The following is a 56,026-nucleotide window of genomic DNA, read 5'->3' on the forward strand; positions in this document are numbered from 1 at the left end:
AGGAATATGGCGGCGGCGGGCGCAGTGCCTTCACCCGCTATGTGCTGGTCGAGGAATTCCTCAACTTCGGCGCCCCCGTGGGCTCGCACTGGATCGCCGACCGCCAGAGTGCGCCGCTGATCCTGAAATTCGGCACCGAGGCCCAAAAGCAGTTCTACATTCCGCGTGTGTGCCGCGGCGAGGCCTTTTTCTGCATCGGCATGAGTGAGCCCAACTCGGGCTCGGACCTGGCCAGCGTGAAGACGCGCGCCGTCCAGAACGAGCAGGGGTTTGTGCTCAACGGCCAAAAGATCTGGACCACCAACGCCCACCACTGCCAGTACATGATTGCGCTGGTGCGCACCTCGGGCACCACCGAAGACCGCCACAAGGGCCTGTCGCAGATCATCGTCGACCTGTCGTTGCCCGGTGTCACCGTGCGCCCGATTGAAGACCTCTCGGGCGACAGCCATTTCTGCGAGGTGTTCTTCGACAACGTGCAGCTTGGTGCGGACGCCCTTATCGGCGCCGAAGGCCAGGGCTGGGAGCAGGTCACCGCCGAACTCGCCTTCGAGCGCAGCGGGCCCGAACGCCTGTACTCCAGCATCGTGCTGTTCGATCAGTGGCTGGACTACGTGCGCACGCCCCAGGGCCGCACCGAATCGGCCCGGCAACTGGCGGGCAAGGTGCTGACACAGCTCGCGCCGCTGCGCGCCATGTCGGTGTCGGTGCAGGAAAAGCTCACCCAGGGCGCCAGCCCCATCGTCGAGGCCGCACTGGTCAAGGAGCTGGGCACCACGCTGGAGCAGATGATCCCCGCCGCCATCGCTGAAGACCTCTTCTCGCGCGATACCGAAGACGTGCCGGTGGAGCTTTTGATGACGCTCAAGTACGTGACAGAGGCCTCGCCCTCGTTCTCGCTGCGCGGCGGCACGCGCGACATCCTGCGCGGCATGATCGCCCGCGGCCTGGGCTTGCGTTGATTGGGAGAGACACATGACCACGAACCACAACGACCTGTTTGCCGATGCTGCCCGCGATGTGCTGGCGGACCAGTGCACCCCCCACGTGGTGCGCGCCATCGAAGAAGGTGGCCGCACCGCCGGGGCCACCACCGCCCTGTGGGCGCAACTCGAAGCCACCGGCCTGGCCGATGCGCTGCTGAGCGAAGACGACGGTGGCGCCGGCCTGGGGCTGGGCCAGGTGTTCGGCGTGCTGGAGCAGTGTGGCGCACATGCGCTGCCCTTGCCCCTGGGCGAAACCATGGTGGCGCGCGCACTGCTGGCGCAGGCCGGCGTGGCGCGTCCAGCAGGCAGCATCGCGCTGGCACGCGGCGAGCGTCTGGCCGATGGCGGCCTGCGCTGCATGCTGGTACGCAGCGGCCAAGTGGCCGCCGCGGTGCTGGTGCAGGCGGGCACCGCATGGCGCTTGTTGGGCACCGGGGACGCACACGCCACCCCGCAGGCCCTGGCGCTTGATGCCGCGCTGGCCTGGACGGCTGCGCAGGTGCAGGCCGCACCCGCCGTCGCGGTGGATGGCGCGCTGGACGTCCGTACCCTGCAGGCCGCCGTGGTGGCTGCCCAAATGGCGGGCGCGCTCAGCAGAGTGTTTCAGCGCACGTTGCAGTACGCCAATGAACGCCAGCAGTTTGGCCGCCCCATCGGCAAGTTCCAGGCCATCCAGCACCAGCTGGCGGTGATGAGCGAGCACGTGTTTGCCGCGCGCATGGCCGCGCAGCTGGGCTGCAGCGGGGCGGGCGTGGTGCCCGAGCGCTTGCGTGTGGCCACGGCCAAGGCGCGCTGCAGTGAGGCGGCGCTGGTGGTGTCCGAGCTGGCGCATGCCATCCACGGCGCGATCGGCTTCACCGAGGAATATGACCTGCAGCTGTTCACGCGCCGCCTGCATGCCTGGCGCCAGACCGCGGGCAGCGAAGCCTACTGGTACGGCGTGGCGGGCGAGGCCCTGCTGGAACACCCGGGCATGACCCTGGACATCGTGCGGCGCATCACCGACGTAGACGCGGTGCTTTGAAAACCATAGCGGCTAGCGCTTGATGTGAGTTGGTTTCACGATGAAATCCACTTGAAAGCCTTTTGTATAAAGCGCTGGCAGCTCATTTATTAATACCGGAGACATCCCATGACTTTTCTGACCATTGAACGCGACGGCGGCATTCTCACCGCCACCATGAACCAGCCCGAAACGCGCAATGCGCTCACGGGCAACACGGCGGTGCAGGAGTTCGTGCAGCTGTGCGAGGACGTGCGCAAGGACGCCAGCGTAAAGGTGCTGATCCTCACGGGCGCCGGCCCCATCTTCAGCTCGGGCGGCAACGTCAAGGACATGAAGCGCTTCTTCGATGAGGCGCTCACGCCCGATCTGATCCGCGAGGAATATCGCCAGGGCATCCAGCAGATTCCCAATGCGCTTTACCAACTGGACGTGCCCGTGATCTGCGCCATCAACGGCCCGGCCATCGGCGCGGGGCTGGACCTGACTTGCATGTGCGACATCCGCATCGCCAGCGAGACGGCCACCTTTGCCGAGAGTTTTGTGCGCGTGGGCATTGTGCCGGGCGACGGCGGCGCCTGGCTGCTGCCGCGCGCCGTGGGCATGGCCAAGGCGTCCGAAATGGCGTTCACCGGCGAGGCCATCAGCGCGCAAGAAGCGCTGGCCTGCGGCCTGGTCAGCCGTGTCGTGCCTGCTGACCAATTGCTGCCCACCGCGCGTGCGCTGGCCGCCAAGATCGCCGCCAACCCCGGCGCCGTGATGCGCATGACCAAGCGCCTGCTGCGCGAAGGGGAAAGCGCCTCGCTGGCTTCGCTGCTGGAGATTTCTGCGGGCTACCAGGCCATTGCCCACAAGACGGCCGACCACCGCGAGGCGGTGACCGCCTTCATTGAAAAGCGCACGCCGAAGTTCCAGTAAACAAAGACTGCACCGGCCCCACCCAGCCCACACAAAGCGTTCCCGGAGATCACACGATGAAGCCGCTGCAAGGCCTGCGCATACTGGATTTGTCCAGTGTGATTTTTGGCCCCCTGGCCAGCCAGATATTGGCCGACTATGGTGCCGAGGTGATCAAGATCGAGCCGCCCGAGGGCGACTCGACCCGCCATACCGGCCCTTCGAAAGAGGCGGGCATGGCGGCCATGTTCCTCGGCTCCAACCGCAGCAAGAAAAGCGTGGCGCTGGACCTCAAGCAGGCCGACGCGCAAGAGGCGCTGGGCGCCCTGATCGCCACGGCGGATGTGCTGATGCACAGCATGCGGCCGCAAAAGCTGGCGGCCCTGGGCCTCGCGCCCGAGGCGCTGCGCCAGCGCTTTCCGCGCCTGGTGTACGCCAGCCTGGTGGGTTTTTTGCCGGGCCCCTATGCCGGCAAACCGGCCTATGACGACGTGATCCAGGGCATGTCGGGGCTGGCCGATCTGATGGAACGGCAGGGCGGCGAGATGCGCTACCTGCCCACCATTGCCGCCGACAAGACCTGCGCCCATGTGGCCGCGCACGCCATCCTGTCCGCGCTGTGGCAGCGCGAGCGCACGGGCGAAGGCGCTTTTGTCGAAATCCCCATGTTCGAGTCCATGGTGGGCTTCAACCTGGTCGAGCACTACTACGGCCAGCACTTCGAGCCGCCACTGTCAGAGCCCGGCTATCCGCGCGTGCTCACCCCCTGGCGGCGGCCCTACCGCACGGCCGATGGGGCGGTGGCCATGATGCCGTACACCAATCAACACTGGCAGCGCTTCTTCACCGAAGTGGGCGCCCCGCAGCTGGCGTGTGATGCGCGTTTTGTGGATATCGCCAGCCGCACGCGGCACATCGCCGAGCTGCTGGAACTCGCCTCGGGCTTTACCGAGCGCCACACCACGGCCCACTGGATCGCGGTGTGCGAGCGGCTGGAGATCCCGGCAGCACCCGTGGCCCGGCTGCAGGACCTGCCGCAGGACCCGCACCTGGTGGCCACCGAATTCTTTGAAACCATTGCCGACCCGGCCCTCGGGGATGTGCGGTTTCCGGGCGTGCCGGTGCGTTTTGACGGGCAGCGCCCCGCCATCACCATGCCGCCCCGGCTGGGTGAACACACCCAGGAGCTGCTGGCCCAGGCCGGGCTCAGCGATGCGCAGATCGAGGCATTGCTGGGCACCCGCGTAGCCATTGCCCCCGCTTCTTGATAAGGACCGTTTCCATGACCAGCCAGAACACAGCTGTGGCCACCCACAGCCATGCCGCCCCCGCGGGCGTGGACCGCAATTTGCCGCGCCTCGGACAGGGGTTTGTGTGGCAGGACCTGAGCGTGGGACAACGCTTTCGCACCTTCCGGCGCACCGTCACCGAGACGGACCTGGTCAGCTTCATCGGCGTCACCGGCATGCTGGAGGCGATCTTCATCGAAGACGGCTACGAAGGCGGCGCCATGGCCGGGCGGCCGGTGCCGGGGGCGCTGACCTATGCGCTCATCGAGGGCTTCATCCTGCAGACCATGATCCAGGGCACGGGCCTGGCCATGCTGGAGCTGCACCAGAAGATCCTCGCGCCCGTGCTGGTGGGCGACACCATCGAGGCGGTGGTGGAGGTGACGGAGATTCGCCCCACATCCAAGAGTGGCCGTGCTGTCGTGACCTCGCGCATCGACGTCTTCAATCACCAGGGGGTGATGGTGATGACCTACACCGCCACCCGGCTGCTGGCCGGGCGCAAGTGAATCGATTCCCCAATTACATACAACCACTCAGGAGACAAACACCATGAAGCAAAACGACCATAAAACATCCGCACCAATACACCAGATGCGGCGTCTGTGCCTGACCGTGCTCAGTTGCGCGGCTGGAGTGGCTGCGATCGCCCCCATGGGCTTGGCACAGGCGCAGACCTACCCCTCCAAGCCGATCACCCTGGTGGTGCCGTTCCCACCAGGCGGGCCCACCGACCAGGTGGCGCGGGTGCTGGCGCAGAAGCTGACCGAGCAGATGGGGCAGTCCGTGGTGGTGGACAACAAGCCGGGCGCCAACGGCAACATCGGCGGCACTCAGGTCAGCAAGGCAGCGGGTGACGGCTACACGCTGCTCTACAACACCTCGTCGATCACCCTGAGCCCTGCGCTCTACAAGAACCTGAGCTACGACGTGCAAAAGGACTTGGCGCCCGTGGTCCTGACCGCCGTGGTGCCCCTGGCCCTAGTGGTGCACCCGAGCATTCCTGCCAACACCGTGGCCGAGTTCGTGGCATACGCCAAGGCCAACCCCGACAAGCTTTCCTATGGCTCGGCGGGCAATGGCAACGTGACCCATCTGGCGGCTTTCCAGTTCACCAAGAACATGGGCATCGACGCCGCGCACGTGTCGTACCGTGGCAGCGCTCCTGCAGACGTTGATCTGGTGGCGGGCCAGATCCAGTACATGACGGACACCATCAACTCGGTGATGCCGTTCGTGAAGGACAAGCGCCTGAAGCTGCTGGCGGTCACCACCGCCAAGCGCATGTCCCTTTTCCCCAACGTGCCCACGCTGGCGGAAACCGTGATGCCCGGTTTTGAAGCCGGGGCCTGGCAGGGCGTGATGGTGCCAGCCAAAACCCCGCCGGAGGTAGTGCAGCGCCTGAGCGCCGAGATCAACAAGGCATTGCAGAGCGACGAGGTGCGCGCCAAGCTGGCCTTACAAGGCGCCGAGCCCCTGGGTTCTACGCCCGAGGAATATCGCACCTACATCGGCAAGGAACTCCAGCGCTGGGCGGGCGTGGTGAAGTCGACGGGCATCAAGCTCGACTGAGTGGCAAGGGTCAGGGCGACCCGGGGCGCCCTGACCGCCGCGCCGCTGCCGGACTCGCGCTTCGTAATGCACCGCCGCGAGGCCGACGACGAGTGGCACGAGTATGTCGAAGACCGGGTGGAGCGCCGGCTGGCGGGCACCACCGTATTCAACCGCTTGATTGAGGTGGACCGCCACACCTGGGGCTCTGTGGATCTGCGCGGCAATCGGCTGGTGTACCTGGACCGCGACGTGCCCGAGCCCCGGCGCGAGGATCAGCCAGTGGAGATGCTGCTGCTGGGCCAGGACTGGACGCTACCGGCGTTTGCCGCCGCCGTGCGGATGGGGCCGGCGCAAGAAGACCCCATGGGCCACCAACGCGAGGCGGCCGCAGCCTGAGCATGGAGGACTGCGGCACCCAAAGCGGGGCCAGCACCCGGTGCGCCGCATAATGGTTTCCCCCGCTCCATGTGCCGCACCCCGGAGACCTGCCTATGTCGACCCCGTCCCCCGCGCCCAAGCGCTTTTCGATGATCCGCGAGTTCCACCTGGCGGACTGGTTCACGCTGGGCAATGCGGTCTGTGGCGTGGGTGCCTTGTTCTCGGTGATGTCGTACCTGGAGACCAGCGATGTGCTCCATATCTATTTCGCCTGCGCCCTGGTGCTGGCCGCGCTGATCTTTGACGTGCTCGATGGCCGCATCGCGCGCTGGCGCCAGAAAAGCTCGGCCATGGGCCGCGAGCTCGATTCACTGGCCGACGTGATCTCGTTCGGCGTGGCGCCCGCCATCATTGCCTATGGCTGCGGCATGCAGGGGCTTTATGACCGCATCGTGCTGGCCTACTTCGTGGCCTGCGGCGTGTCGCGCCTAGCGCGCTACAACGTCACGGCAGAAACCCTGTCGGGCGATGACGGCAAGGTGAAATATTTCGAAGGCACGCCCATCCCCACCTCCATCGTGCTGGTGGGGGTTCTGGCCCTGGCCGGCTACCTGGGTGCGGTGCGCGAGCACCTGTGGTTTGGCAAGCTGCTGATTGGCGGCTTCACGCTGCACCCGCTGGTGCTGCTGTTCGCGCTCTCGGGCTCGCTGATGATCAGCCGCATCCGCATTCCGAAATTTTGATTCCAGGGCCACCTGCCCTTGCAGAGAATCTCTAGGCAAAGTGACGCTGCTCAAACACGGACGAATGGCTGGGGCTACCGAGCATGCGAGAGATGTCGGCCGCAGGCAGGGCCTTGGCGAACAGCCAGCCCTGGTAGGTTTCGCATCCAATGCTGTGCAGAAATGCCAGTTGCGCGGCTTCTTCAACGCCTTCTGCCACCACTGGCAGGTTCAGGGTGTGGGCCATCGCGATCACTGCACGCACCAAAACCGCATCGTTGTCGTTGTGCATGACCTGGCGGATGAATTCCCGGTCGATCTTCAGACGCGACACCGGCAGCTGGCGCAGGTACGACAGCGATGAGTAGCCGGTGCCAAAATCGTCTAGCGCAATGCTGAAGCCCAAAGCGCAGAGCCGGTCGAACACCTGGTGCGCCGTTTCGGGGTCGGCCATGGCCTCGGTCTCGGTGATCTCCAGTTCGATCAACTCGGCGCGTGTGCCGTGCAGGTCGAGTAATTGCTGCAGCCTTGTTGGCAGCTGTGCCTGGCGAAATTGCTGTGCTGACAGGTTGACCGAAACGCGCATGGGTGTACCGTTGTCATCCCACTCGGCAGCCTGGCGGCAAGCGGTCTCCAGCACCCAGTCGCCTAGCGGGTGAATCAGGCCGGTGGACACGGCGACCGGAATGAAGCGATCGGGCGACACGTTCCCCAGTTCGGGATCGTGCCAACGCAGCAGGGCCTCCACGCCCACGATGCTTCCCGTGCTCACATCCACCTGGGGTTGGTAGTGCAGTTCGAGCGCCTGTGTTTCGACGGCGCGCTTGAGTCGCTCGTGCATCTGGCTGCGTTGGATCAGGGCTTCGCTCATTTCGGGCTTGTACACGGCGTGCGTGCCCCGTCCGTGGGCTTTGGCCGCATACATGGCCATGTCGGCAAAGCGCATCAACGTGCCCGAATCCTGCGCATCGTTGGGGAACGCGGCAATGCCGATGCTGGCGCCCAGGCTGACTTCACCCATTTTGAGCTGGCAGCGCGCCGACAGGCTGCGCTGCAGCTTCTGTGCAACCTGGAGCACATGCTCCATCGATGGCACATCGGGCAGCAGCACCGTGAACTCGTCACCGCCCAGCCGGGCAATCACATCGCCCGCGCGCAACCCACTGCGCAGCCTGCGTGCCACCTCGACCAGCGCCTGGTCGCCCGCCGCATGACCATGCGAATCGTTGACATCCTTGAACTCGTCGAGGTCGAGCAGCAAGAGTGCCATTGTCCGGCCACTGCGCCGCGCCCGCTGGATGGCCTGCTCGAAATGCTGCATGAACATCCAGCGGTTCACCAGCCCCGTGAGCCCGTCATGCGTCGCCTGGTAATGCATGTCGTCCTGCAGGCGTTTCATCTCGGTCATGTCGCGCAAGAACACCACGGCCGCCGAGCGGTCGTCCATGGTGCAGTGCCCCAGGGCGATGTCGACGGGCACCGGCAGGCCGTCCTTGCGCAGCAACTGCAGCAGACTGACCATGCCCATGGGCCGTGAAACCGGGTGCAGAAAAAAGCTCTTGACCAGATGGTTGTGCTTGCTGCGCATGTGCTGGGGCAGGAACATGCTGACCGATTGGCCTGTCAGTTCGTCGGGGCTGTAGCCGGTCAGCAGCTCGGTGGCGGGGTTGGCCTTGAGGATGGTGCCGGTGTCATCCACGATCAGGATGCCGTCCGGCGCGGCTTCCAGTGCGGCCAGGGCAAGGGCCTCTTCGTTGGAAGTTTGCTCCATCTCACACCCCTTGCCGGAACACCGACGCGGCCTCGTCAAGGCGCTGGGCCTGCTCGCCCAGCACCTGGCTCAGTTGGGCGTTGTGCTCCACCTGTGCCGCATTGAGCTGGGCCATTTGTTCCAGTTGCACGAGCGACTGGTTGATCTGGGCCACGCCATGCGCCTGCTCCTGACTCGCCAGGCGAATGTTTTCCATCATGAGGGCCACGCGCTCAACGACCTGCACGGCTTCGGTCAGCGTGTGGCCGGCGGAGGTCACGGTGCGGTTGCCCGCATCAATCTGCGCGGCCGATGCGTCGATGAGTTGCCTGATTTCTTTGGCGGCATTCGCACTCTTGATGGACAGCGATCGCACCTCCGACGCCACGACCGCAAAACCCTTGCCATGCTCGCCCGCGCGCGCCGCCTCGACCGCAGCGTTGAGTGCGAGGATGTTGGTCTGGAACGCAATGGAGTCAATCAGGCTGGTGATGTCGGACACTTTCTCGCTCGATGCCGAGACGCCGCGCATGTTCTCCTGGGCCTGCGCCACCATGGCAGCACTTTGCGAAGCGACCCGAACCGCCTCCGCCGCCATCTGCGCGGCCTGAGCGGCGGTCTCGCTGTTGCTGCCGATGGTGGTGGCAAGTTGTTCGTTGGCGGCGGCTGTTTCTTCGACGCTGGCAGCGGCTTCGCGCGTGCGCTCAGCCAGTTTTTCATTGCCCTGCTGCAGATCGTCCGCACCGCTGCGCACACGCATCGCCTTGCCCTGGATGTCGCCCACCAGCGCGACCAGGTTGAGCGATGCCTGCTCGATGCCGCGCATCAATGTGCCGATCTCGTCGCAGCGGTTCAGGAACAAGGGCTCGGCGCGCTGGCCGCTGGCCACCGCCTGCGCTTGGACCATGAGCTGTTGCAGCGGCCCGTGGACCGCCGTGCGTAGCCACCAGCCGCTGAGCAGCACGGCCAGCGTCCACCCCGCCAGCGCAGGCCATTGCGATGCCGCCTGCGCCCCGTTTGAAGCCATGCCTGCAGCACCCGCTAACCACAAGGCCACAAGCCCCAGGCGCATGCGTGTGGCCAGGGAAACGAAGCGCCAGCGTGTGTACCAGCCCAGCAGGCTCTTGCGCACCACCTGGCCACGCCGCAGGCCGAGCTTGCGGCTTCCCGTGCGGATGTCTCGGTAGACCTCTTCGTGCGCGGCCACGCTTTCGCTGTCGGGCCGGGTGCGCACCGACAGGTAGCCTTTCACTTCACCCCGCTGGCGGATGGGCGCGGCGTTGGCCCGCACCCAGTAGTGGTCGCCATCCTTGCGGCGGTTCTTGACCAAGGCCGTCCAGGTGCGACCGCTCTGGATGGTGCTCCACATGTCATCAAACGCTGCGGGCGGCATGTCGGGGTGCCGCACCAGGTTGTGGGCTTTGCCATACAGCTCGTCGCGTTCAAAGCCGCTGCAGGCGATGAAGGCATCGTTGGCGTAAGTGATGCGCCCTTTCAGATCGGTGGCAGACAGCAAGGTTTCGTGCTCGCCTACCGGGTACTCGCGCTGCGTGACGGGGCCGTTGTTTTTCATGGGAGAAAAGCTGGGTGAACATTCTTGGCATCAATCGAAACCACTGGGCCGTGGCATGGCGCCGCGGCAGCGGAAAAAACATTATGGGAAGTTGTTACGTAAGGTCATAGCGGGTATCCGCCCCGTTTGCCCTGTATCTGAACCTGATGTGACTCATGTCACCGAAAATTGCCTGCTCTGTGTTGAATAAGCGGCGCACGCTGGCGCGCAGCAAAGCGCCCGCCTGGCCGGCGTGCGCAGTGGCTTATTGCGTCAGTGGTGGATTCGTCGCTTTGATGGTCTGGGCCAGTCGAGGCACATTGAGGTCGCAGTAATAGCGGCCAAACCGGCTCACGTCGCCCTCTTTTTCGAGGCGGGCAAATGCCCGGGTGATCGATTCGCGTGTGGTGCCCAGCAGGTCGGCCAGGATGGTCTGTTTCGGAAGGCGCACACGCAGGCTGCTTTGAAGGTCGCTCAGGTGCATCAGAGCGCCCGCCAGTTGCCGCGCCACGCTGTCGCCGCTGCTCAGCTGGTACCAGTTGCAATGGCTCTCGATCGCAAGTGCCATCGCCTCGGACAGATGGCCCAGAAAAACCGGGTCTTCGAGCAGCCCGCTGCGCCTTAGTGCTGCGGCAGGCAGCTCACAATACCGGCCGTCCAGAATGCCGATTTGTGTGACCGGATTCGGCCGGCCCAGCAGTCCAAAGCTGCCTATCACCGTTCCGCGCCCGAAAACGCCGATCGATTGGCGGTTGCCGTAGCGTGACTCGCGGCGCAGCAGGGTGGCACCTGATTTGATGATGCGCAGGGCGGTGGAGGTCGATCCTTGGTTCTCCAAAACATCGCCCGCGCGAAAGCTGTGCTCCTTGAGTTGAAGTTCGGGCACTCGATCGCCCTGAATGCGGTTTACCGGGCATGGCTGTTGCACCGAGCAGTGCCGACAGTGTTGGTTTACGAGCGCAGCGGCCCCTGTTACGACCGTGGAGCAGGCGGTCATGGCTGGCGCAGACCAGTGGGGCGAGGCGTCAGGATGTAAGTGGCGGGTTTGTGCATGGTTCCTGCAAAGCGCAAGTAGTCGGGCATGGGATGGGGCGCGTGATGCGTGCGCCTGTAAAAAATGCACGTATTGGCGCCAGTCCCGTCGAAAAATCTCAGGTTTCAGGGGCGCACATCATGTTTTGACGGAGCGTACCAATGGTGACATTTTGTCGCATCTGGGTGCACTGTTCAGTGTGCGCTGATGGTCATGTATTTGCTGCTAAAAAAATAGCTTGCAGCGCTTATTTATCAATGGCTAAGGGCGCTTTTGGTCCAAAACCCGTGCCCATCACGCCGCTGCAGGCCGCCGGTTCACCAGCACGATGCCCGCAGCCACCAGTACCAGCGCGGCCACCAGCCCGGTGGTGACGGGCTCGCCCAGCCACCAGGCGCCAAACAGCAGTGCGAACACCGGCGTGAGGAACACAAACACCGAGATCTTCGTGGCCGGGTAATGCGCCAGCATCCACATCCAGGCCAGGTAGCTCACAAACGCGCCCACCAGCGCCTGCACCAGCAGCGAGCCCCAGGCAAACCGGCTGAATTGCCAGACCCAGGGCTCTCCCAGGCCCAGCGACAGCACCGGCAGCACCACGGTGCTCACGCCCACTTGGTACAGCAACTGTTTGGCGGGCGCCACCCGGGCCAGGGGCGTGCTGCGGATGACCACGGTGGTCAGCGCCCACATCAGGCCCGCCGCCAGCCCCAGCAGGTCGCCCAGCCAGGCCTGGGGCAGGGCGGCATTGGCGGGGCCCAGCAGCCCGTCGCCCAGGGCCAGCCCCACGCCGACAAACGCGGCGGCCAGGCCCAGCCACTGCCAGCCCTGCAGGCGCTCGCCCGGGATGAAGCGTGGCAGCAGCAGGGCCACCCAGAACGGCGAGGCGTACAAAAACACCGTGAGCCGCGAGGCAGTGGTGTACTGCAGACCGAGGTAGATGCAGGCGAACTCGCCCGCGAACAGCGCCCCCGCCAGCAGCCCGGCGCGTGCCGCCCCGACGGGCTCGGCGGCCATTGACAGGCGCACGCCGCGCCACAGGCACCAGGCCGTCACCGCGACGGTGGCCAGCGCGAAGCGCACAAAGGCCTGGAACACCGGCGCCACCTCGGCCACCGTGGCCTTCACCAGCACCTGCTGGAAGCCCCAGAACATGCAGCACGCCAGCAAAAAAGCGATGGCCAGGGTGTCGAGGTGGAGCTTGCGGCTGTGGGGCATGGGCCGATTATGGGCACCGTACTACAGTGGCAGCAGCCACGTGCGCTCATTCCAACCACCAACGCATCGCATTCCCATGCCCCAGGTTTCCCCAGACCCCGATCTCCCGCTGCAAGGCTGGCGCCTTCGGCTTTACACCATCATCTTCGAGGCCGACACACGCGCGGGTCGTCTCTTTGACTTGACGCTGATCGTCACGATCTTGTTGAGCATCGCTGTGGTGGTGGCCGACAGCGTGCCCGCGCTGCATGAGCGCTGGCGCCAGCAGTTCACCTGGGCCGAGTGGGGCTTCACTGCGCTGTTCACGCTCGAATACATCGCCCGCCTAGCCTGCACCCGGCGGCCGTTGCGCTATGCCACCAGCTTTTTCGGCGTGGTGGACCTGCTGGCCATGCTGCCCACCTACCTGGCCCTGCTGCTGCCGGGCGCGCATGCGCTGATCGATGTGCGCGTGCTGCGTCTGCTGCGCGTCTTCCGGGTGTTCAAGCTCACCTCGTACCTGACCGAGTACCGGGGCCTGGGCCGGGCCCTGCAGGCCAGCGCCCGCAAGATCATCGTGTTCATCACCGGCGTGCTGATGATCGTGCTGGTCATGGGCACGCTGATGTACGTGGTCGAGGGGCCGGCCAACGGGTTTTCCACCATTCCCACCGCGGTGTACTGGGCCATCACCACCATGACCACGGTGGGCTTTGGCGACATCACCCCCAAAACCGACCTGGGGCGCTTCATCGCTTCGGTCATGATGCTGCTGGGCTGGGGCACGCTGGCCGTGCCCACGGGCATCGTGACGGCCGAGATGACCTCGCAGCGCCTGTCTGCAGTGCCTGTGGCCACCACCCGCACCTGCCACGAATGCCTGACCGAAGGGCACCTGCCCGAGGCGCTGTACTGCCTGCACTGCGGCGCCCGCTTGCCGCAATGGCAGCACGAGCCCCGCCATTGAGGCAGCATGCGAGCCAGCGTGCACGGGGCGTTACGGTTTTGCGGGGTGCTGCACAGTACACTTTGCCCTTTTGGCACCACCAGCGGTGTGCCTGCCCGGCGCACCATGGCGCGCCCTCCATCCCTGCAACCCATCCATGGCCTTTGACACGGCGGCGCAAGCCCGCACCAGCTTTGACCTTAAAAGCGCCTCGCTGCCCGTGGTGGCCGTGGTGCTCAAGACCGCCGACGCCGCGCAGTTTGCCGCTGATCTGGCCGAGCGCGTGGCCGATGACCCGGGCTTTTTCGACAACGACCCGGTGCTGATCGACCTGGCTTTGGTGCGCGAAGCGCCCGAACCCATCGACTTTGCCGCCATCACGGCGCAGCTGCGCCGCCACAGCACCTTGCCGGTGGCCGTGCGCGGCGGCAGTGCCACCCAGATGGCGGCGGCGCGCGCCGTCGGTCTGGCCGCAGCGCCCGACGCCCCTCCGGCCCGCGCCGAAGCGTCCGCACCCGAAGTGCGCGAGGTCATCCGCGAGGTGGTGCATGAGGTTGAAGTGGTGCACGAGGTGGTGCGTGAGGTGCCCACGCCCGGCCCCGGCACCGTGGTGGTCGATAAACCCCTGCGCTCGGGCCAACAGGTCTATGCGCGCGGCGCTGACCTGGTGGTGATGGCCGTGGTGAGCTTTGGCGCCGAAGTCATTGCCGACGGCAACATCCATGTTTATGCCCCGTTGCGTGGCCGTGCCATTGCCGGAGCACGCGGCAACACCGAGGCCCGCATTTTTTCCACCTGCCTGGAGCCGCAACTGGTTTCCATCGCGGGCATTTACCGCACCACCGAGACCGAATTGCCCGCCGACGTGCGCGGCAAGCCGGCGCAGGTGCGGCTTGAAGGCGAGAAGCTCATCATCGAGCCGCTGGCCTGAGTTCTTATTTCATTCGTACCAACCCCACAGAGAATCAGCAACACATGGCCAAAATCGTCGTCGTGACCTCCGGCAAGGGTGGCGTGGGCAAGACCACCACCAGTGCCAGCTTTGCCTCCGGCCTCGCCTTGCGCGGCCACAAGACTGCCGTGATCGACTTTGATGTCGGCCTGCGCAACCTGGATCTCATCATGGGCTGCGAACGCCGCGTGGTGTATGACCTCATCAACGTGATCCAGGGCGAGGCCAACCTGAACCAGGCGCTCATCAAGGACAAGCAGTGCGACAACCTGTTCGTGCTGGCCGCCAGCCAGACGCGCGACAAGGACGCACTGACCCAGGAAGGCGTCGAGAAGATCCTGACCGACCTCGCCGGCATGGGCTTTGAATACATCATCTGCGACTCGCCCGCCGGCATCGAGAGCGGCGCGCTGATGGCCATGCACTTTGCCGACGAGGCGCTGCTGGTGACCAATCCCGAGGTGTCCAGCGTGCGCGACTCCGACCGCATCCTGGGCATGCTGGGCAGCAAGACCCGCCGCGCCATCGAAGGCGGCGAGCCCATCAAGGAGCATCTGCTCATCACGCGCTACAACCCCAGCCGCGTCGAAGACGGCCAGATGCTGAGCCTGGAGGACATCCAGGACATCCTGCGCATCAAGCTCATCGGCGTGATTCCCGAGTCGGAAGTGGTGCTGCAATCGTCCAACCAGGGCTCGCCCGCCATCCACGCCCAGGGCACCGATGTGTCCGAGGCCTACAAAGACGTGATCGACCGCTTCCTGGGCGCCACCGACAAGCCGCTGCGCTTCATCGACGCTGAAAAGCCCGGCTTCTTCAAACGCCTGTTCGGGAGCAAATAAGCCATGGCGTCATTCCTGTCCTTCCTGCTGGGCGAAAAAAAGAAGACCGCCAGTGTTGCCAAAGAGCGTCTGCAGATCATCCTGGCGCACGAACGCAGCGGCCGCAACGCCGCCGAGCCCGACTACCTGCCCGCGCTGCAGCGCGAGCTGGTGGCGGTGATCTCGAAATACGTGAAGATCAACCCGGACGACCTCAAGGTGCACCTGGAGCGCCAGGACAACCTCGAAGTGCTCGAAGTCAAGATCGAGCTGCCCGAGGCGGCGCGCTGATTTTTGGGGCGAAACAGGGCGCTGGCGCCCTTTGGATAAGCGCTTGCAGCTATCAAAAATGAAGTAAACGCGTCCTGGCTTGCTACAGCGGGTGCTCGGTGTAAAAGCGCCCGCCGTGGTACAGCAGGGGCGACATGCCGTCCTGGTGCTGGCAGCGCTCGACCTCGCCGACAAAAATCACATGGTCGCCTTCGTCGTAGCGGCTGCGGTTGAAGCACTCGAAGGTGGCCGCCGCGCCCGCCAGCAAGGGGGCGCCGCTGATGCCGGGGTGGTGTTCCACGCCCGCGAAGCGGTCGATCCCGCGGGCGGCAAAACGCTCGGCCAGGGCCTTCTGGTCGGCCGCCAGCACGTTGATGGCGTAGTGGGAGCCATTGGCAAAAGCCGGCATCGAGGCGGCTGCGCGCGCCAGGCTCCACAGCACCAGGGGCGGCTGCAGCGACACCGAATTGAACGAATTGGCGGTGAGCCCGATGGGCTCGCCCGCCGCATTGCGGGCCGTCACGATGGTCACGCCCGTGGCGAACATGCCTAGCGCATCGCGAAACTCGCGCGCGGAAAAACTCGGCGGGCGGGCCAGGGCGGGTCGGTGCAGGGAGCTGTTCACAAAAGCGGGGCGCAAAGCCGTGGGAATGGGGAAGGCTATTATGGTGTGGCGCCCGTAACCGCACAGGCGTGGGGCGTATCCAGCCGGTATGGGCCCCTTCCTCGGAACACTGCATGGCACTCTTACCCACCTACATCACCCTGGGCGCAGGCCCCACCGTGCTCATGCTGCACGATGCCGACGGCGGCCACCTCACGTTTGCGCCCCAGGTCGAGCGGCTGGCCAGCGCCGGCTACCGCGCCGTGGCGTGGGACATGCCGGGTTATGGGTTCAGCGCGCCCATCGAGCCCTACACCTTCAAGGGCCTGGCGCAAAGCTGCCTGGCGCTGGTGGCTGCGCTGCAATGCGGGCCGGTCACGCTGGTCGGCCATGGGCTGGGTGCCATGCTGGCGGCAGAGGTGGCGTGGCGCCAGCCCGCGCTGGTGCGGCGGCTGGTGCTGTGTGCCGGAGGCCCGGGGCTTGATGCCCAGGCCACGCAGGACTGGATCACTCCCCGATGGCAGGCGCTGCAGGCGGCGGACGGTGGCCAGTCCATGGAACTGTTGGCCCAGGCCCTCGTGCCCCGGTTCATTGGCAGCGGCGCCTTGCCCGAAGGCGTGCGGCTGGCGGGCCATGCCTTGGCGCAGGTGTATCCGGCCACCTACCGGCGGGCATTGGAACTGCTGGCGCTGTTTGACCGCGATGCCGCGGCGTTCAGGCGCCTGGCGATGCCCACCTTGCTATTGGGCGGCGCCATGGACCCCTGCACGCCACCCGCTGCGCTGCAGGCCCTGGCCCAGGTGCTGCCCGATGCCCGCCACCAGAGCCTGGCGCATGTCGGCCACTGGCCCCAACTGGAAGACCCGGACGGATTTGACGCTGCGTTGCTCGACTTTCTGGCCGAGCAGCGCCAGCTGCATTGAGCGGGGCGGCGCCAGGCGTGGGAAAAGGCGCTCAGGCGGCAACGGTGCTGCGCCCCGGCAGCCCCGATTCGGCGCCCAGAAAGCCGAAGTGCATTGCGGGCTGCGCGCCGCTGATCAGCTCGGCCAGGGCTTTGCCCGAGCCCGCGCCATGGGTCCAGCCCAAGGTGCCGTGACCGGCATTCACCCACAGCTTGCCCACGCGCGTGCGGCCGATGAAGGGGATGTTGGTGGGGGTGGCCGGGCGCAGGCCGGTCCAGTATTGCGGGTCGCCACCTTGCTCGGGCGTGCGGGTGTCGCACACGCCGGGCAGGGTTTCCTCGATGCGGCGCGACAGCATGTGGCAGCGCGCCCTGGCCAGGGGGCTGTCCAGCGACAGATCGAACCCGCCCAGCTCGATGGTGCCGGCCACGCGCAACACATCGCCCAGTCGGCTCATGGCGATTTTCTTGCCGTCGTCGATGGTCGAGACCATGGGTGCGCCTTCGGGCTGGAGCAGCGGGAAGGTGGCGCTGTAGCCCTTGCCGGGGTAGATCGGCAGATCCACGCCCACGCTGCGCAGCAGCGGCGCGCTGTAGGAGCCGCAAGCCACCACGATGGCATCGCCCTTCAATATGATGTCTTTTTTGCCGCTAGCCCCCGATTGGCGTGCGGTGATAGCTACTGAATCAATAGCATTGCCAATCTTGTTCAGGCGCAGTACATCGTGGCCATACAAGAACTGCGCGCCGCGCTCGGCGCAGCGGCGGGCCAGTTGCTGGGTGAATACGCGTGCGTCGCCGCTTTCGTCGGTGCTCGTGTAGGTGCCGCCGGTGATGCGGTCGCCATAGGCCTTGAAGGCTGGTTCGATCTGCAGCAGCTCGTCGCGGCTGACGAGGCGGCGCTGCACACCGAACTTGCGCATCAGCTCGACCGCGTGGCCCGCGTCGTCCAGTGATTTCCGGTTGGTATAAAAGTGCGCGATGCCGCGCTCGAGGCGGTGGTATTCGATGCCGGTGGTCTGCACCACGTCTTTCAGGGCTGCATGGCTGTAGGCACCCAGCGCCACGATCTGTTGCACGTTGCGCTCGAACGCCGTGTCGTTGCACTGCGCCAGAAACTTCAGGCACCAGCGCCATTGCTCCCAGTCCAGCTGGGGGCGCAGCAGCAGCGGTGCCTCTTTGTCGAACATCCACTTGAGCGCCTTCCACGGCGCTGCACGGTTGGCCCAGGGCTCGCAGTAGCTCACCGAGATCTGCGCCGCGTTGGCGAAACTGGTCTCCAGCGCCGCATCGGGCTGGCGGTCGACCACGACCACGTCATGTCCGCGCTCCAGCAGATGCCAGGCGGTGCTGATGCCAATGATGCCGGCGCCCAGAACAATGGTTTTCATAGACGGAGCGTGTTGTGAATTTTTACGTGCCTGCGCAAGCCGGGCAACAGCCTGGCCACCTTGTGGCAGGCCACTCTCATGCAGTGTGCGCGACATTGCCTTACTCTAAAAGCAAACTTAAGCTTGCTCCAAAAACATCAGCGCATCTAATAGATGCGCGCTGCGGATTTTCTCCCATTTTTTTGCCTGAGATGAAGACCATGAGCACCTACGATCCGGCCGCCCTGGAATGCCTTGCCGCCATTGTGGAAGAGGGCGGTTTCGAGCGCGCCGCCCAGCGCCTGAATGTCACGCAGTCGGCGGTGTCGCAGCGCCTGCGGGCGCTGGAGGCGCAGGTGGGCTCGGTGCTCATCGTGCGCAGCCGGCCGTTGCGGCCTACCTCGGCGGGGCAGTTGCTGCTCAAACACACCAAACAGATGCGCCTGCTGCGGGCCGACCTGGAGCGGGACCTGCAGGAGCTGGCCCCCAGCGCACCGGGCGGCACGCGCGACGACGAGCGCATCTCGATAGCCATCAACGCCGACAGCATGGCCACCTGGGCGATGGGCGCGCTGCACGATCTGGTGCGCCAGCGCCTGCCGCTGGAAATCATCGTGGACGACCAGGACTTCACCCAGGAGTGGCTGCGTTCGGGCCAGGTGCTGGGCTGTGTCACCACGCTCAAGCAGGCATTGCGCGGCTGCAAGATGGTGCCGCTGGGGGCCATGCCCTATGTGGCGGTGGCCTCGGCAGCGTTTGCGCAGCAGCACCTGCCACAGGGGCTGACGCCGCACAATTTTCGCGACGTCTCCTTTCTGTCGTTCAACCGCAAGGACGACATGGCGGCCGAGTTCGTGGCGCGCGCGTTCGGCCTCCAGCGGGTGGCGCTCAACCACCTTTTCGTGCCCAGCGCCGAAGGGCAGATGCGGGCCGTGGCCGCGGGCTGGGCGGTGGGCGTGGTGCCCGAACTGCTGGCGCGCAGTGGTCTGGAAGATGGCTCCCTGGTAGACCTGGCGCCGGGCCACGCCTTGCCCATCCAGCTGTATTGGCATTGCTGGAACCTGGAGTCGGAGCTGCTCGACGCCTTGACGGCGGCCCTGAAAGGCGCCGCAGCCGAAGCACTGGTTCCCTGAGCCTTGGCGGGGCGCTTTGCCCGCGCGGGGCATCGTTTGCCGGCCAGTGTTGATCGAAAAATGAACGGCATGGCTGCAGCGCAACTGATAAAGTTGTTTTGGAACCATGGCGTATAAGATGCCGCCATGCAAATGCCGAAACCCAAGGTTTCCTTCAAGGAACAAATGCACCTGGCGCGCGAAGACGCCATCCTGCAGTCCACCTGCCGCCTGCTGGGCGAAAAGTCCTTCGACGCGATGACGATGGACGATGTCGCCAACGCCGTGGGTATCGCCAAGGCCAGCCTTTACAAGCACTTCGCCAGCAAGGAAGATCTGTGCTGTGCTGCCATGGTCCAGATCCTGGGCCGTGTGCGCGCCTATCTGGATACCCTGCCCGCCGACATGCAGCCGCAGGACAAGCTGCGCGATCTGGTGCGCTGGTCGCTCGCGCGGCTGATCACCAACGAAATGCCGCTGTTGCCCAGCCGTAATTCCAGCCTGCGGGCGGTGCTCATGGCCAACAAGGAGTACCTGGACGGGTTGGTGACGGTGAGCGACCAGATTGGCCAATGGATCACCGAAGCGCAGGCGCAAGGCGACATCAACCCCGCATTGCCACCGCTGGTGGTGCTGTACACGCTGTTTGCCCGCGCGTGCGATCCCGTGGTGGGCTTCCTCAAGGAGGGCGGCCAGTATTCGGACGCAGAAATCGTGGACTGGGTGGTGCGCACCTGTTTTGACGGACTGGCGGCGCGCTAGCTAGCGGCGCGCAGCCCGCAGCCCTTCCACGAAAAAAACCCTGCCAGGGCAGGGCTTGGGTGCTTGCGCTGCCGCCTCAGCGCACGATCAGCAGCGGCACCTTGCTGTGGGCCAGCACCTGGGTGGTGACCGATCCCATGACCAGTGTGGCGATGGCGCCGTGGCCATGCGAGCCCATCACCAGCAGGTCAAACTTGCCCGTGTCGGCCACCTTGGCAATGGTTTCACCCACTGGGCCCACCTTGACATTGCGCTTGGGCTGCACGCCATGGCGCGCCAGGAATTTGCATACCGGCGCGAGAATCTTCTCGGATTCTTCGGCGTGGTAGGTGTCCACCATTTCCTTGCCCAGCGCAGCGCGTGCGCGTGCCGGCAGGGGCATTTGCACGGTGAGCACGGTGTATTCGTGGGTGCCACCCAGCAACTCTTCATGGGTGGCAAGGTAGGCGAGCATTTTCTTGGTGTAGGCGCTGCCATCGACAGCAAGCAGGATGTTCATGGTGTGTTCTCCAGAATGAGTGGATCAGGCTAATCTGCGCGCGTTGTTGTTGTCTTGACCTATGACAGGCTTTCTCGTGCGCTCGGATAGGTTGTCAGACCTGTGCCCATCATACGGAAATGCAGTACTGCGCCTGGAACATTGCCTGTTCCCCCTTGCGTGCATAGCCGAGCGGATTGGCCACCACGCGGCATTGCCAGGGCGCGCCCTGCCCGTCGGTGCCCGATGCCATGTAGTCGCTGGGTGCATGCAGGTGGCCGTGCAGCCACAGCTGGGCCAGCGGCAGCAGATCGTCCAGGACGTTGCAAAAACCGGCCGTGCCGGGCACCAGTCCATAACGCGGATCGGCACTGCGCAAGCTGGGCGCGAAATGGGTGACGGCTACCGTGGGCCCGCTGTGGGGCCCGGCCAGTGCGTCACGCAACCATTGCTGGCACAGCAAGGCCTGCGCGCGCACAGGCTCTGCCAGAAAGGGCTCGCCGTGGCGCGTTCCGCCCGTCTTGCGCAGGTAGAAGTTGGCGGCCCGGAATGCCTTGTCACGCAACTTGAGGCGCCGCGTGAGGTCGGTGCTGCCTTCGTGGTCGGCCAGGGCATCAAAGTCGCTCCACAGCGTGGTGCCGACAAAGCGCACGCCGTCGAGCACCAGGCTCTCGCGTTCCAGCCAGGCGATGCCCAGTTGGTCACAGACCGTGCGCAGCCGGTGGTGGGCCGCGTCGAAATCCTGCGCGTCGTATTCGTGGTTTCCGGGTACGAACAGCACGGGCATGGGCCAGCCGGCAAACTGCGGCAAGGGGGAAAAGCGTTCCAGGCCAAAGGCCTGGTCGGTGAGTTGCCCGCCCGCCTGGTACGAGCCGATGTCGCCGGCCAGCACCAGCACATTCGCTGCCGCGGCAGGCTCGGGCGTGAAATGGGGATGCGCCTCAAGGTGCAGGTCGGACAGCAGCTGTATCTTCATGGCGGGGCAGTCTACGGGGCGTCCAACTATTGAGTCGTGGCGCGTTCTTGGGGAAAGGTGCGCCGCGCGGCGCGTGCCAGCGCCAGCAGCAACCAGTTGATGGCTGCCTGCTGCGGGCCGCGCCGGCGCCACAGCGCATCCACATGCACCGCCGGCACATCCAGGGGCAAGGTGCGCAGCACCAGGGCTTCGGCGATGCCGGTGACAGGCACAAAGTGGCGCGGCAGCACGGTGAGCAGATCGGAACTGGCCACCACCCGCCCCGCAGTGAAGAACTGGTTGACGGTGAGCACTACGCGCCGCTCGCGTCCCAGCGACGCCAGGGCTTCGTCGATGAAGCCAAACGGGCGCCCCGAAAAGCTCACCAGCATGTGGCGGGCGAGGCAAAACTGGTCCAGCGTCAGCGGCGCCCCGGCCAGCGGATGGCCCTGGCGCATCACGCACACATATTCGCCGTCGTAGATGCGGCGGCTGTCAAAGGCAATCACGCTGCCTGACTGCGCCCGCGCCGTCAGGTCGGCCAGCACGGCAGGAAAGTAACCCACGGCCATGTCGGCGGATTCTTCTTCGAGAAGACGGCGGGGGTCGCGAGTGGTGAGTGGCAGTACCCGCACCGAAATGCCGGGCGCCTCGCGCTCCATGATTTCCACCAGCCCGGGCACCAGCGTGGCGGCGGTGGCATCGGCCATGGCCAGCACAAAGGTGGATGTGGCCGTGGCGGGCTCGAACACGCCGGGGGCCAGCGATTCCTGCAGCTGCGCCAGCGCTTCGCGCACCGGCGGCCACAGCGCCAACGCCCGATGCGTGGGCTCCACGCCGTGGCCGCTGCGCACCACCAGGTCGTCGCCCAGCACATCGCGCAGGCGCCGCAGCGCATTGCTGACAGCCGGTTGCGTGAGTGACAGCTTGTGCGCCGCTCGCGTCAGGCTGCGCTCGGCCATCACCTCGTCAAAGACGCGCAACAGATTCAGGTCGAGAGAGCGGAAGTTCACGGGGGCCATGGAATCGATATATCACCAATATGAATGATTGGAATTCATAATATAAACTTGAATCGATAAAGGGTAAACCCTAATATCACTCATCGCCTGGCTATTCTGACCAGAGCGCTGGAAAAAGGATCTCAAAATGACCAGTTACGCACACGTGAACTACCCCACGGAACACCCCGGCGTGGTCCGGGCTGAAAACGCCATCGCGGCGCTGCAGAATATTGCCGCAGGTTTTGATGGTGCGCGGGGCGCTGCCTCCTTGATGCTGGCCGCGGTGGTTGCTGCGCTGCTCGTGGTGGCCAACCAGGTGATCGACACCTGGGGTGATGGCCACCTGCTGGCCGCTTGGATGATGTTGTGGGTGGTGGCATTTGCGGCCATCGCCTTGCTCGCCACGCCAGCCCGCCGCGCATCCGTGGCGATGCGCACCGGCTACAAGGCCTGGGCGCAAAGCCGCCGCCAAGCCACTGAAGACCAGCGCACCTGGAAAGTCGCCTTGGAAGACGCCCGCATGATGGCTGACCTGAGTCGCGCCATGAGCGCCGCCGCCACGCAGGACTTGCGCAAGTAAATCAAGCACTGCCTTTGGTCTGAATGCACCCGGTATTGCCGGGTCGCGCAACCATAAAAGCCGTGGCACTGCCCACGGCTTTTTTCATGGGCGTTCCGCCTGCGCCGAAGCCGTAGGCGCATGCAAAAGCCGCCTGGCCCGGGGTGGGGCGGGGCGGCTCAAGCGCATTTCTCGAATCCCCAAGAGTGGCTACCAGGAGCCCGAGCGCTCCTGTGCCGTAATCAGGTCCGAGGTCTGGTGCGCTGGCGTCAGATCGCTGCGAGGCGCTTTTCAATCGCGGCGCGGGTTTCCAGCAGTTCCTTGGGCAGGTGATAAGCCAGCTGCTCGAAATGGGCATCGTGCAGCTTGAGCTCTTCCACCCAGGCTGCCTTGTCGATGTGGGTCACGGTCTGGAACTGCTGGGCGGTGAAGTCGAGGCCCGTCCAGTTGATCTCGGCGTATTGCGGCGCGATGCCGAACATCGTGTCCTGGCCCTGAGCCTGGCCTTCGATGCGGTCGATCATCCACTTGAGCACGCGCATATTGTCGCCATAGCCGGGCCAGACGAACTTGCCCGCTTCATCCTTGCGGAACCAGTTCACGCAGAAGACCTTGGGCAGCGCCTTGCCGGTGGCGGCAATCTTGCCCTCCATGTTGAGCCAGTGCTGGAAGTAGTCGCTCATGTTGTAGCTGCAAAACGGCAGCATGGCGAACGGGTCGCGGCGCACCACGCCCTGGGCGCCAAAGGCGGCGGCAGTGGTCTCGGAGCCCATGGTGGCGGCCATGTACACGCCTTCGGTCCAGGTGCGGGCTTCGGTCACCAGCGGCACGGTGGTCGAGCGGCGGCCGCCGAAGATGAAGGCATCAATCGCCACTCCATTGGCATCGTCCCACTGGGGGTCGAGTGCCGGGTTGTTGGTGGCGGCCACTGTGAACCGCGAATTGGGGTGGGCGGCCTTGGCGCCGGTCTGTTTGGCGATTTCGGGGGTCCAGTCCTTGCCCTGCCAGTCGATCAGGTGGGCGGGGATGCCGCCGCCGTCTTTCTCCATGCCTTCCCACCACACGTCGCCGTCGTCCGTCAGGGCCACGTTGGTGAAGATCACGTCCTTGTCCAGGCTGCGCATGCAGTTGGGGTTGGTGTGCATGTTGGTGCCGGGGGCCACGCCGAAATAGCCCGCTTCAGGGTTGATGGCGTACATCTTGCCGTCGGCATGGGGCTTGATCCAGGCGATGTCGTCGCCAATGGTGGTGACCTTCCAGCCGGCAAAACCGGCTTCGGGCGGCACCAGCATCGAGAAGTTGGTTTTGCCGCAGGCGCTGGGGAAAGCCGCCGCAACGTGGTACTTCTTGCCTTGGGGGTTGGTCACGCCCAGGATGAGCATGTGTTCGGCCAGCCAGCCCTGGTCACGGCCCATGGTGGAGGCGATGCGCAGGGCCAGGCATTTCTTGCCCAGCAGCGCGTTGCCGCCGTAGCCCGAGCCATACGACCAGATTTCGCGCGTTTCGGGGTAGTGCACGATGTACTTGACCTTGGGGTTGCAGGGCCAGCTGGTGGTGTCTTTTTCGCCAGCAGCCAGGGGCGCACCCACGGTGTGCATGCAAGGCACGAACTCGCCTTCCACACCCAGCACGTCGTACACGGCCTTGCCCATGCGGGTCATCAGGCGCTGGTTCACGGCCACATAGGCGCTGTCGGTCAGTTCCACGCCGATGTGGGCGATGTGGCTGCCCAGCGGGCCCATGCTGAACGGCACCACGTACATGGTGCGGCCCTTCATGCGGCCGTCAAACAGGGGTTGCAAGGTGGCGCGCATGTCGGCGGGCGCCATCCAGTTGTTGGTGGGGCCGGCGTCTTCTTTCTTTTCCGAGCAGATGTAGGTGCGGTCTTCCACGCGCGCCACGTCCGACGGGTCGGACCAGGCCAGGAAGCTGCCGGGCCGCTTGGCGGGGTTGAGCTTCTTGAAGGTGCCGGCATCCACCAGCTGCTGGCACAGGCGGTCGTACTCTTCCTTCGTGCCATCGCACCAGTAGATGCTGTCGGGCTTGCACAGGGCGGCCATGTCGGCCACCCAGGCCAGCAGGCGGGCGTTTTTGACGTAAGCGGGGGCGTTGAGATTCAGGCCCTGCATCGTGGGTGCGTTCATCGGGAAGCTTCCTAAGTTGAAAAACAGTTTTTTCAAAGGAAGCGGACCGGGCGGGTCACGGCAAGGCCTGGCGCAGGTGCGGATGCTGAGCGCTGCCTTTGAAAAAACGGCTTTCGTGCTCAGTCGGCGGGCGGGCACGCAGTGCAGCCCCACGCGCTGGAGGCAGTGCCACGAGTTCCGCGGGTCGGCTGGGATGTCGATTTTATGAATCTGCCGCCGATTTGTCTGTCAGTCACGGGTCAAAATCATGCAAAAGATGCATGGGGTTATGCCGGCGGAATGCCCGCCCGGGCCAAGAATTCAGGCCTGTGGCGCCTGCCAGCGTTCATACCCGGCCTTGCGCAGCGCGCAGGCCGGGCAGGTGCCGCAGCCATAGCCCCAGGCGTGGCGCACATCGCGCACGCCGTGGTAACAGGTGTGGGATTGCTCCAGAACGATGTCCACCAGGGCCTGGCCACCCAGGGTGTGCGCCAGCTGCCAGGTGTCGGCCTTGTCCAGCCACATCAGCGGGGTTTCGAAGGTGAAGCGCTGCCCCATGCCCAGCGACACGGCCACCTGCAGGGCCTTCAGGGTGTCGTCGCGGCAATCGGGGTAGCCCGAAAAATCGGTCTCGCACATGCCGCCCACCAGCGTGTGCAGCCCGCGCCGGTAGCCCACGGCCGCCGCCAGCTGAAAGAACAGCAGGTTGCGCCCTGGCACGAAGGTGTTGGGCAGGCCGGCGGCGGTCATCACGATGGCTGTGTCGCGCGTCAGCGCCGTGTCGCTGATCTGGCCCAGCACGGCCAGGTCGATCATGTGGTCCTCGCCCAGCCGTTCGCGCCACTGCGCAAAGCCCGCGCGCAAGGCGGCCAGCACTTCCTGGCGCGCCTGCAGCTCCACCTGGTGGCGCTGGCCATAGTCGAAACCGATGGTCTCGACATGTTCGAAATGCTCCAGCGCCCAGGCCAGGCAGGTGGTGGAGTCTTGTCCGCCAGAGAAAAGTACGAGGGCGTGTCCGGATCGCATGGGCGGCTTCTTTCAGAAAGGGTGGGCGTAAAAAAACCCCGCGCTGCGGGGTTCGTGCAGTGGGCTGTGCGCGCCTTAAGCCATGTTCACGGCAATGAAAGCCAGCAGAAAAATCATGATGGCACCCACCACTGGCAGCACCACGGGAATCAGCGGGACAACGTTTTCCACGGCGTCAGCCGAGTGCGCTTCGGGGGCGTGCGAGGTGGTGTGGTCAGACATGGCAAGGGCTCCAAAGGGCGTGAAACTGGCGCAATTCTAGCTGCTGCACTGCAGGGTGGTGCACGCACCGGGGGCTTACATCAGCGCCGCCTCCATGCCGGCGCCACGCAACGCCTCCAGCACCTGGGCCACATGGGGCTGGCCGCGCGTTTGCAGCACCAGTTCGATCTCCACATTCTGCGCGGCCAGCATGGTGAAGGCGCGCTGGTGGTGCACCTCTTCGATGTTGGCACCCGCGTCGGCCACGGTGGCGGTGATGCGCGCCAGCACACCCGGGATATCGCGTGCGCTGACCTTGATGCGCGCCAGCCGGCCCGAGCGCACCATGCCGCGCTCGATGATCGCGGCCAGCAGCAGCGGGTCGATGTTGCCGCCGCACAGCACCAGCCCCACCTTCTTGCCGGCAAAGCGCTCGGGGTAGCGCAGCAGCGCGGCCAGGCCTGCGGCGCCCGCGCCTTCGACCAGGGTTTTTTCGATCTCCAGCAGCATCAGCACGGCCTGCTCGATGTCGCCCTCGTCCACCAGCACCAGGTCGTCCACCAGGCGCTTGACGATTTCCTGCGTCAGGGTGCCGGGCGTGCCCACGGCAATGCCCTCGGCGATGGTGGACGTGCCCTGCGGGTGGTGCGTGCCCTGGATGGCATTCACCATCGCCGGAAAGCGCGAAGTCTGCACGCCAATGATCTCGATGCCCGGGCGCAGCGCCTTGGCCGCCGTGGCCACGCCGGCAATCAGCCCGCCCCCGCCCACGGCGATGACGAGGGTGTCCAGGTCGGGCACGGCCTGCAGCATCTCCAGCGCCAGCGTGCCCTGGCCGGCGGCCACGGCTGCGTCATCGTAGGGGTGGACGAACACCAGCCCCTCGGCATCTGCCAGGTGGTAGGCATGGGCGCGCGCCTCTTCCAGCGTGTCGCCATGCAGCACCACCTCGGCGCCAAAGCCGCGCGTGCGCTCCACCTTCACGCCGGGCGTGAAGCGCGGCATCACGATCACGGCGCGCAGCCCCAGGCGCTGCGCGTGGTAGGCCACGCCCTGCGCATGGTTGCCGGCGCTCATGGCCACCACGCCCCGGGCGCGCTCGGCCGGCGTGAGCAGGGTGAGCTTGTTGCAGGCGCCGCGCTCCTTGAAGGATGCGGTGAACTGCAGGTTCTCGAACTTCAGGAAAACCTGTGCGCCGACGATGTCCGACAGCGTGCGCGATTCGACGCATGGCGTATCGAGCACCTGGCCCTGCAGCCGGGTGGCCGCATCGCGAATGTCTTGAATGGAAAGCATGACCGTGATTGTGGGGCAGCAGCGCACAACGCTAAAAAACTACTCTATTGATAGCTGCATGCGCTTATGGATAAAGCGCTTGCGGTCGATTGAGCCTGATTGGCGACATACCTTAGACCAACCCCGTACGCGCTGAGCTGTCCAAGCCAGGGCGCCCCTTGCAAACAGCCCTTCGACAGCTCAGGGCGAACGGGGTTTGAGATATGTCGCGTTTCAGGTAAAAATGGCTTCTAGCGCTTGTGCAGCAAGCGTTGGAAGCTCACATTTTGATAGTGAATCTGCCGGGCACCGTCGATCACTGCCGGCCTTAGCGCAACACCCTGCAGTTGCCGAATTCGCAGCGGATCGCCAGCGCATCGCCGTTGGCGCAGGCCACGCTGTAGGTCTCGAACCCAGGCCCCTTGGCCGCCAGCGAGGCCACGGGCTGCTCGCTGCACGACTGGCTGCGCGCCAGGCGCTCGGCGCTGAAGGCTTCGGTGCCGATCGGGCGGGACGGTGCCTGCGCAGGCGCGGGGCGCCATGGCATCGGCCGGGGCATGGCAGCCACCGGGCCGTAGCCCCTGGCCACCATGCAGGCTGCTTCGGTGCGCTGGCGCCGCTCCAGCGCCTGCAGCCCCTGCGTGGCACCCAGCACGCCACCCACGGCGGCCCAGTCGCGCACCGTGTCGTGCCCGTAGCCCAAGCCCCACACCAGCGCAGCTGTCACGAGCGCACCTTGCACCAGGCCGTCCAGCGTTTCGGCCACTACGCCCACCTGGGTAGCGTGCTGGCGGCAAGTGGCCAGGTCGGCGCTGTAGCGAGCGCTGGCAGTGTCGTCGGGCGCCAGTTGCGCCGGCAGGTCTGGGCCGTGCGCGGCGCAGCCTGCGAGCACCAGGGCGATCAGGCCGGCGCACAGCCGTTGCGGCAGCGCTTGCAGGGCGTGCTTGCCGCCCCGGCCGAGGCCCATCGCGGCGGCGATGGCGGTCGTGGTGCGGGGGCGGCGTGTGGTGGTCATGTCGTATTGGAACGCCAGGTTAGCGCGGTGGGTGGGCGCATCCATAGGCCGTTTCCAGGAGGAAGAATGTACCAGCGCCGCAACTCGGGATCGATTTTGGCGGCGTGCATGACGCTCTAAGTCAAACCGTGAATCTGGATACGCTGAGGGCCGGCAAGCCAACTGGCGATCACAGCTTCGCTTTCTTTTTCGCTGAACGGCACACCACGCAGTCCAATTTGCTGATCACGACATCGCTGGTTTTGAGAGACCCACCCAACGCAGTATCCGAGCCAGGGTCCATCGCCTTGATCGGCCTTTCACTGGTGGGCTTGGCTGTGGCTCGCCGCCGCAAAGCGGCCTGCTTCAGAGGTGAAAATGAGAAATCTGGAGGTGAGCTAAAGCACATGTGGAGACGCAAGTCATACTGCCCTGTTCTGTTGCTCCTGCAAGTATTCAATCAGGCGGCGCACGCGCAGCGGCATGTGGCGTGTGGCCGGAAAGACCAGATAAAAAATGCTCTCATCGGTGGACGTCCAGTCGGGCAGGACTCGCACCAGACGGCCGCTTTCAACGTGGCCCGCTGCGTAATACGCCGGCACGCTGACAATCCCCAGGCCATCCAGTGCCGCCTGTATGGCCGCGGCGCCGCTGTTACTCGAAAAGCGCCCGGCCGGCTTGACGCCGCTGCGGCGCTTGCCCTTGCTGAATTCCCACGGCCTGCTGCCCAGCGACAAACACTGCTCGGGGGGCAGGTCGGCCGGAGAATCAATGTCCGGCAACGACTGCAACATTTTCGGACTTGCCAGTACATCCATAGGCACCGAGAGCAGGCGTGTGGCAACGAGTGAACTGCTACTTTGCAGAGGCCCCATGCGCACCGCGAGGTGGAAACCTTCCGCCAGCAGATCGACATTGCGTGCCGAAACATCGATATCCAGTTGCACCTGAGGATGCTCCACGCAAAAACGGGTGAGCAAAGGCACCAGCTCGTCTTCCGCAAACTTTCCAGCAAGGCTGATGCGAAGGTTGCCTTCGATGGCTTCGTGCGTTGCCAGCAAGGTGTCCTGTGCACCCAGCAATTCCTGGATCAGCGGTTGGCTGATATCGAACAGCCGACGACCGGGCTGCGTCAACTGCATCTGCCGGGTGGTGCGGATAAACAGTTGTGTCGCAAGTCGACTTTCGAGGCCGGCGATCTGCCGGCTGATGTGCGAAACCGATACCCCGAGCTGGCGCGCCGCCGCGGTAAAGGTTCCGCAATCGACGACCGCAACGAATTCCAGCAGACCTTCGAGAGAGTGCATTTTTGCAAAACTGCAATAGTGTTTGATTGAATTCGTGGATTATCAATGCCATGGCTGACAAATACCATGCAGGCTCGCATTCAGAAAGAGCCTCATGTCCCCTGCATTACTCGCACTCAGTGCGTGCACCTTCGCCTTGGGTTTTGCCGAATTCGTTGCCGTCAGCCTCGTGCCATCCATCACGGCCAGCACGGGTATCTCTGTCGGATCGGTCGGCATGATGATCGGTATCTACGCCATCGGTGTGAGCATCGGCGCACCCACGTTGAGCGCTCTCTTGGCCCGTGCACCGCGTCCCAGGGTGCTGGCCATCAGCATGCTGCTATTTGCTGCAGGCAACGCAACCACAGCGCTCACGTCGTCATTGCCGCTGCTGTGGGGCAGCCGGTTTTTGGCGGGTCTGATGCATGGTGTTGTGATTGCGCTGGCTGCATCCACCGCGGCTGTCACCGCAGGGCCCGAGCGCAGTGGCAACGCCATTGCGATGGTGTTTGGCGGCCTTACCCTGGCGCTGATATTGGGCGTTCCCTTGGGCACGCTAGCAGGCGGCTACTTCCGTTGGCAAGACGTGTTCATCGGCATCGCCGTGATCGGTGCATTGAGCGCAGCGGCATTGTTGCGGTTCACGCCGGTCGTCCAATCGGGGCACGATCCTGCGTCTACGACCGCCTCGGTAGGGGCCACGCTGGGAGATCGCGGCACTTTGCATCCCGTCTCTCTGACTGCCCTGGTCTACTGTGGCTCCTTTACGGGATTCACCTACATCTCCGTCCTGCTGGAAAAGGCGACAGGACTTGGTTCCGGCGGGGTGACTGGCATGTTTTTCCTGTATGGCGTCAGTGCTGCCGCGGGCAATGCGTTCGGGGGGCGATTCGTGGACCGGGTGGGCAGCCGGGCTGCGTCCTTGAGTGTGGTCATCGGCATATTCGTCGCACTGGCTGGCGCCTATGCTGGCGCGACCTCGGCCGCGGCCATGGCTGTGGTGATGGTCATCTGGGGCCTCGCGTCTTTCGGAGCTGTTCCAGTACTGCAAAAGACCGTGCTGGTGGCCGCCCAACACAACCCGCGGGGGAGCCCCGAATTGGCTTCGGGCATGAACATCGCCGCCTTCAACCTGGGTATCGCGGGCGGTTCACTCCTGGGCGGCTGGGCCAGCCATCATGGTGCGCTGATGCCTATGGCCGTTGGCTTCGCACCCCTTATTTTCGCTGCCGTTCTGGCATTCCGGCTCGGCGTCAAACCCGCGTCACTGAATGCAGCCCAGCCCGTTTTTAGCAAACCAGGAGTATGAAAAATGAACATCCAAGATAAACACATTGTTATCGCTGGCGGCAGTTCCGGCATTGGCTTTGCGATTGCCCACCTCGCGTTGGCGCGGGGCGCCCGGGTCACCGTGCTGGGCCGGTCGCAAGAAAAGCTCGCGAAGGCCGGCAAGCGCCTCGCCGGTCAGGTGAATTTCGTCCAGATGGACATGGGCGATGCCGCTTCCGCCGAAGCGGGTTTCAAGCAAGTGGGCCTTTACGACTACTTTGTCTCCACCGCTGCCGACCTGACCTATGGCCCCCTGGCCACCATGCCGCGCGATGCCATCGACCGCATGCTGTCTGGCAAGTTCTGGGGGCCGATCCACTTGGTGCAGTTCGGCTTGTCGAACCTGCAGCCAGGCGGCTCGATCCTGCTGTTTTCTGGCCTGGCGGCGGATCGACCTGGGGCTGGCACCGCCATGGTGTCCGCACTGAATGCCGGCGTCGAAGGCCTGGTTCGCGCGCTTGCTGTCGAACTTGCGCCGGTGCGCGTCAATGGCATATCGCCGGGCGTGGTGGAAACCGAAGGGTGGGCCTTCATGGATGAAGCCAGCCGCAAGGCGTTCTTCGCCGATTTGGCGACCAAGCTGCCGGCAGGTCGGGTCGGGGCGCCGGATGATATAGCGGATGCGGCGTTGTTCGCGTTGACCAACCCTTACCTCACAGGGGAAGTGCTGCACGTGAATGGCGGCGGCAGTTTGGTATGAGAAGGAGTGAACGCGAGAAGATCAAAGCACTTTGAAGTCTCCAGCGCGCCTCCGCGCGGACGATGCGGACTCAACGCCGCACGCCCGTCACCGTGGTCGGTAGCGGCTCGCGCGCAGCCCGCCGGAAGACGGAGGGAGAAACGCCGGTATGTTCCTTGAAAAATCTCGAAAAATTACCTGGCGCTGAAAACCCCAGGTCCAGGGCAACTTCGGTCAACGCGCGTCCCTCGGCGACCTGTCGCATGGCTTCTTCAACCCTGACTGCGCTCCAGAACACTTGCGGGGTAGTGTTCAGCTGATCGCGAAACAGGGTGAAAAAATGGGCGCGCGACAAGCCGACCTTGGCCGCGATGTCGTCCACCGCGATTTTTTCGGCGACATGAGCACGCATGTACGCGATCGCGTTGCGCACGCGATGGTCCAGCGACAGGCCCACACTGGCCCGTGCGTTGGTGGATTGCCCGCTGGACGCATCAATGGCGGCCTCCAGCAGCCGCTCAACTTCGTCATCAATGGCCGTCTGCGCTTCGTGTGCTGACAGGATGAGATCGAGGATGCGCCAGCACGACTGGCGCAGCGCCGCATCGATGGGGATGCGGGGCGAAGGAAACCGCAAGGTCCGACCTCGGGCTTGTTCACGGTCCTCCAGCCATTGCCTCGAGAGCATGAAGGCCAGGAAAAGGCACGAGCCGCTGTCGTCCAGCACCGTCATGTCGTGCGATTCAAACGTGTTCACCCCCAGCGCCACGTTCTCGCTGTATTCCACCACTTGCGCTCCCACGCGGGCGTTGGCGCGCGCACCACCCAGCCAGAACGCCATCTGCGTTTCAGAGTGTGCATGCGCGACCAGATTGGCGCGCACTTCCAGAACGATGGCGGTACCGAAGGCGCCTTCATGCAGTGCGTAGGCCTCTGCCATGTTGTGAACTCCTGACTGTCGAACGAGGGCAATTGTTGCTGTCGTCAGGGCTTGGAAATACCTCGGTCCGGGAAAGTCCCTAGTTCATCGCCAGACTGTTTGATACGCCGCCCGATGAACCGATAAGCGCTAGCGGGGCAGCGTGCATACAGTCAATTCCACTGCGCAGCGCGACGCTTTTGCACCGCGAGACAAGAGCAGATTGCAACTTACCGGAGCCCCTTCATGCGAATCGCAACATATCTCCACGCTGGCCAGCGCCAGGTGGGCCTCGTGTCCGCCGACGGCTTGCACGTCACCCGACTCGATCTGACAGCAGATCAGAGCGAAAAAGGTGCCCTGAGCATCATTGAGACGCTGGCCCAAGGCGGCAAGATGCCAGCTTCACTGGGCGAGCCAGTCAAACTTGCCGACGTCGAACTGGAAGCGCCGCTGCCCAAGCCTCGGCGCAACATCTGGTGTGTCGGTCGCAACTACCACGCCCACGCCAAGGAGCTGTCGGCATCGGTTTTCAAGGACAACAACGCAAAAACTGACGAATGGCCCATCGTTTTTACAAAGGTGCCCGAGTGCGTGGTTGGCCCGCACGACGACGTGTCGGTGCCGAGCGAGATTTCCACGCAGATTGACTACGAGGCCGAGCTGGCCGTGGTCATCAGCAAGGGCGGCAAGAACATCACGCGCGCAGCTGCGCTTGACCATGTATTTGGCTACACGGTCATCAACGATGTGACGGCGCGCGACGTGCAGATGCGCCACGGGCAATGGGACATGGGAAAGTCCTTCGACACCTTCTGCCCGATGGGGCCGTGGATCGTGACTGCCGACGAGTTTGACGGCACGAAGACGACCGTGCGCTGCTGGGTCAATGGCGAGTTGCGCCAGGACGGCCCGACGGACAACATGATTTTCGACATCCCGACGCTGATCGAAACCATCTCGCGGGGCATCACGCTGTATCCGGGCGACGTTATTGCCACGGGCACGCCCGCCGGCGTGGGCATGGGCATGAAGCCGCCCCGCTATCTGGCGGCCGGCGACGTGGTGCGCATCGAGATCGATGGCCTCGGCGCGATTGAAAACCGTTTCGTCTGAGGGTTTGAAAATGACGACCCAACTACTGAACGGCCTGGCGGTCGAGATCGAAGGCGAGGGCGAAGCCCTGCTGTGCATTCACGGCCTGGGCGGCTCGTCGAACACCTGGACGCCGCTGCTGCCCGCACTCACCGGCTTCAAGGTGATTCGGCCTGACTTGCCGGGCAGCGCCCGTTCCAGCCTGCCATCGCAGCCGCTTTCCATCGAGCGGTATGTAGATTCGCTCGAAGCCTTGCTGGCCAGCCTGGGCGTTTAGTCGGTGCATGTCGTGGCCCATTCCATGGGAACTATCGTGGCGCAGCACCTGGCGGTGCGCAATCCCGGCAAGGTCAGGTCGCTGGCACTGTTCGGTCCTCTGGTCGCGCCGCCCGAGGCCGGCCGTCCCGGCGTCCTTGCCCGTGCAGAACTGGCGCGGGGTGGTGTGGCCAGCCTGCAGGAGATCGCCGACGCCATCGTCAAGGGTGCGACGAGCCGGGAAACCAAGGAGTTGCAACCGGCCGTGTTGGCGCTGGTGCGCGAAAGCGTGATGCGCCAGTCACCGGAAGGTTATGCGCAAAGCTGCGAAGCGCTCGCGGGTGCCCAGGCGGCCGAGATTGAGCGCATTGCTGTCCCTGTGTTGCTTTTGACAGGCGACCAAGACGGCGTGGCCCTGCCGGCGACCGTGGCGGCCATGGCCGCACGCATCGCGGGCTGTCGCCAGGTTGTTTTGGAAGGCTGCGGCCACTGGGCCACCTACGAGCAGCCGCAACGCTGCGTGCAGGAACTCGAACAGTTCTACGCATCGATCCGCTGAGTTTCACCCTTCATCAACCCATTACCGGCCACCACAGGACCGGAGGAGACAAACATGAACCGCACAGCATTCACCAACGTCACTATCTTCGACGGCACCGGGGCTGCCACCTTCACGGGCGAAGTCTTGGTGGAGGGCCAGCGCATTATCGAGGTGGCCCGCTCGCCAGAACGCGTCAATACCGAAGGCGCCCGCGTGATCGACGGCAAGGGGCGCTTTCTGATGCCTGGCATGACCGAGGCGCACACGCATTTCTCCTGGAACGATCAGCCATCGCTGGCCGCCATCCAGTTCATGCCCCCCGAGGAGCACATGCTGTGGTGCATCCGCGTGGCCAGGCGCTACCTCGACATGGGCTGGACCTCGGCGATTGGCGCGGCGGCCGCCAAGCCGCGCCTAGATGTGGTGCTGCGCAATGCCATTAATGCGGGCGAGTTCCCCGGCCCGCGCTATCTGGCGGGCAGCCAGGAAATCACCACCATCGGCGCGCTGGGAGACAACACCTTGCCGCACATGCCCTTTGAGGAGCTCAGCTTCGGAAGCGTTTGCAGCGGTCCGGAGGAAATCCGGCGCTCGGCCCGAACCTTCATCAAATACGGCGTCGATCACCTCAAGATCAACCTGTCGGGCGAGTACATCGCCGGACTGCCCGCCGAGATGTCGCCGTTTGCCGAGGAAGAGGTGGCTATGCTGGCGCAGGAGGCCAAGCGCTACGGCAAGCGCATTGCCGCGCATGCCCGCTCCAGCGAATCGGTCAAGCAATGCGTGCGCCACGGCATCGAGATGATCTACCACGCCAGCTTTGCCGACGAGGAGGCACTCGACATGCTCGAAGCCGCCAAAGACAGGCATTTTGTGGCGCCCGGCATCGGCTGGCTGATTCGCACCAACTACAACGCCGCCGAGTACGGCATCACCGAGTCGGTGGCTGAGACGATGGGCTACAAGCGAGAGCTGGAGGTCGCGGCCGAGTCGCTGCGCAAGATGCACAAGCGCGGCATCCGCATACTGCCGGGCGGCGACTATGGCTTTGCGTGGATGCCGCACGGCACTAACGCCAACGACCTTCAGTATTTTGTGGACTACATCGGCATGACGCCGACCGAGGCGCTGCGCGCCGCGACCAGCCTGGGCGGGCAGATCATGCAAAAGCCCGATGAACTTGGGCAGCTCAAGGCGGGCTTCCTGGCCGACATCGTCTTAGTGGACGGTGACCCCCTAAAGAACCTGGCGCTTCTGCTCGACCCGGCCAAAATTAACCTGGTGATGAAGGACGGCGTCATCCACAAGGATTGCGCCACCCCGGTTCCGGCCCAGGCTGCCTTGCACCTGCCTGGCGCTGACTTCCCGCTGCGCGAGGAGGGGATCAAAGAGGCCATCGCTGCGGAAGCGTATTGACGTTTGCCTGAAAACGGCGGCACAGGGCGCTGAGTGCACATCGCGGATCGTGACGCGCACTCCGTGCCTTCACTGTCTGCACACCCGCAGCACCTCGGCCCCGTACGCCTCCAGCTTCTTCGTCCCCATCCCGCTGATGCCCTGCAGGTCTTCCAGCGTGCTCGGGTTGCGCTCCGCAATCGCTGCCAGCGTGGCGTCGTGAAAGATCACATAGGCCGGCAGGTTGTGCTCGCGCGCCACCTCGGCGCGCCAGGCCTTGAGGTTGATGAAGCGCACCTGCGCATCCGGCCCCAGGTTGGCGGCGGCGGCTGGCGGGGCGCTGCCGGTGTCCTTGCGGGTGCGCGTGCGTTTGGCTGGGGCGGACGACACCGATTCGCGCAGCTGCACCGGCACCTCGCCACGCAGCACCGCGCGCGAGCCCTCGGTGAGGCACAGGGTGTCAAAGCTGTGGCCGCTGTCCAGCAGCACCTTTTGCAGGCCCACGGCACCGGTGGCGATCAGCTGGCGCAGCACGCCGCGCAGCTGGGGCTCGGTCAGGTCCGCGCCAATGCCGAAGGTCGATATTTTTTCGTGCCCGAACTGCGCGACCTTCTCGGTCTTCTTGCCGCGCAGCACATCCATGATGTGCCCGGTGCCAAAGTTGATGCCGCTGGCCTGCTGCACGCGGTAGATGGTGGACAGCAGCTTGCGCGCCGCGTCGGTGGCATCCCACACAGCAGGCGGGTTCAGGCAGTTATCGCAATTGCCACAGGGCGTGGATTGCTCCCCAAAATAGGCCAGCAGCCGCACGCGGCGGCAGTCGGTGGCTTCGGCCAGGGCCAGCAGCGCATCGAGCTTGCCGCGCAGCGCCTGCTTGAACTCTTCGCCTGCGGGGCTTTCGTCGATCATGCGGCGCTGGTTGACCACATCCTGCAGGCCATAGGCCATCCAGGCGTCGGCGTTCAGGCCGTCGCGGCCCGCGCGGCCGGTCTCCTGGTAGTAGCCCTCGATGTTCTTGGGCATGTCCACATGGGCCACAAAGCGCACATCGGGTTTGTCGATGCCCATGCCGAACGCGATGGTCGCCACCATCACGATGCCCTCTTCGCGCAGGAAGCGGTCCTGGTTCTTCTGGCGCACCTTGGTATCGAGGCCCGCGTGGTAAGGCAGGGCGCTGATGCCGGCATCGCTCAGCGTAGCGGCCAGTTCTTCCACACGCTTGCGCGACTGGCAATACACCACGCCCGCCTCGCCCGCATGTTCGCGCTCGATGAAGCGCAGCAGCTGGGTGGTGACGTCTTTCTTCTCCTCGATGCGGTAGCGGATGTTGGGCCGGTCGAAGCTGCTGATGAACAGCCGCGCGTCTTCGAGCTGCAGCCGCTCGATGATGTCGGCGCGCGTGAGGTCGTCGGCCGTGGCGGTGAGCGCAATGCGCGGCACACCCGCATAACGCTCGTGCAGCACCGTGAGCGCGCGGTATTCGGGGCGGAAGTCGTGGCCCCACTGGCTCACGCAGTGCGCTTCGTCGATGGCGAAGAGGCTCAGGTGTCCGCCCTGATACAGGCTGTCGAGCAGACCCAAAAAGCGCGGCGTGTTCAGCCGCTCCGGCGCGGCATACAGCAGCGTGATGTCGCCCGTCTGCAGGCGCAGTTCCACATCCTGCGCCTCGTCATAGCTCAGCGTGGAGTTCAAAAAGGCGGCATCCACCCCCGCCTCGTGCAGCGCGCCCACCTGGTCGTGCATCAGCGCGATGAGCGGCGAGATCACGATGGTCACACCTCGCCCCTGCTGCTGGCGCACGATGGCCGGCACCTGGTAGCAGAGGCTCTTGCCGCCGCCCGTGGGCATGAGCACCAGCGCATCGCTGCCGGCGATCACATGCTCGACGATGTCCTGCTGGGGGCCGCGAAACTGCTCGTAGCCAAAAACGTCCTGCAAAACAGAATGGGCAGGGGATAGCGCGGAAGACAGGCGAGAGGACAAGCGGATACTCTGAAATTGATAGCTGCCAGCGCATGCAAATCAAGCGCTTGGTGCCGATAAGACCGGTATTTTTTGGTGCGCCAGGGCTTGGCCCCGCGCGCGGCAGGCGCATATTGTGCGCTGCAAGAGGGCGAGGGGCTGGCTTTCTACAATAGAGCCCATGCAAGCCCTCCACTACACCCGCGCCGCGCAACTGCCCGCCATCCTCGCCCAACGCATCGTCATCCTCGACGGCGCCATGGGCACCATGATCCAGCGCTTCAAGCTGGGCGAGGCCCAGTACCGGGGCGAGGGCTACACCGGGCCAGACGGCGCGGGCGACCGCTTCAAGGACTTTCCGCGCGACGTGAAGGGCAACAACGAGTTGCTCAGCATCACGCGGCCCGACGTGATCCGCGACATCCATGAGCGCTATCTGGCTGCGGGCGCTGACCTGATCGAGACCAACACCTTCGGCGCCACCACCGTCGCGCAGGAGGACTACAAGATGGCCCACCTGGCGCGCGAGATGAACCTCAAATCGGCCCAGCTGGCGCGTGCCGCCTGCGACAAATACAGCACGCCCGACAAGCCGCGCTTTGTGGCCGGCGCCCTGGGCCCCACGCCCAAGACGGCCAGCATCAGCCCCGACGTGAACGATCCCGGAGCGCGCAATGTCGACTTCGAGCAGCTGCGTGCGGCCTATTACGAGCAGGTCGAGGCGCTGGTCGAGGGTGGCGCCGATGTGTTGCTGGTCGAGACGATCTTCGACACGCTCAACGCCAAGGCCGCGCTGTTCGCCATCGACGAGTTCTTTGAAAAGAGCGGCGAGCGTCTGCCGCTCATCATCAGCGGCACCGTCACCGACGCCTCGGGCCGCATCCTGTCGGGCCAGACCGTCACCGCCTTCTGGCACAGCGTGCGCCATGCGCGTCCCTTGGCTATTGGCCTGAACTGCGCGCTGGGCGCCACGCTGATGCGCCCCTACATCCAGGAGCTGAACCGGGTGGCCGAAGACACCTTCATCAGCTGCTACCCCAACGCCGGCCTGCCCAACCCCATGAGCGACACCGGTTTTGACGAAACGCCCGAAATCACCAGCCGCCTGGTGCACGAGTTCGCCGCCGAGGGGCTGGTGAACATTCTGGGCGGCTGCTGCGGCACCACGCCGGACCATATTGGGGCGATTGCGAAGGCGGTAGAGAACGTGCCCACGCGCAAGATGTTCTACCCCGCCGAAGCCTGAAATTTGAGTCAAATGAGCCGCCGGTGCTTATCCAATAAGCGCCAGTACCTATAAAAAACGTAGTGAATGCCGTGCCGGCGCAGTGCGGCAGCCCATTGCGGGGCAGCGCCTGGTGCGGCAACCTTGCAATCCCCGATCATCGCGCCCTCCCGTTTCCGCCCCCTGGTCCGCTCACCCCATGCTTGATACCGCCACCCCGCCCGCTCAATCCTCCGTTGAAGGCGGCGAAGCCGTCACAGTGGCCGCCAAGGCGGCCGCCCACGCCGCGCTCAAGCTCGAAAAGCGCCTGGTGCGCCAGGTGGCCCAGGCCATTGGCGACTTCGGCCTCATCGAAGACGGCGACAAGGTGATGGTGTGCGTGTCGGGCGGCAAGGACAGCTACGCCATGCTCGACGTGCTGCGCATGCTGCAGCAGCGCAACGGCAACCGTTTTGAGCTGATCGCCGTCAACCTCGACCAGAAGCAGCCCGGCTTTCCGGCCCATGTGCTGCCCGAATATCTGACGAAGGTGGGCGTGCCCTTTCACATCGAAACGCAGGACACCTACAGCGTCGTCAAAGAGCACATCCCCGAGGGCAAAACCATGTGCAGCCTGTGCAGCCGCCTGCGCCGGGGCATCCTCTACCGCGTGGCCGACGAACTGGGCTGCACAAAAATAGCGCTCGGCCACCACCGCGACGACATGCTGCAAACCTTCTTTCTGAACATGTTCTTTGGCGGCAAGCTCAAGGGCATGCCGCCCAAGGTGCAAAGCGACCGGGGCGACCACCTCATCATCCGCCCCCTGGCCTATGTGGCCGAAGACGACCTGACCCGCTGGGCCGAGCACCGCAACTTCCCCATCATCCCCTGCACGCTGTGCGGCAGCCAGGAGAACCTGCAGCGCAAGCAGATCGGCCAGATGCTGCGCAACTGGCAGCAACTCTACCCCGGCCGCATCGAGAACATGGCCGTGGCGCTGCGCAACCTGGTGCCCTCGCACTTCATGGACCCGCGCCAGTTCGACTTCAAGGGCCTGGTGCCCAACGGCGTGCAGGACGCCGATGGCGACAAGGCGTTTGACGCCGAAGAGTTCCCTGCGCAGGCCGTGGGCATGCTGGCGGGCTTGCCGCTGATGCCCGCCATGCCCCGTTGAACCTGACCCCGACGATTTTTAGATTGGGCCACCCCATGACCACGCTCAAAGCCCCCGAACTCCTCCTGCCCGCTGGCTCGCTCGACAAGATGCGCGCCGCCTACGACTTTGGCGCCGACGCGGTGTACGCAGGCCAGCCGCGCTATTCCTTGCGCGCGCGCAACAACGAGTTCCGCTTGGAGCAGATCAAGCAAGGCATTGACGAGGCCCACGCGCGCGGCAAGAAGTTCTTTGTCACCAGCAACCTGATCGCGCACAACGACAAGATCCGCACCTACCTGCGCGACATCGAGCCCGTGATCGACTGCCAACCCGACGCCCTCATCATGGCCGACGCGGGCCTGATCATGATGGTCAAGGAAAAGTGGCCCGAGCAGGTGGTGCACCTCTCGGTGCAGGCCAACACCACCAACTGGGCGGCCGTGAAGTTCTGGCAAAAGATGGGCGTGGAGCGCGTCATCCTCTCGCGCGAACTCAGCCTGGACGAGATCGAGAAAATCCGCCAGGAATGCCCCGACATGGAGCTGGAAGTGTTCGTGCACGGCGCGCTGTGCATCGCGTACTCGGGCCGCTGCCTGCTCAGCGGCTACTTCAACCACCGCGACCCCAACCAGGGCACCTGCACCAACGCCTGCCGCTGGAACTACGCCACGCACGACGCCGACATCGACCCCACCACGGGCGAAGCCATTGCGCAAAAGATGGAAGGCGACTTCAACTTCGAGGCCGCGCAGCAAAAGGCTGAACAAGCCTTTGCATCGACCACCGGCAGCGGCGAGCGCCACCCCAAGGCCGACAAGGTCTACCTGATCGAAGAAGCGGGCCGCCCTGGGCAGATGATGCCCATCATGGAAGACGAGCACGGCACGTACATCATGAACAGCAAGGACCTGCGTGCGGTGGAGCATGTGGCGCGCCTGGCTCAGATCGGCGTCGATTCGCTCAAGATCGAAGGCCGCACCAAGAGCCTGTACTACGTTGCCCGCACCGCGCAGGTGTACCGCCGCGCCATCGACGACGCCGTGGCCGGGCGCCCCTTCAACCCCGAGCTGCTGATTGAGCTGGAGGGCCTCTCTAACCGCGGCTATACCGGCGGCCTGCTCGAGCGCCGCCCCAGCAACGATTACCAGAACTACATCAACGGCCACTCGGCCACGCAGCGCAGCCAGTATGTGGGCGAGGTGCTGGGCGCCGAAGGCCAGGCCGAAGTGGGTTTGCAGGGCGACTGGGTGCAGGTGGAGACGAAAAACCACTTTGCCGTGGGCGACCTGATTGAGGTGGTGCACCCGAGTGGGAATGTCACTGTGCGGCTGCAGGAGATGCGCAACGTGGAAGGCCAGAGCGTGGCCGTGGCGCAGGGCAGCCCGGTGCGCGTGTGGATACCGCTGGCTGGGCGGTATAGCGGGGCGTTGTTGGCGAAGGTGATGGAGTCGCAGCCTGTTGTGGGGAATACTGAGCCTGCGATGTTGGCCTGAACGGTCTGTTCACTGCGGTTGATTCGCTTCAGAATCCCGCATGGCCCTCCCCATCGACCCCTCTCGCTCCGCCTTGCCTCCCGTGGCCCAGTTCCTCGCCGAGGCGGCGTCGCAGCGGCAGACGGCGTTACTCGGGCTCGACAAGCAAAAGCCCGTCGCTGCACCCCCACCGCTGCCAGGGGCCGACCCCAGCGCGCCGCCGCCCTCGGTTTCATCACCCAGTCCACCCTCCGGGCCGCTGCCTGCACCGGCCGACAAGGCCAGCATCTCGCCCCAGGCGCGTGAGCAACTGGCGGCGGGGTTTGAACCGCGGGGTGGTTCGGCGAATGGCAGCTTGCAGGGCACGCGGAGTGATGGTGCGTTGCCCGCTGCGCCAACGGCGCTGCCCAGTGGTGCCCCGGCGGCTCCTGGCAGCGCGACAGCATCAGCGGCTTCTTCTGGCGTGGGCGGCACGGCCTGGCCCGCGTCAGGGCTGGGCGCACAGCTGTTACGCCTGGTCAGCGCGCTGGTGGCGCAGGTGACGGCGCAAGCAGGCGTTCCGCAGCGCGTCGTAGCCGCGCAACCGTGGCCCATCGGCATGGCCCAGGCTTTGGAGAGTGGCGCGCTGGATTCCGACCAGCCGCCGTTGCAGACCTGGCTGGTGCGCCAGGGCGTGGTGCTGACGCCCGAGGGGCCGCGCGGCTTGGCGATGACCTTGCGCGCGCCGGCGCCGTGGCTGGCCGCCCAGGCGCCGCCAGCAGCTGGCGCGGTGGTGGTGCAGTCCAGTGCAGCGGGCGCATTGCAGGTGCCTTTCGCCGGGGGCGGGCAGGCGCTGCAGTCGGGCGTGGTGGCTTTGGTGCTGCAGGGCATGGATGCCGCCGCGCCGCGCACCAGCGCGCTGCTGGTGTTGGACCTGCAGCCGCAACTGGCCGCCACCGTGTACGGCCGCGACATGCTGCAGCAGGCCACGGGGCGCCTGGACCCATGGACCCAAATGGCCGTGCTGCAAGCCAGCGGCCAGGTGCCGCGTGAGGACGAGCGTGCGCGCAATGGCGCATCGGGCCTGTGCGAAACCGTGGGCTGCCCGTATGCCGCGCGGGCTGCGTGCGTGCAGCCGTTTTGCATGGCCCAGCGCGGCGTGCTGCCGCCCGAGCCCGTGGGGCCGGTGCCGCCGGCCTAACCAATACAAGCGCTGGCAGCTATGGATTTGGAAGCTTATTGGTGGGCCGAAACGGCCAGCGCCCATCTGGCCAGCGGTCGTGCTGTGCATTCCGCGCTGGCGCCCTGTGGGCTGAGGCATCCCAGAACCCTACACAACTACACCACGCCCTTGGCGCGCAGGGCGGCCAGGCGCTGTGCGTCCACGCCCAGGTGTTCGCGCAGCACTTGCTCGGTATGTTGGCCCAGGGCCGGCGGTGCATGGCGCAGCGTGGGCGGTGTGTCCGACAGGCGCATCGGGTTGGCGGTGGTCACCACGCGGTTGATGTGTTCGCCCGCTGGCGGCTGCTCGCCCGGGTAACGGTCTTGCTCCACGCGCAGGCCCCGGTGCTGCACCTGGGGGTCGTCGAAGGCCTGGCCGATATGGTTGATGGGGCCGCAGGGCACGGCCTTGTCTTCCAGCAGGCCGATCCATTCGGCCGTGGGCCGTGTGCGCGTGAGTGCGGCCATCATGGGTATGAGGGTGGTGCGGTGCGTGACGCGACCGGCATTGGTGGCAAAGCGCGCATCGTGGGCCCAGTCCACGCCAGCGGCTTCGCAAAAGCGTGCGAACTGCCCGTCGTTGCCGATGGCCAGCAGCATGTTGCCGTCGGCCGTGGGGAAGTCCTGGTAGGGCACCACGCTGGGGTGCGTGTTGCCCTGGCGCTGGGGCACGTTGCCGGTGTTGAGGTAACCCGCGCCCTGGTTGGCCAGGATGGCCATGGCCACGTCCAGCAGTGCCATGTCGATGTGCTGGCCGCGGCCCGTGTGGTGCCGCGCTTCCACGGCGCTGAGAATGGCGCTGGTGGCGTACATGCCGGTGAACAGGTCGATGACTGCCACGCCCACGCGCAAAGGGCCGCCGCCGGGCTCGGAGTCGGCGTGGCCGGTGATGCTCATGAGTCCGCTCATGGCCTGCACGAGCAGGTCGTAGCCGGCGCGCGGCGCGTACGGCCCGGTCTGGCCAAAGCCCGTGACCGAGCAGTAGATCAGGCGCGGGTTGAGACGGCTCAGGCTCGCGTAATCCAGGCCGTAGCGCGCCAGTCCCCCGGTCTTGAAGTTTTCCACCAGCACATCGCTTTGGCAGGCCAGTTCGCGGATGAGTTCCTGGCCCTCGGGCGTGGCCATGTCCACCGTGACGGAGCGCTTGTTGCGGTTGCAGGCGGCAAAGTAGCAGGCGTTGTCCGTGGGCGTGCCGGCTGCATCGGCAAAAAAGGGCGGGCCCCAGTGGCGCGTGTCATCGCCCTCGCCGGGTTTTTCGATCTTGATCACGTCGGCGCCCATGTCGGCCAGGTTCTGGGTGCACCAGGGACCTGCGAGCACGCGCGAGAGGTCGAGTACGCGCAGGTGGCTCAGGGCGCCGGGGCATTGCGGGGCCGCACCGTGCGGGGCGGGGGAGGCAGGGGCGGTGACGTGGTCGCTGGCGGTCATGGCGTCTTTCAGTGGTGCCTATCGATGGGCCTGCACCTGGCAGGCAAGGTCGCCATCCTATGGCGGCTGCGCCTGGGGCGGCTTTGCTATTTTTGAAGACGGCGTTTGTGCGTGCCATGGCTGGGGCGACGTGGAGGGGGCGGGCTTTCCTACAATGCGTGCATGGCCATGCATTTCGATCTTGTGGATCTGCGTTTGATGGTGCGCATTGCTGAAGCAAACAGCATGACGCGCGGAGCGGAGTTGTCTTTTATTTCCTTGCCTGCCGCGAGCACGCGCATCAAAAACCTGGAGGAGAGCATTGGCACCAAGCTGCTGTACCGCACCAGCCAGGGCGTGACGCTGACGCCCCCGGGCCAGGCCTTTGTGACCCATGCGCGCATGGTGCTGGGCCAGATCGAACACTTGCGCGGCGACATGCAGGAGTACGTGCGTGGCATCAAGGGCCATGTGCGCGTGTTTGGCAACACCACCTCGCTGGGCGAGTTCCTGCCGCCGGTGCTGCGCCTTTACCTGCGTCGCAATCCGGATGTGAACATCGACCTGCGCGAGCGGCTTTCGCACGACATCGTGCGCGCCGTGACCGAGGGGCAGACGGACATCGGCATCGTCGCCGGCCTGGTACGCACAGAAAACCTGGAAACCCTTCCTTACCACCGTGACCGCCTGGTGCTGGTTGTGCCGCGCGGCCACGCGCTCGACGGCCAGATGCAGATCGACTTTGCCGACACGCTGGAGCTCGACTATGTCGGCCTGCACGAGTCCAGCGCCATCCATGCCTTTTTGCGCCAGGCCAGCGACCAGCTGCACCGCCCGATCAAGCTGCGCATCCAGGTCGGCAACTTCGAGACCGCCTGCCGCATGATCGAGTCTGGCGTGGGCGTTGGGGTGCTGCCCGAGTCCGCCGCCAGCCGCCACGCGCAGGCCATGGACATCGCCATCGTCCCGCTGTCGGATGCCTGGTCGGTGCGCGAGATGCAGATCTGCGTGCGCAGCCTGGAGGCCCTGCCCAGCTTTGCGCAGGAGCTGGTGGAGCTGCTGGTGGCCGATGCCCAAGGGCAATTGCAGTTGAAGTGATGCTTCTTAATTGATAGCTTGTGGCGCTTGCTTTACAAGGGCTAGAGCCACTTTTTGCTATATTTTTACTCCAATGACTTCCAGGTTGTCGGCGCCAGCCAGTACTTGAAAGTGCCACTGGCCGTGGCCACCACCTGGCCCTGCTCGTCGATCAGCTGGCCCGCACAGCTGCACAGGCTGCGCGTGGCATGCACCACCCAGCCCTCAGCCAGCAGCGCGCCGCGTGCCGGGCGATGAAAGCGGCTGGACATCTCCACCGTCACAGCGGTTTGCGAGGGCGCATCCGGCAGCTGGCCGGCAGCGCGCGACATCACCGAATCCAGCAGCGTCATGATCACGCCGCCGTGCGCGGCCGGCAGCTGGTTGAGCAGCTCTTCGCGCAGGTGCGGCAGGCGCACATGCACCTTGCCCGGCGGCGCAGGCACCTGGGCGGCACCGATCAGGCGCATGAATGCGCTGCGGTCGGGCGGCGCCGCACCGTTGTGCCATGCACCGCCGTGCGGCTCGTCGCGCGCCAGGTCTTGCACCGCGCCTGGCGCTGCGCCCATGCCGCTCATGCGTTGCGTGCCTCGCGCACCATGTTGCGCGCGATGATGATCTGCTGGATCTGCGTCGTGCCCTCGTACAGGCGGAACAGGCGCACGTCGCGGTAGAAGCGCTCGATGCCGTACTCGGCCATGTAACCGGCGCCGCCCAGGATCTGCACCGCCCGGTCGGCCACGCGGCCGCACATCTCGGTGGCGAACATCTTCGCGCACGAGGCCTCGGTGGAGACGTTGTGCCCGTCGTCGCGGCGACGCGCGGCGTCGATGGTCATGCACTCGGCCGCGTACAGCTCGGCCTGGCTGTCGGCCAGCATGGCCTGCACCAGCTGGAAGTCGCAAATCGCCTGGCCGAACTGCTTGCGCTCCAGCGCATACTGCAGCGCATCGCGCAGCATGCGCTTGGCCACGCCCACGGCCACCGCGGCAATGTGGATGCGGCCTTTTTCCAGCACCTTCATCGCGGTCTTGAAGCCCTGACCTTCCTTCAGGCCGATCAGGTTCGCGGCGGGCACCTTGACGTTATCGAAGATCACGTCGCAGGTATGGGCGCCGCGCTGCCCCATTTTCTTGTCGTATTTGCCGAAGCTGATGCCAGGGCTCTTGGCGTCCACGATGAAAGACGACACGCCGCCCGCGCCCTTGTCCTCGGGATTGGTACGCGCCATCAGCGTGAACATGCCGGCGTGCGGAGCGTTTGTGATGTAGCGCTTGGTGCCGTTGACGATGTAGTGGTCGCCGTCGCGGATGGCCGTGGTGCGCAGCGATGCCGCGTCCGATCCGGCCTCGGGCTCGGTCAGTGCGAACGAGGCAATCACCTCGCCCGTGGCCAGCTTGGGCAGCCACTGGGCCTGCTGCTCGGGTGTGCCGTCCATCAGGATGCCCTGCGAGCCAATGCCCACCGTGGTGCCGATGATGGAGCGGAAGGCCGGCGCGGTCTGGCACAGCTCCAGCAGCACGCGGCACTCTTCCTCCATGGTCAGCTCCAGACCACCGAACTGCTCGGGAATGGTCATTCCGAACAGGCCGAGGTTGCGCATCTCCTGCACGATGGCTTCGGGAATCTCGTCGGTCTCGGACACTTCGTTCTCGGCTGGTACCAGGCGCTCGCGCACGAATCGGCGCACGCTGTCGAGCAGGGCTTCAAGGGTTTCTGGGTCGCGGATCATGATCGGTTTCTTTCAATATTCAAAGGGCTTCGGCCGTGCCGAGCACGGCGGTGGACTGGCTCGACAGCGTGCCGCCGTTGCCATGCACCACGGCCGTGCGGTGTTGGCTGAGCTGGCGTGCGCCGGCCTCGCCGCGCAGCTGGCGCACGGCTTCGATCAGCGCAAAGATGCCATACATGCCTGGGTGCACGCACGACAGGCCGCCGCCATTGGTGTTGACGGCCAGGCGCCCGCCGGGCGCGATGCCGCCACCCTGCACGAAGGCGCCGCCTTCGCCCTTGGCGCAAAAGCCCAGGTCTTCCAGGAACAGGATGGTGTTGATGGTGAAGGCGTCGTACACCTGGGCCATGTCCATGTCGGCCGCGCGCAGCCCCGCCATGGCGAAGGCCTGGGCGCCCGATTGCGCGGCGGCCGTTGTGGTCAGGTCGGGCATGCACGAGATCTGGCGGTTCCAGATCGCCGTGGCATTGCCCAGCACGTAGACCGGCGGCCTGGGCAGGTCACGCGCGCGGTCGGCACGGGTGAGCACGATGGCGCCGCCGCCGTCCGTCACCAGGCAGCAGTCGCGCACAGACAGCGGGCTGGCGATGGGCCGGGCCGAGAGCACGTCCTCGATGGTGAGCGGATCGCGCATGAAGGCCTCGGGATTCATCTGCGCCCAGGCGCGCGCAGCCACGGCCACCTCGGCCAGCTGCGTGCGTGTGGTGCCAAATTCATGCATGTGGCGCGCAGCGGCCAGCGCGTAGGCGGCGACGGGCAACACCGGCTCATAGGGGTGCTCGTAGGGTTGTGGGTCCAGGAAGCGCCGCGCGGCCACGCCTTCCTTGCGGCCGAAGGTGGCCGAGCGCTGCGCGCTGCCGTAACACACCAGCACGGCCTTGCACTGGCCGGCCTCCAGCGCACGGATCGCCGGCAGCAAGTGGGCGATGAAGCTGCTGCCGCCGATCATGGTGCCGTCCACATAGGTCGGGTTGATGCCCAGATGCTCGATGACCGGCATGGTCCACATGCTGGCGTTGACGCTGCAGGTGGCCAGGCCGTCGATGTCCTGCATGGTCAGGCCCGCGTCGGCCACGGCCGCGTGCGCGGCGCGCACCAGCAGCGTCATGTCGTCCATGCCGGGTGCCTCGCCGCAGCCATAGGTGGCAGCGCCGGCGATGGCCACGCGGCCGCGCAGGGGGCGGTTCACAGCAGCGGCGTCCAGATGGGATTGGGGAACGCGGCTCATGCGGCACCCCCTTGCGCTGCAGGCTGGAACAGCACCAGGCCGCGCCCGTCTTTTTGCGCCACATGGGCCTGCACGCGCTGGCCGATGTGTACCGCCTCGGGCGCCACGCCCTCCACGCGGCTCATCATGCGCACACCTTCGTCGAGGTCGATCAAGGCCACGTTGTAGTTCCCGCCGGCGTCCTGCTTGCGCGCAATCGTGCTGGTGGAATAGACCGTGCCCAGGCCGCTGGCGCGCACCCAGCGCAGCGGGCTGGCGCCGCAGTGCGGGCACAGCTCACGCGGCGTGAATACATGGTTCTGGCACTGCGGGCAGTGCTGCAGGCAAAAGCGGCCGGCATCTAGCTCGGCCTGGTAATGGGTTTGTGCGCTCAGGTGCATGGTTTTTTGAAAGGCTTCGCAGTAAGAGTCACAGCATGCACTCGTCACGGCCTCACTTCAATTCGACAATCTGAAAGGGCGTCTTCGCCGCGGTCTCAGCCCGGCGTGATCCCCGCCGTCTTGATGACCTTGGCCCACTTGTCCAGTTCACCGCGCAGGCGCTGGCGCATCTGCTCTTGCGTGCCGGGGTCGGCCTCGGCACCGGCCTCCAGCAGGCGGCGGCGCACGTCGGGGTCTTTCATGGCGGTGTTGAAGTCGGCGTTGATCTTGTCCAGCACGGCCTGCGGCGTCTTGGCGGGCGCAAACAGCGCAGCCCAGGAATACGCCTCGTAGCCGGGCAGGCCCGATTCCACCCCGGTGGGCACGTTGGGCAGCATGGCCGAGCGCTGGCGGCTGGCCACGCCCAGCACCTTGATGCGGCCGGACTTGATGTGCTGCAGCGCCGTGGGCGCGTCGCTGAACATCAGCTGCACCTGCCCGCCAAGCAGGTCGTTCATGGCAGGGGCGCTGCCCTTGTACGGAATGTGCTGCAGCTTGGTGCCAGCCTCCATGTTGAACAGCTCGCCCGCCAGGTGCGTGCCGCCGCCGTTGCCCGAAGATCCATAGGCCAGCGGCGTGCCCTTCTTGGCCAGGGCGATCAGTTCCTGGATGGTGTTGGCCGGCACCGACGGATGCGCCACGATGAACACCGGAAACATGGCTGCGAAGCTGATCGGCGCGAAGTCCTTTTCGATGTCGTAGGGCAGCTTGCCCATCAGCGAGGGGTTGACCGAATGGTGGATGGCGCCCACGAACAGCCCGTAGCCATCGGGCGCTTCCTTGGCGGCGGCTGTTGCGCCCACCACCCCGCCAGCACCGGCGCGGTTGTCGATCACGGTGGGTGTCTTCCAGATCTCGGACAGCTTGTGGCTGAAGACGCGGGCCGTGGTATCCACCGGGCCGCCAGGCGGAAACGGCACGATGAAGCGCACGGGCCGGCTGGGCCACGACTCGGAAGCGAACGCCGCCAGCGGATGGGCGGCGGCGAGCAGGCTGCCTGCAATGAAGCTGCGGCGCGAGGTCGAGGAATGCATGGTGTGTCTCCTGTAGTTCAGGTTGTCAGGGTCAGGGCCTGATCTCTCAAAGTGCGTTTGAGGACCTTGCCGTTGGTGTTGGTCGGCAACTCGGTCAGGGCAACGATGTGGGAAGGGCGCTTGTAAGGCGCCAGCAGGTCGCGCAGGTGCGCCTGCACGGCATCCGCATCCAGTGCGGCGCCGGGGCGCAGTTCGACAAAGGCCACGATTTCCTCGTTGCCGTCGTCCACGGTGCGGCCCACCACGGCTGAGCGCTGGACGCTCGGATGGGTGTTGAGCGCCGTCTCCACCTCGGCCGGATACACGTTGAAGCCCGAGCGGATGATCATTTCCTTCAGGCGACCCACGACGAACAGCGCGCCGTCGGCATGCATCTCGCCCAGGTCGCCGCTGGCGTACCAGCCGCCTGCGCGCATCACGGCGTTTGTCGCCGCCGGGTCGCGAAAGTAGCCGGGCATCAGGCCCCGGCCGCGGATCCACAGCTCGCCGCGCTCACCCAGCGGCAGCGGCTGGCCCGTGGCGGGGTCGGTGACCTGCACCTCGGCCTCGGCCACCGCGTAGCCGGCGCTGGTGTCCGGGCGCTGCTCGCCCAGGCGCGTCAGGTGCACCGAGCCCGCATATTCCGACAGGCCGTAGCCGTGGTGCAGCGTTTGGCCGAAGGCCGCCTCCACGCGTTGTTTCAACGCCAGATCCAGGGGGCCAGCGCCGGTGTAGAGATAACGCAGCGCCGGAGCATCGGGCCGCTGGATGCCGCGCTCCTGCAGATGGGCCAGCAGGCGCGAGAACAGCGCGGGCGGGCCCTGCAGCTGCGACACGCCATGGCGAGCCAGCGCATCGAGCAGGTCGTCAGGGTCGAATTGCGGACGCATGACGAGCTGGGCACCGGCCAGCAGCGAGCTGATCAGCACCGTGCCCAGCCCGAAGATGTGGGTCATGGGCACGAAGGCGTAGCTGCGGTCCTGCGGGCCCAGCGCGCGCGAGGCGCCGGACACGCGCGCAAAGTGGATCAGCGCGTCGTGCGTGAGCATCACGCCCTTGGGCAGGCCCGTGGTGCCGGAGGTGAAGATGAGCGCCGCCACCGCGTCGCGCAGCGCGCCCGCCTCGGGCTGCGCATCCGGCCGCACGGGGCTGTGCTGCATGCCGGGCAGGGCCGAGTCCACCGCTGCGAAGCGCTGTGCATGCGCGGCGGCGCTGCGGGACGCCGCGGCCGTGAAAAACACCATGCGCGCATCGGCCTTGGTGACGAAGCTGTCGATCTCGGCGGGCGCCATGCGCGCATTCACGCCGCACGACCAGGCGCCCACGCGGCTGCAGGCCAGGATCAGCGCGGCGTGCTCGGGGCAGTTCTCGGCCACGACCAGCACGCGATCGCCGGGGCGCACGTCCAGCGCACGCAGCTCGGCCTCGGCCGTGTCGGTGAGTGCGCCCAGGTCGGCAAAGCGCAGGCTGCGGCCATCGGGCAGGTGAATGAATGGCCGCTGCGGTGCCTCGGCCAGCCAGCGGTCGAGCAGGTGGTGGATGCGTTCGGTCATGAAGCCGGACTCAATCCACCACGATGCCTTGGGTCACCGTGGCCCACATGGCGCGCTCCTTGGTGGCGCGATCGGCCAGTTTCTGGGGGCTTCCCGTCCATTCGTCGTAGCCCAGTTCCTTGTAGCGCTTGTTCAGATCCGGCTGGGCCAGGGCCGCATTGACGGCCTTGTTGAGCTTGGCCACCAGTTCGGGCGCCATGCCCTTGGGACCATAGATGCCGTACCAGCCGCCCACGTCAAAGCCCTTGAGGCCCTCGATGCCCGACTCGGCGAAGGTGGGCACGTCGGGCAGCGAGGCATTGCGCTGCGGCGAAGTGACGGCAAGGGCACGCACCTTGCCGCTGTGGATGTAGGCGCTGGCTGTGCTGATGATGTCCAGCATCATGTTCAGCTGCCCGCCAATCACGTCGGTCATCGCCGGGGCGTTGCCCTTGTAGGGGATGTGGTTCAGATCGATGCCGCTGCGCTTGGCGAACAGCAGCGCGCCCAGGTGGTTGGAGCCGCCCACACCGGCCGAGCCATAAGCCAGCTTGCCGGGATTGGCCTTGGCGTTGGCCACCAGTTCGCGCACGTTCTTGTAGGGCTCGTTGTTGTTGACCACCAGCACGTTGTAGTAGCTCAGGATGGGCGCCACCGGCGCGAGGTCCTTGGCCGGGTCGAACGGCATTTTGGTCATCACGTTGGGGCTGATGGTGATGGTGGGGCTGGCGGCAAACCACAGCGTCAGGCCGTCGGGCTTGGCGCGCACCACCTCGCTGCCGGCAATGGTGGCGTTGGCGCCGGTCTTGTTTTCCACCATGACCGGCACGCCCAGCTCCTTGGACAGCGCCTGACCAAACAGACGCGCACCCTGGTCCACCGGGCCGCCCGCGGCATAGCCCACGATGAGGCGCACGGGCTGGCCCTCCTGCGCGGCGGCAGGCATGGCAAGGGCAAAGGGCGCCAACGCCAGGGCGGCCAGGGCGCGGCGGCGGGGGGATGCGGTCATGGGAATGTCTCCTGTCAGTCTGGGGTGAGCGGGGCTGCATTGAGCGCGCAAAAATGGGCGCGCAAAAAGCCCCGGCGGGACGGCCACGCGCCCATGGGCGGAGCGTGAGCAACGGCCGCGATGGTGCGTCCCGGCAGGCGCGGTGTGAATCTGCTTTTGCCGAAGCCGGGGTTCAGGCCTGCTTTGAGAGGGTTTTCCCGCAGGCCGTGCAGCGGGCGGGCCTACACCCGTTCAAACACCGCCGCAATGCCCTGGCCACCGCCAATGCACATGGTTTCCAGCCCGTAGCGCCCCTTGCGGCGCTGCAGCTCGTGCAGCAGCGTGGCCAGAATGCGCACGCCGGTGGCGCCAATGGGGTGGCCCAGCGAGATGCCCGAGCCGTTGACGTTGAGCTTGTGCGCGATGGCGTCCTGGTCCTGCCATTCCCAGCCCTTGAGCACCGACAACACCTGGCAGGCGAAAGCCTCGTTGAGTTCCACCAGGTCCATGTCGTCGATCGTGAGGTTCAGTCGCGCCAGCAGCTTCTTGACGGCCGGTACCGGGCCAATGCCCATGTGCGAGGGCTCGCAGCCCGCCGCCGCCCAGCCCACCAGCGTGGCCATGGGCGTCAGGCCCAGCTCGGCCAGCTTGTCCTCGGCCACGATCAGGCAGGCGGCGCTGGCGTCGTTTTGCTGGCTCGCGTTGCCGGCCGTCACGGTGCCGTTGGGCATCAGCACGCGCAGTTTGGCCAGGCTCTCGGCCGTGACATCAGCGCGAAAGCCTTCGTCCTTGCTGAAAACAACCGGGTCGCCCTTGCGCTGGGGTACCTGCACGGGGACGATTTCATCATTGAAGCGCCCGGCGGCCCAGGCGGCCGCAGTGCGCTGGTGGCTGCGCACGGCGTAGGCGTCGGCCTCTTCGCGGGTGATGCCGTAGTCGCGCGCCAGGTTTTCGGCGGTTTCGATCATTCCCGAGATCTTGCCGAAACGTTCCACCGGCTGCGAGCGCTCGCGGCCGCGCTCCAGGCGGTCAAAAAAGCGCACATTGCCCGAGCGCGCGCCCCAGCGCATGTCGGTGCTGTAGTACTCGATGTTGCTCATGCTTTCCACGCCGCCGGCAATCACCACGTCGGCGGCGCCGCTTTGCACCATCATCGCGGCCGTGACGATGGCCTGCAGGCCGCCGCCGCAGCGCCGGTCCAGCTGCATGCCCGGCACCGACACCGGCAGCCCTGCCTGCAGCGCGGCCCAGCGGCCCACGCAAGGCACTTCGCTGTTGGCATAGGACTGGGCCATGACCACGTCGTCGATGCGCGCGGGGTCGATGCCGCTGCGCTCGACCACGGCGCGCACCGTGGTGGCTGCCAGCTCTTCAACAGGTACGGGCCGCAGGCTGCCGCCGAAGGTGCCGACGGGGGTACGAACAGGGGTGACGATGGCGGCTCTGCGCATGGTGGGTCTCCTAAATAATTTGAACAAAACGGGTTCTAGCGCTTGTATATCAAGCGCTGTCAGCTATCACTTTTGATAAAAAACCGCGCCGCAGCGGCGCAGCAGTTCGTGGGCCTGGCGCTCCAGGTCCTCGCGGTGTTCGGGGGCGGCAATGTCGATGAGGCGACGCACCCGGCGCGACAGCGTCTGGCCGCGCAGGTCGGCCACGCCATGCTCGGTGACGATCAGGCCGGCGTCGCTGCGCGGCGTGCTCACCGGGCCCGACAGCCGGGCCACGATGCGGGTCTTGCCCTTGGCGGTGGCGGGCAGCGCCACGATGGGCAGGCCGCCGTGGCTGCGCGCCGCGCCGCGCAAAAAGTCCACCGCGCCGCCCACGGCACCCACGTACACGCCGGCGGCCACTTCGGCGTTGATCTGGCCGGTCAGGTCCACCTCGATGGCCGCGTTGATGGCGGCCAGCTTGTGGCTGGCGGCCAGCACCTCGGGGTCGTGCGTGTAGTCGGTGCCGCGCAGTTCGAGTTGCGGGTTGCGGTGCGCCCAGCGGCGCAGCTTTTCGCTGCCCATCAGGATGCCGCCAATGCCTACTCCGGTGTCCACGCTTTTGCGCGCGTTGGTCAGCACGCCGGCCTCGGCCAGGGCGGCAATGCCGTCGCCCACCGCGCCGCTGTGCAGGCCCAGGTCGCGGTGCTTGTGCAGCGCGGCCAGCACCGCCTCGGGCAGGTTGCCAATGCCCAGCTGCAGCGTGGCGCCGTCCTCGATCAACCCGGCGACATGGCGCGCAATGGCCTGCTCTACCGGGCCGGGGGAGGCGCGGCTTTGTTCCAGCGGCGGGTGCTCGGCGTCGATGAGCAGCGCGAAGTCGCCCGCTTGCAGGTGCACGCTGCCATGGGTCCAGGGAATGGCGGGGTTGACCTCGCCGATCACCACGCGCGCCTGCTCCAGCGCGGCGGGCAGGTATTCCTGCGCCAGGCCCAGGCTGTAGCGGCCCTCCTCGTCGGGCGGCGAGACCTGCAGCAGCACCACGTCAACGGGCAGCACGCCGGCGCGAATCAGGCCGGCCAGGTGCGAGTAATGGCTGGGCAGGATGTCGAGCACGCCGGCTTCGGCCAGGCGGCGGTGCGGCCCGCCTGCAGCGTAGCCAAAAAAATTGATGGCGTCGGCCTGCTCGGGCTGCAGCGTGTCTGATGCGCCAATGCCCACGAACACCCGCAGCCGCCCGCCCTGCGCCAGCGCATGGCGGTGCGCCACCAGCGCCCGCGTGAGCGTCAGCGGCTCGGCCGTGGCCTGGCCCCACCACAGGGTGTCGCCGGGGCGGATCAGGGCCTGTAGCCGCTCTGCCAATAAGCTCATGTCAATACTCCACGGCGTTGCGCGCCGCCAGCATCCGCTGAAACTGGCGCAACCCAGGCGGGGGCCGCCGTGCAAGGGCCGCCCCGCCGCACGGGCGGCGTCCCCCTTCCCGTAGCGCGCAGCGATGCGAGAGAAGGGGGAAGGCGCGCAGCTCCACGCCTGCCTGCGCAGGCTTGGACGTCCCCGAAGGGCTACCGACTCTGGCGGTTGCATGGAGGCGCGCAGCGCCTCAGGGGGATGTCTCATAGTTTTTCCCAGTCGAAGCGCAGCGGCTCTTTGTTTTTGAAGCGCTGCACCGCGTCCTGGTGGTAGGCCGAGCCGCGGCACATGGCCTGGGCGTAGGACTCCAGCTCGGCGATGGTGCGCGCGTCGCTTTCGAAGGACTGGTTCATGATGGTCTTGGCCATGCCGATGGCGGCCGTGGACGCCTCGCCAAAGCGCCGCGCCAGCGCCCGCGCGGCATCAAGCAGCTCGGCCCCGTCTTCGACGATGTCGAAGACCATGCCGAGCTGCTGGGCCTCTTGGGCATCCACCGTGCGCGCGGTGAAGACCAGCTCCTTGGCCTTTTGCTGGCCCACGATGCGCGGCAGCAGGTGCAGGGCGCCCAGATCGGGCA

53 protein-coding genes and 1 pseudogene (2 of these 54 only partly in view) are annotated in these 56,026 nt (G+C 65.7%); 26 read left to right on the forward strand and 28 right to left on the reverse strand.

Going from position 1 to position 56,026, the window contains the following annotated elements; all coding sequences use genetic code 11:
- The 8 genes from J8G26_RS01505 to pssA all read left to right on the forward strand — a co-directional run.
- Positions 1–962: the 3' portion of an acyl-CoA dehydrogenase family protein gene (locus tag J8G26_RS01505; protein WP_210567668.1), read on the forward strand. 196 nt of this gene lie to the left of the window's left edge; only the last 962 of its 1,158 coding nucleotides appear in the window; the start codon falls outside the window, past its left edge; the stop codon is at positions 960–962.
- A 13-nt stretch (positions 963–975) separates the two neighbouring features.
- Positions 976–2,010 carry an acyl-CoA dehydrogenase family protein gene (locus J8G26_RS01510; protein ID WP_210567669.1) on the forward strand — a complete coding sequence of 345 codons (1,035 nt, stop codon included), beginning with the start codon at positions 976–978 and terminating at the stop codon, positions 2,008–2,010.
- Positions 2,011–2,118: 108 nt separating this feature from the next.
- A complete protein-coding gene (locus J8G26_RS01515) occupies positions 2,119–2,907 on the forward strand; it encodes a crotonase/enoyl-CoA hydratase family protein (protein WP_210567670.1) in 789 nt (262 codons plus the stop codon).
- Positions 2,908–2,963: 56 nt separating this feature from the next.
- Positions 2,964–4,154: a CoA transferase gene (locus tag J8G26_RS01520; RefSeq protein ID WP_210567671.1), complete on the forward strand. Its 1,191-nt coding sequence runs from the start codon at positions 2,964–2,966 to the stop codon at positions 4,152–4,154.
- Positions 4,155–4,168: 14 nt separating this feature from the next.
- On the forward strand, positions 4,169–4,684 hold the full coding sequence (locus J8G26_RS01525; protein ID WP_246881184.1) for a MaoC family dehydratase: 516 nt from the start codon (positions 4,169–4,171) through the stop codon (positions 4,682–4,684).
- 85 nt (positions 4,685–4,769) lie between these two features.
- The gene (locus tag J8G26_RS01530; protein WP_246881203.1) at positions 4,770–5,747 is read left to right on the forward strand and encodes a tripartite tricarboxylate transporter substrate binding protein; all 978 of its coding nucleotides are present in this window, start codon (positions 4,770–4,772) and stop codon (positions 5,745–5,747) included.
- Positions 5,748–6,125 carry a hypothetical protein gene (locus tag J8G26_RS01535; RefSeq protein ID WP_210567673.1) on the forward strand — a complete coding sequence of 126 codons (378 nt, stop codon included), beginning with the start codon at positions 5,748–5,750 and terminating at the stop codon, positions 6,123–6,125.
- Between the two features lie 95 nt (positions 6,126–6,220).
- A complete protein-coding gene (gene pssA / locus J8G26_RS01540; protein ID WP_210567674.1) occupies positions 6,221–6,850 on the forward strand; it encodes a CDP-diacylglycerol--serine O-phosphatidyltransferase in 630 nt (209 codons plus the stop codon).
- A 31-nt stretch (positions 6,851–6,881) separates the two neighbouring features.
- On the opposite strand, the gene J8G26_RS01545 is transcribed toward pssA, so the two are convergent.
- From J8G26_RS01545 to J8G26_RS01560, 4 genes are all read right to left on the reverse strand, one after another.
- Positions 6,882–8,600 (reverse strand): GGDEF and EAL domain-containing protein, encoded by a 1,719-nt coding sequence (locus J8G26_RS01545; protein ID WP_210567675.1) that lies wholly within the window; start codon positions 8,598–8,600, stop codon positions 6,882–6,884.
- 1 nt (position 8,601) lies between these two features.
- Positions 8,602–10,152 carry a PAS domain-containing methyl-accepting chemotaxis protein gene (locus tag J8G26_RS01550; RefSeq protein ID WP_210567676.1) on the reverse strand — a complete coding sequence of 517 codons (1,551 nt, stop codon included), beginning with the start codon at positions 10,150–10,152 and terminating at the stop codon, positions 8,602–8,604.
- 244 nt (positions 10,153–10,396) lie between these two features.
- Positions 10,397–11,128: a Crp/Fnr family transcriptional regulator gene (locus tag J8G26_RS01555; RefSeq protein WP_210567677.1), complete on the reverse strand. Its 732-nt coding sequence runs from the start codon at positions 11,126–11,128 to the stop codon at positions 10,397–10,399.
- A 330-nt stretch (positions 11,129–11,458) separates the two neighbouring features.
- Positions 11,459–12,382, reverse strand: a complete 924-nt coding sequence (locus tag J8G26_RS01560; RefSeq protein ID WP_210567678.1) for a DMT family transporter — start codon at positions 12,380–12,382, stop codon at positions 11,459–11,461.
- A 76-nt stretch (positions 12,383–12,458) separates the two neighbouring features.
- Between J8G26_RS01560 and J8G26_RS01565 the strand changes: the two genes are divergently transcribed.
- The 4 genes from J8G26_RS01565 to minE all read left to right on the forward strand — a co-directional run bounded on the left by J8G26_RS01565 (position 12,459) and on the right by minE (position 15,371).
- The gene (locus J8G26_RS01565) at positions 12,459–13,328 is read left to right on the forward strand and encodes an ion transporter (protein WP_210567679.1); all 870 of its coding nucleotides are present in this window, start codon (positions 12,459–12,461) and stop codon (positions 13,326–13,328) included.
- 136 nt (positions 13,329–13,464) lie between these two features.
- Entirely contained in the window at positions 13,465–14,238 is a 774-nt protein-coding gene (gene minC, locus J8G26_RS01570; protein ID WP_210567680.1) for a septum site-determining protein MinC, read from the forward strand.
- A gap of 44 nt (positions 14,239–14,282) precedes the next feature.
- Complete coding sequence (minD, locus tag J8G26_RS01575; RefSeq protein ID WP_210567681.1) at positions 14,283–15,101, forward strand: septum site-determining protein MinD; 819 nt, start codon at positions 14,283–14,285, stop codon at positions 15,099–15,101.
- Between the two features lie 3 nt (positions 15,102–15,104).
- Positions 15,105–15,371, forward strand: coding sequence for a cell division topological specificity factor MinE (gene minE / locus J8G26_RS01580; RefSeq protein ID WP_086926180.1), 267 nt, complete (start codon positions 15,105–15,107; stop codon positions 15,369–15,371).
- An 82-nt stretch (positions 15,372–15,453) separates the two neighbouring features.
- On the opposite strand, the gene J8G26_RS01585 is transcribed toward minE, so the two are convergent.
- Positions 15,454–15,897: a flavin reductase family protein gene (locus J8G26_RS01585; protein WP_246881205.1), complete on the reverse strand. Its 444-nt coding sequence runs from the start codon at positions 15,895–15,897 to the stop codon at positions 15,454–15,456.
- A 191-nt stretch (positions 15,898–16,088) separates the two neighbouring features.
- Between J8G26_RS01585 and J8G26_RS01590 the strand changes: the two genes are divergently transcribed.
- Positions 16,089–16,877, forward strand: coding sequence for an alpha/beta fold hydrolase (locus J8G26_RS01590; RefSeq protein WP_210567683.1), 789 nt, complete (start codon positions 16,089–16,091; stop codon positions 16,875–16,877).
- Positions 16,878–16,908: 31 nt separating this feature from the next.
- On the opposite strand, the gene J8G26_RS01595 is transcribed toward J8G26_RS01590, so the two are convergent.
- Positions 16,909–18,246: a D-amino acid dehydrogenase gene (locus J8G26_RS01595; protein WP_210567684.1), complete on the reverse strand. Its 1,338-nt coding sequence runs from the start codon at positions 18,244–18,246 to the stop codon at positions 16,909–16,911.
- A gap of 200 nt (positions 18,247–18,446) precedes the next feature.
- On the opposite strand from J8G26_RS01595, the gene J8G26_RS01600 reads away from it, so the two are divergent.
- Positions 18,447–19,358 (forward strand): LysR family transcriptional regulator ArgP, encoded by a 912-nt coding sequence (locus J8G26_RS01600; RefSeq protein WP_210567685.1) that lies wholly within the window; start codon positions 18,447–18,449, stop codon positions 19,356–19,358.
- Between the two features lie 126 nt (positions 19,359–19,484).
- Positions 19,485–20,099 (forward strand): TetR/AcrR family transcriptional regulator, encoded by a 615-nt coding sequence (locus J8G26_RS01605; RefSeq protein WP_210567686.1) that lies wholly within the window; start codon positions 19,485–19,487, stop codon positions 20,097–20,099.
- A gap of 76 nt (positions 20,100–20,175) precedes the next feature.
- Here J8G26_RS01605 and J8G26_RS01610 read toward each other — a convergent pair whose 3' ends face one another.
- The 3 genes from J8G26_RS01610 to J8G26_RS01620 all read right to left on the reverse strand — a co-directional run bounded on the left by J8G26_RS01610 (position 20,176) and on the right by J8G26_RS01620 (position 22,554).
- Positions 20,176–20,598, reverse strand: a complete 423-nt coding sequence (locus J8G26_RS01610; RefSeq protein ID WP_087742931.1) for a universal stress protein — start codon at positions 20,596–20,598, stop codon at positions 20,176–20,178.
- Between the two features lie 109 nt (positions 20,599–20,707).
- On the reverse strand, positions 20,708–21,553 hold the full coding sequence (locus J8G26_RS01615; protein ID WP_210567687.1) for a metallophosphoesterase: 846 nt from the start codon (positions 21,551–21,553) through the stop codon (positions 20,708–20,710).
- A gap of 26 nt (positions 21,554–21,579) precedes the next feature.
- On the reverse strand, positions 21,580–22,554 hold the full coding sequence (locus tag J8G26_RS01620; protein WP_210567688.1) for a LysR family transcriptional regulator: 975 nt from the start codon (positions 22,552–22,554) through the stop codon (positions 21,580–21,582).
- Between the two features lie 127 nt (positions 22,555–22,681).
- Between J8G26_RS01620 and J8G26_RS01625 the strand changes: the two genes are divergently transcribed.
- A complete protein-coding gene (locus tag J8G26_RS01625; protein ID WP_087742934.1) occupies positions 22,682–23,116 on the forward strand; it encodes a hypothetical protein in 435 nt (144 codons plus the stop codon).
- 248 nt (positions 23,117–23,364) lie between these two features.
- Here J8G26_RS01625 and J8G26_RS01630 read toward each other — a convergent pair whose 3' ends face one another.
- From J8G26_RS01630 to J8G26_RS01660, 6 genes are all read right to left on the reverse strand, one after another.
- On the reverse strand, positions 23,365–25,239 hold the full coding sequence (locus J8G26_RS01630; RefSeq protein WP_210567689.1) for a phosphoenolpyruvate carboxykinase (GTP): 1,875 nt from the start codon (positions 25,237–25,239) through the stop codon (positions 23,365–23,367).
- A gap of 300 nt (positions 25,240–25,539) precedes the next feature.
- Entirely contained in the window at positions 25,540–26,244 is a 705-nt protein-coding gene (gene queC / locus J8G26_RS01635) for a 7-cyano-7-deazaguanine synthase QueC (protein ID WP_210567690.1), read from the reverse strand.
- Positions 26,245–26,319: 75 nt separating this feature from the next.
- Entirely contained in the window at positions 26,320–26,466 is a 147-nt protein-coding gene (locus tag J8G26_RS01640; protein ID WP_210567691.1) for a hypothetical protein, read from the reverse strand.
- 75 nt (positions 26,467–26,541) lie between these two features.
- Positions 26,542–27,741, reverse strand: a complete 1,200-nt coding sequence (locus J8G26_RS01645; protein WP_087742937.1) for a threonine ammonia-lyase — start codon at positions 27,739–27,741, stop codon at positions 26,542–26,544.
- 307 nt (positions 27,742–28,048) lie between these two features.
- Positions 28,049–28,780 (reverse strand): glycine zipper family protein, encoded by a 732-nt coding sequence (locus J8G26_RS01650; RefSeq protein ID WP_246881185.1) that lies wholly within the window; start codon positions 28,778–28,780, stop codon positions 28,049–28,051.
- 356 nt (positions 28,781–29,136) lie between these two features.
- On the reverse strand, positions 29,137–30,021 hold the full coding sequence (locus tag J8G26_RS01660) for a LysR family transcriptional regulator (protein WP_210567692.1): 885 nt from the start codon (positions 30,019–30,021) through the stop codon (positions 29,137–29,139).
- A 94-nt stretch (positions 30,022–30,115) separates the two neighbouring features.
- Between J8G26_RS01660 and J8G26_RS01665 the strand changes: the two genes are divergently transcribed.
- Positions 30,116–31,312 carry an MFS transporter gene (locus tag J8G26_RS01665; RefSeq protein WP_087742939.1) on the forward strand — a complete coding sequence of 399 codons (1,197 nt, stop codon included), beginning with the start codon at positions 30,116–30,118 and terminating at the stop codon, positions 31,310–31,312.
- A gap of 3 nt (positions 31,313–31,315) precedes the next feature.
- Entirely contained in the window at positions 31,316–32,032 is a 717-nt protein-coding gene (locus J8G26_RS01670; RefSeq protein ID WP_087742940.1) for an SDR family oxidoreductase, read from the forward strand.
- Between the two features lie 70 nt (positions 32,033–32,102).
- Here the strand turns inward: J8G26_RS01670 and J8G26_RS01675 are convergent, their stop codons facing one another.
- On the reverse strand, positions 32,103–32,951 hold the full coding sequence (locus J8G26_RS01675) for an AraC family transcriptional regulator (RefSeq protein WP_087742941.1): 849 nt from the start codon (positions 32,949–32,951) through the stop codon (positions 32,103–32,105).
- A gap of 225 nt (positions 32,952–33,176) precedes the next feature.
- On the opposite strand from J8G26_RS01675, the gene J8G26_RS01680 reads away from it, so the two are divergent.
- From J8G26_RS01680 to J8G26_RS01690, 3 genes and pseudogenes are all read left to right on the forward strand, one after another.
- Positions 33,177–34,046: a fumarylacetoacetate hydrolase family protein gene (locus tag J8G26_RS01680; RefSeq protein ID WP_087742942.1), complete on the forward strand. Its 870-nt coding sequence runs from the start codon at positions 33,177–33,179 to the stop codon at positions 34,044–34,046.
- Between the two features lie 10 nt (positions 34,047–34,056).
- Positions 34,057–34,839: pseudogene (locus J8G26_RS01685) on the forward strand (alpha/beta fold hydrolase).
- Between the two features lie 54 nt (positions 34,840–34,893).
- Entirely contained in the window at positions 34,894–36,237 is a 1,344-nt protein-coding gene (locus J8G26_RS01690; RefSeq protein ID WP_087742944.1) for an amidohydrolase family protein, read from the forward strand.
- A 69-nt stretch (positions 36,238–36,306) separates the two neighbouring features.
- Here the strand turns inward: J8G26_RS01690 and recQ are convergent, their stop codons facing one another.
- Positions 36,307–38,199 carry a DNA helicase RecQ gene (gene recQ, locus J8G26_RS01695; RefSeq protein WP_246881186.1) on the reverse strand — a complete coding sequence of 631 codons (1,893 nt, stop codon included), beginning with the start codon at positions 38,197–38,199 and terminating at the stop codon, positions 36,307–36,309.
- A gap of 160 nt (positions 38,200–38,359) precedes the next feature.
- Here recQ and J8G26_RS01700 point away from each other — a divergent pair, with 160 nt between their 5' ends.
- From J8G26_RS01700 to J8G26_RS01715, 4 genes are all read left to right on the forward strand, one after another.
- Positions 38,360–39,424 carry a homocysteine S-methyltransferase family protein gene (locus J8G26_RS01700; RefSeq protein WP_210567693.1) on the forward strand — a complete coding sequence of 355 codons (1,065 nt, stop codon included), beginning with the start codon at positions 38,360–38,362 and terminating at the stop codon, positions 39,422–39,424.
- Between the two features lie 178 nt (positions 39,425–39,602).
- Positions 39,603–40,559, forward strand: a complete 957-nt coding sequence (gene ttcA / locus J8G26_RS01705) for a tRNA 2-thiocytidine(32) synthetase TtcA (RefSeq protein WP_210567694.1) — start codon at positions 39,603–39,605, stop codon at positions 40,557–40,559.
- A 35-nt stretch (positions 40,560–40,594) separates the two neighbouring features.
- Positions 40,595–42,034 (forward strand): tRNA 5-hydroxyuridine modification protein YegQ, encoded by a 1,440-nt coding sequence (yegQ, locus tag J8G26_RS01710; RefSeq protein WP_210567695.1) that lies wholly within the window; start codon positions 40,595–40,597, stop codon positions 42,032–42,034.
- Positions 42,035–42,074: 40 nt separating this feature from the next.
- Positions 42,075–43,193 carry a hypothetical protein gene (locus tag J8G26_RS01715; RefSeq protein WP_210567696.1) on the forward strand — a complete coding sequence of 373 codons (1,119 nt, stop codon included), beginning with the start codon at positions 42,075–42,077 and terminating at the stop codon, positions 43,191–43,193.
- Positions 43,194–43,330: 137 nt separating this feature from the next.
- Here J8G26_RS01715 and J8G26_RS01720 read toward each other — a convergent pair whose 3' ends face one another.
- Positions 43,331–44,641 (reverse strand): CaiB/BaiF CoA-transferase family protein, encoded by a 1,311-nt coding sequence (locus tag J8G26_RS01720; protein ID WP_210567697.1) that lies wholly within the window; start codon positions 44,639–44,641, stop codon positions 43,331–43,333.
- A gap of 162 nt (positions 44,642–44,803) precedes the next feature.
- Between J8G26_RS01720 and J8G26_RS01725 the strand changes: the two genes are divergently transcribed.
- Positions 44,804–45,718 carry a LysR family transcriptional regulator gene (locus tag J8G26_RS01725; protein ID WP_087742951.1) on the forward strand — a complete coding sequence of 305 codons (915 nt, stop codon included), beginning with the start codon at positions 44,804–44,806 and terminating at the stop codon, positions 45,716–45,718.
- A gap of 65 nt (positions 45,719–45,783) precedes the next feature.
- Here the strand turns inward: J8G26_RS01725 and J8G26_RS01730 are convergent, their stop codons facing one another.
- From J8G26_RS01730 to J8G26_RS01775, 10 genes are all read right to left on the reverse strand, one after another.
- On the reverse strand, positions 45,784–46,167 hold the full coding sequence (locus J8G26_RS01730) for a PaaI family thioesterase (protein ID WP_232476619.1): 384 nt from the start codon (positions 46,165–46,167) through the stop codon (positions 45,784–45,786).
- Between the two features lie 104 nt (positions 46,168–46,271).
- Positions 46,272–47,429, reverse strand: coding sequence for an acyl-CoA dehydrogenase family protein (locus J8G26_RS01735; RefSeq protein WP_210567698.1), 1,158 nt, complete (start codon positions 47,427–47,429; stop codon positions 46,272–46,274).
- Positions 47,430–47,448: 19 nt separating this feature from the next.
- Positions 47,449–48,657: a thiolase gene (locus J8G26_RS01740; RefSeq protein WP_087742953.1), complete on the reverse strand. Its 1,209-nt coding sequence runs from the start codon at positions 48,655–48,657 to the stop codon at positions 47,449–47,451.
- Entirely contained in the window at positions 48,654–49,037 is a 384-nt protein-coding gene (locus tag J8G26_RS01745; protein WP_087742954.1) for an OB-fold domain-containing protein, read from the reverse strand. The genes J8G26_RS01740 and J8G26_RS01745 overlap by 4 nt, the downstream gene beginning before the upstream one ends.
- A gap of 95 nt (positions 49,038–49,132) precedes the next feature.
- Positions 49,133–50,110, reverse strand: a complete 978-nt coding sequence (locus tag J8G26_RS01750; RefSeq protein ID WP_087742955.1) for a tripartite tricarboxylate transporter substrate binding protein — start codon at positions 50,108–50,110, stop codon at positions 49,133–49,135.
- A gap of 17 nt (positions 50,111–50,127) precedes the next feature.
- A complete protein-coding gene (locus tag J8G26_RS01755) occupies positions 50,128–51,642 on the reverse strand; it encodes a class I adenylate-forming enzyme family protein (RefSeq protein WP_210567699.1) in 1,515 nt (504 codons plus the stop codon).
- A 10-nt stretch (positions 51,643–51,652) separates the two neighbouring features.
- On the reverse strand, positions 51,653–52,630 hold the full coding sequence (locus J8G26_RS01760) for a tripartite tricarboxylate transporter substrate binding protein (RefSeq protein ID WP_210567700.1): 978 nt from the start codon (positions 52,628–52,630) through the stop codon (positions 51,653–51,655).
- Positions 52,631–52,851: 221 nt separating this feature from the next.
- Positions 52,852–54,060 (reverse strand): acetyl-CoA C-acetyltransferase, encoded by a 1,209-nt coding sequence (locus tag J8G26_RS01765; protein ID WP_210567701.1) that lies wholly within the window; start codon positions 54,058–54,060, stop codon positions 52,852–52,854.
- Between the two features lie 66 nt (positions 54,061–54,126).
- Positions 54,127–55,410, reverse strand: a complete 1,284-nt coding sequence (locus J8G26_RS01770; protein WP_210567702.1) for an acetyl-CoA hydrolase/transferase family protein — start codon at positions 55,408–55,410, stop codon at positions 54,127–54,129.
- A gap of 242 nt (positions 55,411–55,652) precedes the next feature.
- Positions 55,653–56,026, reverse strand: the end of a protein-coding gene (locus J8G26_RS01775; RefSeq protein ID WP_210567703.1) for an enoyl-CoA hydratase/isomerase family protein. The gene runs 421 nt beyond the window's last position; only the last 374 of its 795 coding nucleotides appear in the window; its start codon lies off the right edge, out of view; the stop codon is at positions 55,653–55,655.

Source organism: Acidovorax sp. JG5 (assembly GCF_017939685.1).
In the GTDB taxonomy this organism is placed as follows: domain Bacteria; phylum Pseudomonadota; class Gammaproteobacteria; order Burkholderiales; family Burkholderiaceae_C; genus Acidovorax.

Coding starts and splice junctions, on each gene's coding strand:
- J8G26_RS01510 (WP_210567669.1), top strand. CDS start 976: ATGACCACGAACCACAACGACCTGTTTGCCGATGCTGCCCGCGATGTG.
- J8G26_RS01515 (WP_210567670.1), top strand. CDS start 2,119: ATGACTTTTCTGACCATTGAACGCGACGGCGGCATTCTCACCGCCACC.
- J8G26_RS01520 (WP_210567671.1), top strand. CDS start 2,964: ATGAAGCCGCTGCAAGGCCTGCGCATACTGGATTTGTCCAGTGTGATT.
- J8G26_RS01525 (WP_246881184.1), top strand. CDS start 4,169: ATGACCAGCCAGAACACAGCTGTGGCCACCCACAGCCATGCCGCCCCC.
- J8G26_RS01530 (WP_246881203.1), top strand. CDS start 4,770: ATGCGGCGTCTGTGCCTGACCGTGCTCAGTTGCGCGGCTGGAGTGGCT.
- pssA (WP_210567674.1), top strand. CDS start 6,221: ATGTCGACCCCGTCCCCCGCGCCCAAGCGCTTTTCGATGATCCGCGAG.
- J8G26_RS01545 (WP_210567675.1), bottom strand. CDS start 8,600: ATGGAGCAAACTTCCAACGAAGAGGCCCTTGCCCTGGCCGCACTGGAA.
- J8G26_RS01550 (WP_210567676.1), bottom strand. CDS start 10,152: ATGAAAAACAACGGCCCCGTCACGCAGCGCGAGTACCCGGTAGGCGAG.
- J8G26_RS01555 (WP_210567677.1), bottom strand. CDS start 11,128: ATGACCGCCTGCTCCACGGTCGTAACAGGGGCCGCTGCGCTCGTAAAC.
- J8G26_RS01560 (WP_210567678.1), bottom strand. CDS start 12,382: ATGCCCCACAGCCGCAAGCTCCACCTCGACACCCTGGCCATCGCTTTT.
- J8G26_RS01565 (WP_210567679.1), top strand. CDS start 12,459: ATGCCCCAGGTTTCCCCAGACCCCGATCTCCCGCTGCAAGGCTGGCGC.
- minC (WP_210567680.1), top strand. CDS start 13,465: ATGGCCTTTGACACGGCGGCGCAAGCCCGCACCAGCTTTGACCTTAAA.
- minD (WP_210567681.1), top strand. CDS start 14,283: ATGGCCAAAATCGTCGTCGTGACCTCCGGCAAGGGTGGCGTGGGCAAG.
- minE (WP_086926180.1), top strand. CDS start 15,105: ATGGCGTCATTCCTGTCCTTCCTGCTGGGCGAAAAAAAGAAGACCGCC.
- J8G26_RS01585 (WP_246881205.1), bottom strand. CDS start 15,897: ATGTTCGCCACGGGCGTGACCATCGTGACGGCCCGCAATGCGGCGGGC.
- J8G26_RS01590 (WP_210567683.1), top strand. CDS start 16,089: ATGGCACTCTTACCCACCTACATCACCCTGGGCGCAGGCCCCACCGTG.
- J8G26_RS01595 (WP_210567684.1), bottom strand. CDS start 18,246: ATGAAAACCATTGTTCTGGGCGCCGGCATCATTGGCATCAGCACCGCC.
- J8G26_RS01600 (WP_210567685.1), top strand. CDS start 18,447: ATGAGCACCTACGATCCGGCCGCCCTGGAATGCCTTGCCGCCATTGTG.
- J8G26_RS01605 (WP_210567686.1), top strand. CDS start 19,485: ATGCAAATGCCGAAACCCAAGGTTTCCTTCAAGGAACAAATGCACCTG.
- J8G26_RS01610 (WP_087742931.1), bottom strand. CDS start 20,598: ATGAACATCCTGCTTGCTGTCGATGGCAGCGCCTACACCAAGAAAATG.
- J8G26_RS01615 (WP_210567687.1), bottom strand. CDS start 21,553: ATGAAGATACAGCTGCTGTCCGACCTGCACCTTGAGGCGCATCCCCAT.
- J8G26_RS01620 (WP_210567688.1), bottom strand. CDS start 22,554: ATGGCCCCCGTGAACTTCCGCTCTCTCGACCTGAATCTGTTGCGCGTC.
- J8G26_RS01625 (WP_087742934.1), top strand. CDS start 22,682: ATGACCAGTTACGCACACGTGAACTACCCCACGGAACACCCCGGCGTG.
- J8G26_RS01630 (WP_210567689.1), bottom strand. CDS start 25,239: ATGAACGCACCCACGATGCAGGGCCTGAATCTCAACGCCCCCGCTTAC.
- queC (WP_210567690.1), bottom strand. CDS start 26,244: ATGCGATCCGGACACGCCCTCGTACTTTTCTCTGGCGGACAAGACTCC.
- J8G26_RS01640 (WP_210567691.1), bottom strand. CDS start 26,466: ATGTCTGACCACACCACCTCGCACGCCCCCGAAGCGCACTCGGCTGAC.
- J8G26_RS01645 (WP_087742937.1), bottom strand. CDS start 27,741: ATGCTTTCCATTCAAGACATTCGCGATGCGGCCACCCGGCTGCAGGGC.
- J8G26_RS01650 (WP_246881185.1), bottom strand. CDS start 28,780: ATGGATGCGCCCACCCACCGCGCTAACCTGGCGTTCCAATACGACATG.
- J8G26_RS01660 (WP_210567692.1), bottom strand. CDS start 30,021: ATGCACTCTCTCGAAGGTCTGCTGGAATTCGTTGCGGTCGTCGATTGC.
- J8G26_RS01665 (WP_087742939.1), top strand. CDS start 30,116: ATGTCCCCTGCATTACTCGCACTCAGTGCGTGCACCTTCGCCTTGGGT.
- J8G26_RS01670 (WP_087742940.1), top strand. CDS start 31,316: ATGAACATCCAAGATAAACACATTGTTATCGCTGGCGGCAGTTCCGGC.
- J8G26_RS01675 (WP_087742941.1), bottom strand. CDS start 32,951: ATGGCAGAGGCCTACGCACTGCATGAAGGCGCCTTCGGTACCGCCATC.
- J8G26_RS01680 (WP_087742942.1), top strand. CDS start 33,177: ATGCGAATCGCAACATATCTCCACGCTGGCCAGCGCCAGGTGGGCCTC.
- J8G26_RS01690 (WP_087742944.1), top strand. CDS start 34,894: ATGAACCGCACAGCATTCACCAACGTCACTATCTTCGACGGCACCGGG.
- J8G26_RS01700 (WP_210567693.1), top strand. CDS start 38,360: ATGCAAGCCCTCCACTACACCCGCGCCGCGCAACTGCCCGCCATCCTC.
- ttcA (WP_210567694.1), top strand. CDS start 39,603: ATGCTTGATACCGCCACCCCGCCCGCTCAATCCTCCGTTGAAGGCGGC.
- yegQ (WP_210567695.1), top strand. CDS start 40,595: ATGACCACGCTCAAAGCCCCCGAACTCCTCCTGCCCGCTGGCTCGCTC.
- J8G26_RS01715 (WP_210567696.1), top strand. CDS start 42,075: ATGGCCCTCCCCATCGACCCCTCTCGCTCCGCCTTGCCTCCCGTGGCC.
- J8G26_RS01720 (WP_210567697.1), bottom strand. CDS start 44,641: ATGACCGCCAGCGACCACGTCACCGCCCCTGCCTCCCCCGCCCCGCAC.
- J8G26_RS01725 (WP_087742951.1), top strand. CDS start 44,804: ATGGCCATGCATTTCGATCTTGTGGATCTGCGTTTGATGGTGCGCATT.
- J8G26_RS01730 (WP_232476619.1), bottom strand. CDS start 46,167: ATGCGCCTGATCGGTGCCGCCCAGGTGCCTGCGCCGCCGGGCAAGGTG.
- J8G26_RS01735 (WP_210567698.1), bottom strand. CDS start 47,429: ATGATCCGCGACCCAGAAACCCTTGAAGCCCTGCTCGACAGCGTGCGC.
- J8G26_RS01740 (WP_087742953.1), bottom strand. CDS start 48,657: ATGAGCCGCGTTCCCCAATCCCATCTGGACGCCGCTGCTGTGAACCGC.
- J8G26_RS01745 (WP_087742954.1), bottom strand. CDS start 49,037: ATGCACCTGAGCGCACAAACCCATTACCAGGCCGAGCTAGATGCCGGC.
- J8G26_RS01750 (WP_087742955.1), bottom strand. CDS start 50,110: ATGCATTCCTCGACCTCGCGCCGCAGCTTCATTGCAGGCAGCCTGCTC.
- J8G26_RS01755 (WP_210567699.1), bottom strand. CDS start 51,642: ATGACCGAACGCATCCACCACCTGCTCGACCGCTGGCTGGCCGAGGCA.
- J8G26_RS01760 (WP_210567700.1), bottom strand. CDS start 52,630: ATGACCGCATCCCCCCGCCGCCGCGCCCTGGCCGCCCTGGCGTTGGCG.
- J8G26_RS01765 (WP_210567701.1), bottom strand. CDS start 54,060: ATGCGCAGAGCCGCCATCGTCACCCCTGTTCGTACCCCCGTCGGCACC.
- J8G26_RS01770 (WP_210567702.1), bottom strand. CDS start 55,410: ATGAGCTTATTGGCAGAGCGGCTACAGGCCCTGATCCGCCCCGGCGAC.